The sequence below is a fragment of the Nitrospira sp. genome, assembly GCA_005116745.1.
In the GTDB taxonomy this organism is placed as follows: Bacteria; Nitrospirota; Nitrospiria; order Nitrospirales; family Nitrospiraceae; genus Nitrospira_D.
Window position 1 is genome coordinate 399,428 of the sequence record SWDS01000001.1, and the last position, 42,483, is coordinate 441,910.

At 54.6% G+C, this 42,483-nt stretch carries 44 protein-coding genes and 1 pseudogene (1 of these 45 running past the window's edge); 21 read left to right on the top strand and 24 right to left on the bottom strand.

What is annotated here, in order from left to right:
• Together E8D52_01890 and E8D52_01895 are read right to left on the bottom strand one after the other, a co-directional pair.
• Positions 1 to 645, bottom strand: the start of a protein-coding gene (locus tag E8D52_01890) for a hypothetical protein (protein TKB70868.1). The gene continues 1,518 nt to the left of window position 1, outside the view; only the first 645 of its 2,163 coding nucleotides appear in the window; it begins with the start codon at positions 643 to 645; the stop codon falls past the left edge of the window.
• A 123-nt stretch (positions 646 to 768) separates the two neighbouring features.
• Positions 769 to 2,262, bottom strand: a complete 1,494-nt coding sequence (locus E8D52_01895; protein TKB70869.1) for a hypothetical protein — start codon at positions 2,260 to 2,262, stop codon at positions 769 to 771.
• 756 nt (positions 2,263 to 3,018) lie between these two features.
• Here E8D52_01895 and E8D52_01900 point away from each other — a divergent pair.
• Positions 3,019 to 4,734: a hypothetical protein gene (locus E8D52_01900; protein ID TKB70870.1), complete on the top strand. Its 1,716-nt coding sequence runs from the start codon at positions 3,019 to 3,021 to the stop codon at positions 4,732 to 4,734.
• A 25-nt stretch (positions 4,735 to 4,759) separates the two neighbouring features.
• On the opposite strand, the gene E8D52_01905 is transcribed toward E8D52_01900, so the two are convergent.
• Positions 4,760 to 5,470: a hypothetical protein gene (locus E8D52_01905; protein TKB70871.1), complete on the bottom strand. Its 711-nt coding sequence runs from the start codon at positions 5,468 to 5,470 to the stop codon at positions 4,760 to 4,762.
• A gap of 377 nt (positions 5,471 to 5,847) precedes the next feature.
• Here E8D52_01905 and E8D52_01910 point away from each other — a divergent pair, with 377 nt between their 5' ends.
• Positions 5,848 to 6,489 carry an MBL fold metallo-hydrolase gene (locus E8D52_01910; GenBank protein TKB70872.1) on the top strand — a complete coding sequence of 214 codons (642 nt, stop codon included), beginning with the start codon at positions 5,848 to 5,850 and terminating at the stop codon, positions 6,487 to 6,489.
• A gap of 3 nt (positions 6,490 to 6,492) precedes the next feature.
• On the opposite strand, the gene E8D52_01915 is transcribed toward E8D52_01910, so the two are convergent.
• Together E8D52_01915 and E8D52_01920 are read right to left on the bottom strand one after the other, a co-directional pair.
• Positions 6,493 to 6,813, bottom strand: a complete 321-nt coding sequence (locus E8D52_01915; GenBank protein ID TKB70873.1) for a hypothetical protein — start codon at positions 6,811 to 6,813, stop codon at positions 6,493 to 6,495.
• A 149-nt stretch (positions 6,814 to 6,962) separates the two neighbouring features.
• Positions 6,963 to 7,157 carry a hypothetical protein gene (locus E8D52_01920; protein ID TKB70931.1) on the bottom strand — a complete coding sequence of 65 codons (195 nt, stop codon included), beginning with the start codon at positions 7,155 to 7,157 and terminating at the stop codon, positions 6,963 to 6,965.
• A gap of 32 nt (positions 7,158 to 7,189) precedes the next feature.
• Here E8D52_01920 and E8D52_01925 point away from each other — a divergent pair, with 32 nt between their 5' ends.
• From E8D52_01925 to E8D52_01935, 3 genes are all read left to right on the top strand, one after another.
• The gene (locus E8D52_01925) at positions 7,190 to 7,504 is read left to right on the top strand and encodes a hypothetical protein (protein TKB70874.1); all 315 of its coding nucleotides are present in this window, start codon (positions 7,190 to 7,192) and stop codon (positions 7,502 to 7,504) included.
• Between the two features lie 302 nt (positions 7,505 to 7,806).
• Positions 7,807 to 10,425: a TIR domain-containing protein gene (locus E8D52_01930; GenBank protein ID TKB70875.1), complete on the top strand. Its 2,619-nt coding sequence runs from the start codon at positions 7,807 to 7,809 to the stop codon at positions 10,423 to 10,425.
• Between the two features lie 106 nt (positions 10,426 to 10,531).
• Positions 10,532 to 10,738, top strand: a complete 207-nt coding sequence (locus E8D52_01935; protein ID TKB70876.1) for a hypothetical protein — start codon at positions 10,532 to 10,534, stop codon at positions 10,736 to 10,738.
• On the opposite strand, the gene E8D52_01940 is transcribed toward E8D52_01935, so the two are convergent.
• The gene (locus E8D52_01940; protein TKB70877.1) at positions 10,715 to 11,053 is read right to left on the bottom strand and encodes a type II toxin-antitoxin system PemK/MazF family toxin; all 339 of its coding nucleotides are present in this window, start codon (positions 11,051 to 11,053) and stop codon (positions 10,715 to 10,717) included. The two genes, E8D52_01935 and E8D52_01940, sit on opposite strands and share 24 nt — an antisense overlap.
• Positions 11,047 to 11,295, bottom strand: coding sequence for an AbrB/MazE/SpoVT family DNA-binding domain-containing protein (locus E8D52_01945; protein ID TKB70878.1), 249 nt, complete (start codon positions 11,293 to 11,295; stop codon positions 11,047 to 11,049). The genes E8D52_01940 and E8D52_01945 overlap by 7 nt, the downstream gene beginning before the upstream one ends.
• Positions 11,296 to 11,501: 206 nt before the next feature.
• On the opposite strand from E8D52_01945, the gene E8D52_01950 reads away from it, so the two are divergent.
• Together E8D52_01950 and E8D52_01955 are read left to right on the top strand one after the other, a co-directional pair.
• Positions 11,502 to 11,780, top strand: a complete 279-nt coding sequence (locus E8D52_01950) for a type II toxin-antitoxin system Phd/YefM family antitoxin (protein TKB70879.1) — start codon at positions 11,502 to 11,504, stop codon at positions 11,778 to 11,780.
• Entirely contained in the window at positions 11,777 to 12,070 is a 294-nt protein-coding gene (locus E8D52_01955) for a type II toxin-antitoxin system mRNA interferase toxin, RelE/StbE family (GenBank protein TKB70880.1), read from the top strand. Before E8D52_01950 ends, E8D52_01955 begins: the two co-directional genes overlap by 4 nt.
• Before the next feature lie 34 nt (positions 12,071 to 12,104).
• Here the strand turns inward: E8D52_01955 and E8D52_01960 are convergent, their stop codons facing one another.
• A complete protein-coding gene (locus E8D52_01960; protein TKB70881.1) occupies positions 12,105 to 12,758 on the bottom strand; it encodes a uracil-DNA glycosylase in 654 nt (217 codons plus the stop codon).
• Between the two features lie 90 nt (positions 12,759 to 12,848).
• Between E8D52_01960 and E8D52_01965 the strand changes: the two genes are divergently transcribed.
• A complete protein-coding gene (locus E8D52_01965) occupies positions 12,849 to 13,475 on the top strand; it encodes a hypothetical protein (protein TKB70882.1) in 627 nt (208 codons plus the stop codon).
• On the opposite strand, the gene E8D52_01970 is transcribed toward E8D52_01965, so the two are convergent.
• From E8D52_01970 to E8D52_01995, 6 genes are all read right to left on the bottom strand, one after another.
• On the bottom strand, positions 13,468 to 13,776 hold the full coding sequence (locus E8D52_01970; GenBank protein TKB70883.1) for a hypothetical protein: 309 nt from the start codon (positions 13,774 to 13,776) through the stop codon (positions 13,468 to 13,470). The genes E8D52_01965 and E8D52_01970 overlap by 8 nt on opposite strands.
• Before the next feature lie 31 nt (positions 13,777 to 13,807).
• Positions 13,808 to 15,145, bottom strand: coding sequence for a hypothetical protein (locus tag E8D52_01975; protein TKB70884.1), 1,338 nt, complete (start codon positions 15,143 to 15,145; stop codon positions 13,808 to 13,810).
• Entirely contained in the window at positions 15,121 to 15,981 is an 861-nt protein-coding gene (hpnD, locus tag E8D52_01980) for a presqualene diphosphate synthase HpnD (protein ID TKB70885.1), read from the bottom strand. Before hpnD ends, E8D52_01975 begins: the two co-directional genes overlap by 25 nt.
• Complete coding sequence (locus E8D52_01985; GenBank protein TKB70886.1) at positions 15,978 to 16,955, bottom strand: cobalamin-binding protein; 978 nt, start codon at positions 16,953 to 16,955, stop codon at positions 15,978 to 15,980. The genes hpnD and E8D52_01985 overlap by 4 nt, the downstream gene beginning before the upstream one ends.
• On the bottom strand, positions 16,924 to 17,607 hold the full coding sequence (locus tag E8D52_01990; GenBank protein TKB70887.1) for an HAD family phosphatase: 684 nt from the start codon (positions 17,605 to 17,607) through the stop codon (positions 16,924 to 16,926). The genes E8D52_01985 and E8D52_01990 overlap by 32 nt, the downstream gene beginning before the upstream one ends.
• 125 nt (positions 17,608 to 17,732) lie before the next feature.
• Positions 17,733 to 18,494, bottom strand: a complete 762-nt coding sequence (locus E8D52_01995; protein ID TKB70888.1) for a hypothetical protein — start codon at positions 18,492 to 18,494, stop codon at positions 17,733 to 17,735.
• 433 nt (positions 18,495 to 18,927) lie between these two features.
• On the opposite strand from E8D52_01995, the pseudogene E8D52_02000 reads away from it, so the two are divergent.
• The 3 genes and pseudogenes from E8D52_02000 (at position 18,928) to E8D52_02010 (ending at position 21,231) form a co-directional block, all read left to right on the top strand.
• A pseudogene (locus E8D52_02000) lies at positions 18,928 to 19,342 on the top strand (YjbQ family protein).
• A gap of 137 nt (positions 19,343 to 19,479) precedes the next feature.
• Positions 19,480 to 20,493 (top strand): hypothetical protein, encoded by a 1,014-nt coding sequence (locus E8D52_02005; protein TKB70889.1) that lies wholly within the window; start codon positions 19,480 to 19,482, stop codon positions 20,491 to 20,493.
• 123 nt (positions 20,494 to 20,616) lie between these two features.
• On the top strand, positions 20,617 to 21,231 hold the full coding sequence (locus E8D52_02010; protein TKB70890.1) for a hypothetical protein: 615 nt from the start codon (positions 20,617 to 20,619) through the stop codon (positions 21,229 to 21,231).
• 144 nt (positions 21,232 to 21,375) lie between these two features.
• Here E8D52_02010 and E8D52_02015 read toward each other — a convergent pair whose 3' ends face one another.
• From E8D52_02015 to E8D52_02035, 5 genes are all read right to left on the bottom strand, one after another.
• Positions 21,376 to 22,773: a serine/threonine protein kinase gene (locus tag E8D52_02015; GenBank protein ID TKB70891.1), complete on the bottom strand. Its 1,398-nt coding sequence runs from the start codon at positions 22,771 to 22,773 to the stop codon at positions 21,376 to 21,378.
• 86 nt (positions 22,774 to 22,859) lie between these two features.
• Positions 22,860 to 23,708 (bottom strand): PHP domain-containing protein, encoded by an 849-nt coding sequence (locus E8D52_02020; GenBank protein ID TKB70892.1) that lies wholly within the window; start codon positions 23,706 to 23,708, stop codon positions 22,860 to 22,862.
• Entirely contained in the window at positions 23,705 to 24,655 is a 951-nt protein-coding gene (folB, locus tag E8D52_02025) for a dihydroneopterin aldolase (protein ID TKB70893.1), read from the bottom strand. Before folB ends, E8D52_02020 begins: the two co-directional genes overlap by 4 nt.
• A gap of 74 nt (positions 24,656 to 24,729) precedes the next feature.
• Positions 24,730 to 26,280 carry an HD domain-containing protein gene (locus E8D52_02030; GenBank protein TKB70894.1) on the bottom strand — a complete coding sequence of 517 codons (1,551 nt, stop codon included), beginning with the start codon at positions 26,278 to 26,280 and terminating at the stop codon, positions 24,730 to 24,732.
• Between the two features lie 11 nt (positions 26,281 to 26,291).
• Positions 26,292 to 28,082 carry a hypothetical protein gene (locus tag E8D52_02035; protein ID TKB70895.1) on the bottom strand — a complete coding sequence of 597 codons (1,791 nt, stop codon included), beginning with the start codon at positions 28,080 to 28,082 and terminating at the stop codon, positions 26,292 to 26,294.
• 130 nt (positions 28,083 to 28,212) lie between these two features.
• On the opposite strand from E8D52_02035, the gene E8D52_02040 reads away from it, so the two are divergent.
• The gene (locus tag E8D52_02040; protein ID TKB70896.1) at positions 28,213 to 28,860 is read left to right on the top strand and encodes a hypothetical protein; all 648 of its coding nucleotides are present in this window, start codon (positions 28,213 to 28,215) and stop codon (positions 28,858 to 28,860) included.
• A complete protein-coding gene (locus E8D52_02045) occupies positions 28,857 to 29,189 on the top strand; it encodes a thioredoxin (protein ID TKB70897.1) in 333 nt (110 codons plus the stop codon). The genes E8D52_02040 and E8D52_02045 overlap by 4 nt, the downstream gene beginning before the upstream one ends.
• A 21-nt stretch (positions 29,190 to 29,210) precedes the next feature.
• Here E8D52_02045 and zwf read toward each other — a convergent pair whose 3' ends face one another.
• From zwf to ltaE, 4 genes are all read right to left on the bottom strand, one after another.
• The gene (zwf, locus tag E8D52_02050; protein TKB70898.1) at positions 29,211 to 30,758 is read right to left on the bottom strand and encodes a glucose-6-phosphate dehydrogenase; all 1,548 of its coding nucleotides are present in this window, start codon (positions 30,756 to 30,758) and stop codon (positions 29,211 to 29,213) included.
• A 27-nt stretch (positions 30,759 to 30,785) separates the two neighbouring features.
• Positions 30,786 to 31,679 carry a decarboxylating 6-phosphogluconate dehydrogenase gene (gnd, locus tag E8D52_02055; protein ID TKB70899.1) on the bottom strand — a complete coding sequence of 298 codons (894 nt, stop codon included), beginning with the start codon at positions 31,677 to 31,679 and terminating at the stop codon, positions 30,786 to 30,788.
• A 139-nt stretch (positions 31,680 to 31,818) separates the two neighbouring features.
• Complete coding sequence (locus tag E8D52_02060) at positions 31,819 to 32,622, bottom strand: hypothetical protein (GenBank protein TKB70900.1); 804 nt, start codon at positions 32,620 to 32,622, stop codon at positions 31,819 to 31,821.
• Positions 32,623 to 32,763: 141 nt separating this feature from the next.
• Positions 32,764 to 33,795 (bottom strand): low-specificity L-threonine aldolase, encoded by a 1,032-nt coding sequence (ltaE, locus tag E8D52_02065; GenBank protein ID TKB70901.1) that lies wholly within the window; start codon positions 33,793 to 33,795, stop codon positions 32,764 to 32,766.
• 92 nt (positions 33,796 to 33,887) lie between these two features.
• Here ltaE and E8D52_02070 point away from each other — a divergent pair, with 92 nt between their 5' ends.
• Complete coding sequence (locus E8D52_02070; protein ID TKB70902.1) at positions 33,888 to 35,207, top strand: MFS transporter; 1,320 nt, start codon at positions 33,888 to 33,890, stop codon at positions 35,205 to 35,207.
• Positions 35,208 to 35,238: 31 nt separating this feature from the next.
• Here E8D52_02070 and E8D52_02075 read toward each other — a convergent pair whose 3' ends face one another.
• Positions 35,239 to 36,069, bottom strand: coding sequence for a hypothetical protein (locus E8D52_02075; GenBank protein TKB70903.1), 831 nt, complete (start codon positions 36,067 to 36,069; stop codon positions 35,239 to 35,241).
• A 230-nt stretch (positions 36,070 to 36,299) separates the two neighbouring features.
• On the opposite strand from E8D52_02075, the gene E8D52_02080 reads away from it, so the two are divergent.
• The 7 genes from E8D52_02080 to E8D52_02110 all read left to right on the top strand — a co-directional run.
• Entirely contained in the window at positions 36,300 to 37,667 is a 1,368-nt protein-coding gene (locus tag E8D52_02080) for a glutamate-5-semialdehyde dehydrogenase (protein TKB70904.1), read from the top strand.
• A 130-nt stretch (positions 37,668 to 37,797) separates the two neighbouring features.
• Positions 37,798 to 38,982, top strand: a complete 1,185-nt coding sequence (locus tag E8D52_02085) for a methyltransferase domain-containing protein (GenBank protein ID TKB70905.1) — start codon at positions 37,798 to 37,800, stop codon at positions 38,980 to 38,982.
• A gap of 196 nt (positions 38,983 to 39,178) precedes the next feature.
• Positions 39,179 to 39,808, top strand: coding sequence for a hypothetical protein (locus E8D52_02090; protein TKB70906.1), 630 nt, complete (start codon positions 39,179 to 39,181; stop codon positions 39,806 to 39,808).
• A gap of 31 nt (positions 39,809 to 39,839) precedes the next feature.
• Positions 39,840 to 40,550 carry a hypothetical protein gene (locus E8D52_02095; protein ID TKB70907.1) on the top strand — a complete coding sequence of 237 codons (711 nt, stop codon included), beginning with the start codon at positions 39,840 to 39,842 and terminating at the stop codon, positions 40,548 to 40,550.
• Between the two features lie 9 nt (positions 40,551 to 40,559).
• Complete coding sequence (locus E8D52_02100) at positions 40,560 to 41,078, top strand: hypothetical protein (protein TKB70908.1); 519 nt, start codon at positions 40,560 to 40,562, stop codon at positions 41,076 to 41,078.
• A 19-nt stretch (positions 41,079 to 41,097) separates the two neighbouring features.
• Entirely contained in the window at positions 41,098 to 41,823 is a 726-nt protein-coding gene (locus E8D52_02105; protein ID TKB70909.1) for a hypothetical protein, read from the top strand.
• A 57-nt stretch (positions 41,824 to 41,880) separates the two neighbouring features.
• The coding region (locus E8D52_02110; protein ID TKB70932.1) for a hypothetical protein at positions 41,881 to 42,483 on the top strand (603 nt) is incomplete at its 3' end.

Genomic DNA, 42,483 nt, shown 5'->3' on the forward strand with positions numbered 1-42,483 from the left:
AGCTTTGACAACGATGTAGTTCTCCACCGCCGTTTTGTGCCCGAAAGTTATCCATTCGGTAGTGGCTTGGTTGACGAAATCCAAAAGTTGTTTTTCTCGATATTCTCGCCACTGTTTCTTTCGTTCATTGCCTTCCGGACCAGTTGCGGTCTCAACGCTGAGTTTTTCATCTAGGTATGCCTTATCCGCTTGATCAAAGAGAGTCTTGTACTGGACGTACGCCTTATACGCGGGGGAGGGGACTGTAATAGGACCATCTTCGCCTGATTGCGTAACGCTAAGGAATTGTGTGGCCTCCAGAAGTTGCGTTTCTTCTTGCTCTGTTAGGGTAGATTGAGGAAATGCAGAATTTCTTAGGATGGTTTCATAGGAGTCCCATAAAAAGGCACTGGTATCTGGAAGAAATTGCGGGCTATCTTCAAATGATGCGTTCATCATGCGCGCAAACTCACACTTGGCATTTTGTTGTGCGACCGCGCTAAGTCCGCTTTCTCCAGGAGGAAACATGAACTTTAAGTAGTCGTAAGTGAACGCGACACCCCTGGGGAAACTGAGGAATTTGTCTTTCTTATCTGGCTGTTCAAATAAGGCTTTAAGTTTTACAGCCAGAGCCAAGGAGATTTTGGCCGCGATTGACGTTGTCATGGTGAGCACCTTTGAGGTTAGTGATGAACATGTCTGTGATAGCCTCAGCTAGGAGCAGCTCTTGAGGCTGCTCCTAGCACAGTGTGTGACTGCGTGCTGCTAGCCCTGCCTTACTCGATCACGCTATGCCCCACCCACTAATTGTTCCGGCTTAATGTCTGGATGTAGGTTGGGCGCCTTTGGTATGATGTTATTAATGAACCCAATCAGCTGGATGCCAGGAATATCGACAGTCCCGCCTCCAATACTGCCTGTAACGTCCCTTCGAATACTTCCGTTTTCGTAAGATCCTTTGGCCACAAATGGGCCATACCCCACGGACCCACCGACGCTGAGTTGCTTTTCGGCATATCGGCGATGCTCTTCAGCCTCATCAAATTTGAATTTCACATTCCTTACAAACAGTGCATTGACGGGGTAAGCGATTAGTCTTCCTGCAGGTTGATCCGCCCCATCCGAAACTTTTTTATCATTGAAGTTTAGGTACCAAGCATTATCTAAGTCCCATGCTCGCATCCAGAAAAAGCCCGGATCGAAGCCTGGTCGGCAGATTGGTACCTGGGTAAATTCAAGCTCTGCTGAAAAGTTGCTGGACTTTGCGTCTTCTTTAACATCTTTTTTTGAGCCGCTAGCCTGTGCGCCTATCGAGAATAGCCCAAAATTTACACCGCCCGACGCTCCCCATTTGCTTGTTCGCTCATTGTAGTGGGTTTCATAGTCTCCTGAATAATATGTGAATTTTGTCCATCCTGGACTTGTGGAAAAATTACCGGGAAGCAAGGTCGTATAGTAAAAGTCTGAGTTGCCATCCAATGAACTTGTTAAGCGACTCTGATTAAACTTTCTAAGGAGATCTTGTTTATACAAAACCATGCTCTTTTGTGTGACCTGATCGATATAGGCATTAATGGTTTCATATTCGTTTTTGTATCCTTGGGACACCCATGCCATTTCTGCGGCTTCCATCTTCTTTCGAATGAATTTGGACTTATTGGCGAACGCCGCAACCCTTCTAATCGCTTCAGGGCTATCGCCTTTTGCGCTTTGTGCATCTATAAGCAAGTTCATGTACTCATCGGCCGCATCAATGTAGTCATTCATTTTAGTTGTGTAGGCTAGTGTTAACGGGCCTGGCTCAGAAACCTGTGTTTTTTCACCTGTAATAATGTCCTCTTTTTCCTTGGTGACAGTGAGAAGGTTTCTGAATCTTTGAAGTTTTTCCTTTTCCTTATCACTTAGCTCATTGTTCAGTACCCTGCTGTATTTCAAGACATCGTTATACACGGAACTTAGAGAGTCTTGAGTCGTTGTCCACAGTGTTTGTTGCATATCATGTGAAAGAAATTGTGGGTCGGCGCTGATCTCGGGAACAAAATCCAGGAGTTTCGATAGCACAAAACCTTGATGGTAGAGTTGGTTGGTTTCTTCAGCGGTACTTCCAATGAAGCCTTTGGAGCAGAAAACAAAGTCCGATGGATCCATCGGAATCCCCGGCATGAGCCACGAAACAAATTTATTGCGAGGCATCTTGATTTCACTATCGCCATTTCCAGTGATGGTTGCATACAATTTTTGCATTAATGCTTTCATGAGATCAGCAGACGCATCTTTAGCCATAGTCAATTCTCCTTTTCGTAAATTATGTTATGCGAGCACATGTCTGATGAGTTGTTCTTGCCTTGTTCAGCCTGATCATTATGTATGCGCATGAGTCATCATGCGGGACCTCCTTTCTTTCCTCACGCTCAGGCGTAGCACTGAAGCCCTCTAGCGACGCGGGAAATTGCGCGAACTGGGTACTGCCTAGATATACGCGTGAAACGAATATGAACTAGGCTCCTTTCAGCTTCCCTTCCGTCAGTGGAGGTGTGGAGCATGTAACGTGCCAGCTCAAGAGATGTGTTGTGATGCTGCATTGGTAGTAGATGTTCTCTTCAAAGAATTAGAAATACGTACGTAGTGATGGCGGATGCGAGGAGTTCTGTCAGCAAAAAAATAATGCGGTGTGTATCGAAAGAGATTCATAGGTGTATCTGAAAAGATTCTTTAGGCGTGTGTCTTTAGGCTGCTCATTGAATCGTCGTGGTGATTGGGAAACTCCAACTCGACGATGTCCTGTTCCTGTAATGTTGTCCGATTGAGCGCGTAATCGCGTGGATTGTCACGTCCTTTTGGAACGAGAAGTCTCACGAAACTGCGCGACGCATTCTCTAATTCCTCACACCCTTTCGTTTTGTTCTTCAACCTTGAGGTGCTGTCTGTCAAAGGGGAATGCCTTTTGCTTTAAGTGCGAACGGCGTCACCCCTTCATGGAAGTGAGGGGACGGGTGGAATGTTCATAATAGGTAGACTAGTTAAAAGAAGGAGAGTGTCATGAGGAGATCACTCAGTGTGTGGCGGGCAACACTCTGTGGGGCGTTTATTATTGTGGCAGGGGTTTCTGTAACGCAGAATGGCTGGGCTCAGTTAGCCGGCTCAGGCAAACTTGTTCCCGTGGTGTGGAATAACGGCAAGGTTTATTTCTTTCAGGGGAGTGAGTATGCCCGATATGATGTTGCTCAGGATAAGGCCGACAGTGACGATGGCAGTGGCCATTTGTATCCTCGACCTATCCAGCGCAGCTGGTCCGGACTCTTTCAGGAGAATATTGACGCGGCAGTTTTCTGGCCAGCGCCTCCTCCGGGCGGGGCAGAAAACAAGAAAGTCGCCTACTTTTTCAAAGGGAATCAGTTCATGCGGTACGACGTCGAGGCTGATCAGGCTGATGAGGCTGATGGTGCCGGTCGTGCGTATCCTCAGCCAATCTCGTTGAAGTGGCCTGGAATTTGGGCGGATCGAGTGGACGCGGTTGTCGTATGGCCAGTTCCGAGGGACGGTAGGACCGTGGCGTATTTTTTTCGAGATAATCAGTACATCCGTTTCGACGTGAAAAGGCACCGAGCCGATCTCGGTTATCCAAAACCCATTGCGGACCATTGGCCAAACTTTAAATTCCTAGATGGAATTGATGGTGCAGTTGCCTGGCCAACCAAGATCGAAGGAAAGTCAGTCGTCTACTTCTTCAAGGACAATCAGTATATGCGGTACGACGCGGATGGGTTTCGTGGGGATGATCAAAGCGAGAGCGGTATTGCATATCCTGCGTCTGTTGCTGAGAATTGGCCGAACCTGCTTGCCGCCGACGAGCTGGCAGCCTATGCGAAGGAGTGCGATGCTGCCATCGGTGTAACTGTTTCCGATTTCGACGTCGATAGCCGGTTGGGCACAACGGTTCCCACCACAAACCTCACACCGCCTAATGCCACCTACCCGAACGGCATCTGTGATCGTCCGAATGTTCTCAGCGGAGTATGTGACCCTGGAAGTCGTTTCCGGGTGCTGGTTAACACTGATAGCGCCTATGTGGTGGCGCATGCTCGGAAAAAGGGTCTAGGCCAAGGTGATTATGGGGACATCGCAGTTATTCAGCACAATAAAACCAATGGCGCTACCTGTTTTTATCAGGGGGCACTTGCAGAATTTAATTTGAGCCATAGTGGCAACGTCAAAGCGCCTTCCAAGGGAGTGGGTATCCCGGCATTCTGGATGACACCGAAGCAAATCGTAAATAGCGATGTTCCCTGTGTGAGTTGCCACGACAATGGGCCTATCATCCGGTCACCCTATCTGACACAGATAACCGGTCCTAACGAGTTACCTGGTGCGGGGGCTGACACGTTTAACAGCGACGGCCAGCCGTATTCATTTATCGGCGCAGATTTTGCCCCGTGGAAGGCGTACAAGGTGGAGGTGGGTAACGAATGCACCAGCTGTCATCGTATGGGTGTCAACAATCTGGCTAACACTGGCATAGTCATTGGCAAAGGCACAGCGTTTGATTTCGGTATCAAGGCGACAGCCTTGTCACAGGAGGGTAAGAACCCTCACTCAGCTGACTCGCCAATCTGGATGAAGCGCGAGCAGGTAACTTTTGAGCAAGCGACTTTTGATGCTGCTCAAGCTATTCAGCGATGTGCTGATCAGTTTCGCCCGGGCGTGCCATTACCCAATTCGGCCCCCTGTAAGATTACCCAGTTCACCACACCGTAGAAAAGATTTCGTTCACGACGGCAGGTTATGTCTTGGCTGGACTTTCGAGGGCTTTGTTGATTTCGTTGATGAGGCGGCGTTCGATTTCGCTCGTTTCTTCGTGGCTCACGGTTAAGATGCGCCCCCCCTGTGCGACTCGTTCGAATTCCGCCTTCACGCCGAGCTTTGTCAGGCTGTCAGGAAGGGCTTGAAGCGAAATGAGATATTGATTTCGCGAGCCCGTCACTTCGAGCGAGGCTGGGTTGGAGATTTTTCGCTCTGTCACATAGACCGCCCGTTGATCAGTTTTGACGCTGACCTTCAAGTGGTATCCGTTACGTGCCAGTGCGTCTTCAACGACTTTGGCCACAGCCGGCATAGGCCGAGGGAGCGTATCGGACTGGGCGCCTTTCTCCTCGACTTTGAGGGATTCCGTCATCTGCGTGGCAATCATCCGCCTGGTTTCAGCCAGCTGCAGTTCCAGTTGCTCGGTTTGGTGTTTGGCTTCCGCCTTCGCGGCTTCCGTCGTGCTCTTGGCGTTCCGGATTTCTTGATTGAGCAGATCGATTTGCTGCTGCATGACCTTGCTCCCATCCTGTAAAGAGCTCAGGAGGGACTCTTGTTTGAGGACCTGTCTCTTGAGTACTTCGTTTTCGGCGCGGAAGGGGCTTTCATCTGGAGTGCATCCAACGACAGCCAAGACCAATAGGAACCCGACCTGTAATGACCATCGAACACGTAACGTTTCGTTGCGCACGCGAGCGTCCTCCCAATTTACTAGGTGGATTATCTACACTTCTGATGAACTTGTCCACGTGATATCAGATTATGTGACCCTTCCAAAGACTCACCGGCATGCTGTTTGGATGACAGCCACGGTACTCCTCATTCTGTCGTGGTTGCTTGTTCTTTTCATGCAGGTGTTATCAGGGATGGAACGAGAGCAGACGACGTCGCGTCCTGTAGCAGAGGACTATGGTCCGTATGACTGGATCAGTAAGGGCAAATTTTCCACATCTCAGATCCAATTGGTTCTATTGGAACACCAGGCGGTGTCTCGAATCCAACCTAACCATGGTGGATCCATGGCCTACTCGCTTGCGCTCTCAGCTTGTTGGACTGTAGCATGCACGTATGATGGCTGCCTTGATTCGGAAGACCTTTTCGGTTCCGCCCCTCGGCTGTAACTGCTCGATTATCGGTGATCCGGTCACGAAGCAAGCGGTCATCATTGATCCAGGTGGTGCATCGGAGCGAATTCTCCGGGAAGTGCAGCAACTGGGTCTCACCGTCAGCCATATCCTGCATACGCATGCCCATCTCGATCACTTTCTAGCGTCCAGCGAGATCAAGAAGGCAACCGGTGCGGCGATTTGTCTGCATCAAGACGATCTTCAACTGTGGAACAACCTCGAACTTCAATGTCGGGTTTTTGGAGTCTCGTATGTGCCGGCACTGGCTCCGGACCATTGGCTGACGGATGAAGAAAAGGTGATGCTGGGGCAGGTGCCGATTGTCGCACTCCATACACCAGGCCATACGCCTGGATCGATGAGCTTCCATGTGCCGAATGACCAACTTCTGTTGGCCGGGGACACGCTCTTCCGGGGCAGCATCGGTCGGACCGACTTATGGGGCGGCAACTTTGAGATGATCGAGGCATCGATCCGAGAGCGACTCTACACCCTCGATGAAGCTACGACAGTTGTGACTGGCCATGGGCCGGATACCGAAATCGGTCTCGAAAAAGAATCAAATCAGTTTGTTCGTATATGAGCACTACTCTCTGGTCATACGCTCATTGAGGCGCTCGATTCGCTTGTCGGTGGATTGCTTGATAAAGGTCATATTCTCGGCGAGATGTTGCTGGGCGTTGAGCTTCCCTTCATCGCGCCGTTTTTGCTGATCGAGTCCAAATTGGGCGATGATCGGTCCGTCTTCCTTGTAGAGCTCTTTCCAGATCTCGCTACATCGTGATTGTTTGGCGGTCGGATACTTGTCGCAGGGCGGATCGGCAGCCGCCGAAACTGAAGTGGTGAGGAGTGAACTGATGAGCAGAGCGGAAACACTCAACCAGTACTGACCTATGCGTGTCGTCATCTGAATGACCCTCCAGAAACCTCAGCACCATACCACAAGTTGGGATGTGACGCAGACTCTTCAAACCTATGAGGAGGATGCCGAGATCTTTCTCAAACATTGGGGAGGAGAGAGATACAAGCGGCTGGCACTGCCAGCGCGTTTTCGGTTTATGTTTTTACATGGCCTGAAGACGCGAAGTAGCGCAGGCATTCGTCTGAGGTGAAGCAGTCAAGCAGCCTCCCAATGTCAGTCCAGAGTGCGTCGACGGTGCGCGGGGCGGCCTTGCGGAGCAGGGCGTTGAGTGTGGCGAACAGGTTTTCGATGGGATTCAGATCGGGGGAGTAGGGCGGGAGAGAGCGGATGTGTGCCCCGACCGGTTCAACAGCAGATCTTCATGTACCTTAAGCATGGCTTGAAGGCCTATAAGTCTCGCCGAGCTGATCCGGACTCCTGGATCATCGGTGGCTACGCCACGAAGGAAGTTATCAATCGCGCAAAATTCCAGCCGCAGCTCGTTGGTTCATCAGTTAAAAAAGAGGATGTGGCCTTTCTGGGTACTGATCCAGGAGACGACGTGACCGAGGCTTGGTGGGAGGAGATGTTGGTCCAGTGGTTTGATGTGCCGGAGGAAGAACAGCCTGCCGAAGAAGATGATGGCCAACCGGCCGATTCAGAGACCTCATCGCCTATCAAATCGAAAGCGTCGTAGGTTTTCTCCAGCCTCAGTCGCTGAGCACATCTGGTTCCCTAACCGATCCTACCTATGGTATCTGTACGTATACAGGTCGTATCTGAATGGATACCACGGCATGATTGGTTCCCTGGATTATCCTGTGCATCGCTTCAGGAAACGTTGCTCCAGTCGTGCGTGTAATCACTGCGTTCTGAATGCACAGACGTGCAGGGACAGTTGCCCACTGCAGGCATTCTCATTGCTTAGTTTGGTTGGTTGGCTGGCTGGGAACACATTGAGATCAGCCTAGTGCCCTCACTCTTGTTCCATCGCGGACGATGCCGACGAATCACTTCGATGTCTTTCTGAGCTATCACTGGCGTGACCATGTGCGGGTCGAGGCGCTGGCGCGTCGGTTGCGCGAGCAGCAGCTCACCGTCTTTCTCGACCGGTGGTATCTCACCCCGGGGCAATCCTGGCCGAAGGCATTAGAGGCGACCCTTGCGAACTGTCGCGCGGTGGTCGTCTGCATCGGGCCAGGCGAGATGGGGCCCTGGCAGCAGCGGGAGCAGTATCTCGCGATCCAACGCCAGGTAGCGGCTGAGCGTCAGCGGCAGACCTTTCCCGTCATTCCCGTACTCTTTCCAGGCTCGGAGCCGCCGCTGGGTTTCTTGAGTCAACTCACCTGGATCGATTTCCGGCCTCGCCTCGACGATCCACTTCTGCTGCACACCCTGGTCAGCGCCATTCATGGCCAGCCGCCAGGACCAGATGCCCTGGAAACGGTCCGGCAGACGTTGGCGACGATCTGTCCCTATCGCGGCTTGCTCTATTTCCGCGAAGAAGATGCGCCGTTTTTCTTTGGGCGTGAAGCGGCGATCGCGCAACTCACCAGTGCGGTGCAGCAGCACCATCTTGTCGCAGTGGTAGGCGCGTCGGGCAGTGGGAAGTCGTCGGTCGTGCGAGCGGGTCTCGTGCCGGAGCTGCGGAAGAGTCGGGACCACGTCTGGGAGGTCGCGACGCTCGTGCCGACCGATCGACCCGTTCACGCGCTGGCGGCGGTGCTGATGCCATTTCTGGAACCGGACATGAGCGAAGTCACCCGATTGCGAGAAATGAACCAGTTAGCTGAGGACTTGCTTGGCCGGAAGACGGCTCTTCGCGATGTCGTCGACCGCGTGCTCGCCAAGCAGCCAGGCACCGATCGTCTGCTCCTGATTGCCGATCAGTGGGAGGAATTGTTTACGCTGTGCAAGGATGACAAGGCTCGGCGCTGCTTCATCGACAACATTCTTGAGGCGACGGAGACTTCAAGACTCAGCACGGTGCTCACCCTGCGGGGAGACTTTTTCGGTCGGGCCATTACGGATTACCGGTCACTATCGGATCGCGTGCAAGGGGCCCAGGTGAATCTGAGTCAAATGACGCGAGAGGAATTGCGCTTGGCCATCGAGGAGCCGTCGAAAAACGTCAAGCTCACGTTTCAAGCAGGCCTCGTTGATCTCATGCTGGGACAGGCGGGTGACGAACCGGGCAAGTTGCCGCTGCTGGAATTCGTGCTACGGCGGCTGTGGGAGGACCGGCAGGGCGGCGAACTCCATCACGAGGCCTACAAGGCGATGGGGCAGTTGGAGGGCGCAATTGCGCACAAGGCTGAATCGATCTACGGACGACTGAGTGCGCACGATCAACGAGGTGTGCAACAGATTTTCTTGCGTCTCGTGCGCCCGGGCGAGGGCGAAGGGGATACTAGACGGCGGGCAACGTTTGCGGAAATAGGAGAGGGACTTCGAATCCTCGTGAAGATGCTCGCTGACGAGCGGTTGTTGGTGACCTCCCAGCTCGCCAGCAGTGTGGAGGAAACTATTGAGGTATCGCATGAGGCTTTGATCCGTCATTGGGGACAGCTCAAGAAATGGTTGAATGATGATCGTGAATACCTTGCGTGGCAGCAGCGGGTGAACGCGAAAATAAAGGAATGGGAGCGGTATCAACGCAACTCAGATCTTCTCCTCCGTGGGCTTCCATTGACCGAAGCACTGGGGTGGCTAAAGAAGAGACCTGGCTATATCTCACCTCCCGAACGTCAATTTGTCATGGTCAGCAAGAATCGGAAGGTCAAGCAGCTCATAGTCACTGCCATCTTTTCTGGTCTCGTGCTGGTGCTGATTAGTCATACGATCGGGCTCGAGGTGAAAACCTTAAACATTCATCAAATCATGCTCAAGGCACAATCATTTTTTGTCAGTATCCATATGGAGCCTGAAATGGTGCAGATTCAAGGTGGCGCCTTTCAGCAAGGCGATGTTGAGGGACGTGGTGACTCAGATGAGAGACCTGTTCGCATGGTGACCGTGAAATCATTTGCTTTGGGCAAATATGAAGTAACATTCGAGGAATATGACCGGTTTGCCATCGCTGGGGGTAGGTCTTTGTCCGATGATTCAAATTGGGGGCGTGGCAGCCAGCCGATGATATACGTGTCTTGGCAGGATGCGAAGGACTACGCTCAGTGGCTGTCAGAGAAGACCCAAAAACACTATCGGCTGCCCACTGAGTCTGAGTGGGAATATGCGATGCGAAAAGGAGTACGGCTGGAAGCCTTGGCGGGCACTTTCGGGGAATCTCAACTTGAGGCGTTCGCAGTCTTTAAAAATAATTCAAGTGAGCGAACATCCGTCGTTGGGACAAAGCAGCCTAATGGTTTGGGGCTTTATGATATGAGCGGCAATGTATGGGAATGGGTGGAGGATTGCTGGCACAAGAACTATATGGGCGCACCAAAGGATGGCTCGGCCTGGCAGGAAGTGAAAATAGGAGGCTGCGGCCAACACGTGATCCGGGGCGGTAGCTGGTACAAGGAATCGGAGGATCTTCGTCCATCGAAGCGGGGCGAGAAGATGTTTAGTTATCGAGGCAACGGCGTTGGTTTTCGTCTTGCCCAGGACCTTCCCTAACCCTTTACGCTTTGTTCTTTTACCCTTTGCGTCTTCACGTTTCTGGTGCGTTCATCCTGGGTCGAAGAGAGTGTCATCAGCCAATTGTTGAGCATCGAGGTGTCGCATGTCTTCTGCTACTGTGCCCCAAGCGGTGCAATTGTGCCACGAACTGCTACTCTGGCTCATTCCGCAGCTTGATACGTTTCCTCATGCGCGGCGCTTCACATTAGGTGAGCGGATCGAAGACGGGTTGCTTGAGGTGCTGGAATTGCTAGTCGAGTCGACCGGAAAGAGCGTAGGGCGTTACCTAGGGTGTGAACATTTCCTGTAAGACTGCAAGAACGGCTGCGAGGGTATTTGGCGCGATTCGCCCAACTCGTTTGACGAGGCGCTCGCTATCAACAGTCCGTATCTGGTCTATTGCGACAAACCCACTCCGATCACGGAATCGGCAACGAACACGCCAAAGATAGGCCTTACCCCCGGTGGTCATGGGCGCCACGATGACCGTCCGCAAATGCTGGTTGAGCTCATCAGGAGAGATAACAAGGCAGGGCCGTGTTTTTCTGATCTCACTCCCTCGAGTGGGATCGAGCTCAATCAGATACACATCACCGCGGGTAGGGGTTGTTGGAGCTATCACCATTTCCACTCTTTCTTATCGAACTGAGTGGGTACCGGGGGATCAAGAAGTTGATCGTCATCATGCTCCCGCATGCGCCGGGCTGCGTCTGCCCAGCCGGCTCGTGGCTGTGATGGCTTTGATATCAGAATTCTGCCTGGTTCAGCCTGAAGCTCTACTTCATCTTCAAGCTGGGCTTCTTGGAGTAAGGTTTTTGGAAGACGGATGCCCCTGGAATTGCCGATTCTGATGATATGGGCTTTCATGGTAGGTCTCCAGATGGACCTACATTGTAATCACATGTTCTGCCATACGCAAATGAAGAGTATCTGTCGATGACAGGGAGGGACGAGCACTTAGCCGAATAGGTCTATCTGCGCCGGCTGCGGCTGAAACGCTCGTCGTGATACTGGCTTGCCTGGATTCGAATAAGCCACTATAATGGCTATTCATACAGCTATATGAGGTAGCTATGCCGCAGGTCGATGAGTTTGTCTCCGTCAGTGAGGCCAAAAATAAATTGTTGGCTTTGATCCGACGGATGAAGCACAAGCAAGAAGTCGTTGCTATTACACGTGACGGGGTCCCTTCGGCTGTACTTTTGAGTATGGATCAGTTTGAGGGGCTCATGGAGACAATTGAGATTCTGAGTGATCAAAAATCGATGCGTGCGCTCCGTCGATCTTTGAAGCAGGCTGAGAAAGGGCGGTGGGTCAGCCATGACGCGGTGTTTGGCCGCGAGAATTCGTGAAAGGCTACCGAGCTCGGTATACGCCGGAGGCGGCTGAGCGAGTCCTTAAGTTTCATCCTCAAGTTAAGCGAGAGATCAAGGAAGACATCAGGGAGCTATTGATCTCTCCGCTCGCAGGTCATTCTCTCCAATTTGAGCTCGCTGGACTTCGATCCTATCGTGTCAGGACCTATCGAATTATCTACCGCATTCATGATGATGAGTCGTGCCTTGATATTGTCTTTGTCGGTCCACGGCGAAACGTGTACGAAGAACTCAGAACCTTGCTGCTCGCAAGGGAGGAGAACTGAGTAGCCCGTTCGCCATGGGCTTGAAACAGCAAGGTTATCCAAAAAGGTCCATCTGAGCTGGCTGGGGGTCAATGGTCAAGACTGGTGCGGCTGGGGTAGAAGCTGCGTTCGTTGGCTCAACCGGTGTGGAGTGGCGGTCGAGAAATTCTTTCAGCTTCTTGAAATCCTCTTTCAGTGTGACGAGCAGGTTGCCTTGATGGAGCGCAGCTGCTGGGTGTAGGAGGGGGAACAGCACGAAATCTTTCATGTAGAAGGCTTGTGCTTTCACCTTCGTGATGCCGACTTTTCGTTCTAAGAGGGTCTGCGTGGCCCAGTTTCCCAGGGTACAGACCAGTTTGGGGCGAATCAATTGGATTTGCTGTAGCAGGAACGGCTTGCACGTTTCCACTTCGTCTTGCTCTGGATCTCGGTTGTTCGGCGGCCGGCATTTGATGACGTTGGCAATGTAGATGTGATCGCGTGAGAGCCCTGCCGAGGCCAGGAGGTCATTCAGGATTCTACCGGCTGCCCCCACGAACGGCTCACCCTTCTGATCTTCATTGAGACCTGGCGCTTCTCCGACAAACATGATACTGGCATGAGGGTTCCCCACGCCGAAGACGACTTGGCTGCGCCCGAGCTTGGCGAGTTTGCACCGCTCGCAGTTGACGAGGGATTGAGCGAGGTCTTGAAGAGGAGTGAGCGTCATGAGTTATAAGGGCGACGAAATGAGTATCGGTATCTTAAAAACGGACAGCCGGGATGTCAATCGAGATATTGAGGTTAGGAGGCCAGCGACATGACGATGAAACGCACCTGGATGGGAAGCCTTTTAGTTGCGATGATTCCAACATTGGTATCTGCGGCATCAGTGGAACTGGTAGCCTACAGTGATAAGCCGTTGTGTGAACAAGTGGCGAAGTTGTTCGGAGAAGGGCTGAATGCCGCGTCTGACCTATCAAGGACTGTGGAGTGGACCGCGGTGGAGTTGAAGGGAGAGGGACCAAAGACTAGGCGCTGTTCGAGTTTCGACAAGGCGAACATGGATCTGAACAACGATGGGCGCGACGATTTAGTAGTGAAGACTACATTTTGTATGAAGGGCGCACCGAGTGAGAGCTTCTATGTCTTTCCCGCCAATAGTCCGGTCCTCAACCAACTGGCTTGGCAAGATATGAGCCCCCTGTTGGCAACGCACGACAAGTTTGAGCGCACCGGCGGAACCTATCCGCTGACGTCTCTTCCCATGGACACAGCATCGTCATCTCCTGCGTTGAGCACGGTCTTTACGATTGAACCGTTTCGGCTTGATGGTGTGGCCTATCTCAGTCTGACCGATGCTCGACGGGAGTGGATGGTCATCGCGAAGTATCGAGGAGGTGAACGGTTTGAGGATCTGTGCTATCTGCACGCAGGATCTAATTAAGATGGTAGCCTTTTGCTGCCAGACAGGTATCCCGCATGGCGTTGATCGTCGAGAGGCCATGCAGTGCGCGAGCATGGTCAGCCGGACTCTGAGGCCCGGCACTGAAGGGAAAGGGTGAACTCTGACTGTAGAAGTGCTGCTCGTTGGCTAACCGTGCTTTGTACTCACACTCCATATAGTCCCGCTCCACATCATATCGGCTGAGGCCAGCGGGGTGGATTCCTCGCTCGTAGGGACTTTGCGCGCAACTCCACATGAGTAGCGGAAGCGCAAGCACGAATATTTTGGCCCATGACGTCACGTGATATTCGTACCATCCAGCCCTGACAGGGTCAAGCGGGGTGGGCGGCGACGAGCTCTGCACAGCGATGGGCGCTGACAAGCGCACTCTCCAGATTCGTAGGCCATCCGGTGTCGGTCCATGCCCCGGCGATGAGCAAGTTCTGGATAGGACTCTGTTGAAGCGGCCGCAATTGCGCGGCACCCGGTGCCAGCAACAGGGCCGCGTGGTTCTCGTGAAAGACTGACTGAGCGGTTATATCCTCTCTGGCCGTTCCGGAGAACAACTCGCACATCTCGGTCTGTGCTGCCTCGACCACCTGATTGTTGTTCAACTCGGTGAGCCTGTTCCCGACCGCAGAGAGCCGATATTCAGTTTCGCCTGATTCGAGTGCTGTGCTGGTGAGCTGGTGGAATGGCCGGCCTGGGAGGAGGAGCAGACGGGGCCTTGGCTTCGTTCTGGCGCAGGTCAATTGAATCACGACCTCGCTCAGACTTTGAAGCTCGGTGAGTTGTGCGAAGTAGGCGTAGCGGGTTAGCAGTCGTTCCGGTAAGAGCTGCAGGAGATTCTGGTAGGACAGCGCGATGATGTACCGGTTGGCTCGGAGTCTGGTGTCGTCGTGAAGCCGGACCTCGCTCACACCCGTCTGTCCAAACTGAAGGGTAGGCCAATGGGTCAGAGAGACAATCTGCGCATTGCCTCGCCGGAGCGCCTGTTTCATGGGTGCGATGAAGCGGTGGTCGATGGAGCCGGCCAGGTGTGTGAGCCTCGCATCCGATGCATCGCGCAGAAACACAGTGGAAAGCAGATGGACGAAGGTTGAAGCGGCGAGATGTGTCAGCGCGTTGTCGGTCAACCACTGAGCGAGCGGATCCCAAATCCGTTCTCTGGCTTCGGGACTTTGCCCGGTCGCCGTCAGCCATTCATCGGCTGTCCGATTCTCTAAATCCGCTGGGAGCGTGTGGGCCTGTTCCCAAATTTGCTCCATATGGGAGAAGAGTCTCCACCGATCCTGCCAGGAAAGGCCGTGGAAGCTGAAGAGGCTCATCATCCACTGAAAGGCTCCGGGAAGACGGGCCGACTGATAGGGGGCGATTCGCCCATCGGGGAGCCGAAATTCGAGTGGAACGGTCTGGTCGGATTCCGGAGGCCTTCCTCGGTCGAGCAGGCGAAGGACTCGCTTCGTCTCCTGGTGGCATCCCAGAACAATCGGGGCTGGTTGAAATGCATCGGTCCGAAATCCATCGAGCCAGCCAGGATAATCGAGCAGGGTGATGTGGTAGCCCTGTTGATGAAGATGGTACGCAGTGGCCAGGCCCGCCAGTCCAGAACCGAGCACAAGGACGGTGTGTGAGGACGGCGCAGTCACGAGAATCGGGATCGGAGCCAAACCCGTAGGGCAATAACCACTCGTTGGGTGGTGGTGAGACTCATACGTGGTCCGAAGACCTGATAGTTCGATCGTTCGATCCGGTCCAGGATCCGACTGTAGATGCCACGCATGATTTCCGCCACGGTCAACGCACGGCGTTCATGAGGTGGCAGCTCTTTGAGGGCCGCATCGGCTCGCTTGTAGTAGTGGTGCGCTCGTGATGCCTCGTACTCCATCAATGCTCGGAATTCAGCTGAATAGCTCCGATTCAGCAGGGCTTTCTCGGGGTAGTTCCATTTCTGCAAGTCATCCAACGGCAGATAGATCCGGCGTTCGGCGGCATCCGTTCCGACATCGCGCAGGATATTCGTCAATTGGAAGGCCATGCCGAGCGCCACTGCATAATCCTGTGCCCGTGCCGATGTGACACCGAAGATATGCAAACAGATGAGCCCCACCACGGAGGCGACGCGATAGCAATAGAGCGACAGCTCATCGAACGTAATATATCGATTATTGAACAGATCCATCTCGACGCCTTTGATCAATTCCTCGAAGTACGCTTTTGGAATGCCCAAGGTCTTCACATGGTGGGCGAGGCTCACCATGATGGGAGTAGTCGGGATGCCGGAATACACCGCGTCAAGCTCCTCGCGCCAGCGCGTGAGTTCGTCTTTTGGGTTGCTCCCGGCAGCCGGTTCATCGACGGCACTGTCGACGGCCTTGCAGAAGGCATAGACCGTGTACATGGCATCGCGTTTGGCTTTGGGAAGGAAGAGGAACGAATAGTAAAAATTGCTGCCGCTTTTCTTCGTGTAGGCCGTGCAATAGGCTTGAGCTTCAGAGGCATTCATGATGCGCAGCTCCTGGTCAGCGTGGAGGCCTCAAGTTTAATCGCCTTGTCTGGGTCAAGGGGATGGTCAGGGGTCGGATGCAGAATGGATGCGAGCAGTTCCACGCCGTCGACGAGTCGAGGGCCAGGGCGGCTGAAGTAGGAGGCCGCATCGACGACGTAAAGATTCGGCCACTGTTCGCACGCCTGCCGCCATGCGTCACCGGATTGTCCGAGGCACCGGAGCTCGTTGATCGTGCGCTCGACGGAGTACCCGCAAGGCATGATGAGGACTACGTCTGGTCGAGCGGCTACCACGGCATGCCACGTCGTTTCATGCGATGGAGCATCCTGAGATCCGAGGACATCGCGGCCACCGGCCAGCGCAACCATTTCCGGAACCCAGTGACCTGCGACATAGAGAGGATCCAGCCATTCCAGACACACCACGCGCGGGCGCGTGGACGTCCTACTGGTTGTGGCGCGTACGTGGTCCACTCGACGACGGAGTTCCTGGGTGAGTGCCCGTCCCTTCGCGAGTACGTCTGCCGCTTGGGCGATGCGCTCGATATCATGGATCATGTCGTCCAACGTGGTTGGACTAAGCGTGAGCACGTTGGGTCGATGTTGAAGTGACTCGATCACGCGTGTGAGCTGGTCCGGCGTAACCGAGCACACGTGACACAGGTCTTGCGTGAGAATAAGGTCCGGACTAGCACGGCAAAACGCGTCTTCATTGAGTCGATAGAGTCGTTGCCCAGACGCAACCAATTCTTTGACCTGCCGGTCGATTTCTCCACCGGAGCCTCCGTCCTTTCCAACCAGAGGTTCGATCATGACGGGGACCTGTCGAACCGAGGCAGGAAAGTCGCATTCGTGGCTGATGCCGACCAGCTGATCGGCCAGATCGAGAGCAGCAACTATTTCTGTTGCCCCGGGGATGAGTGAGCAGATTCTCATTGTGTTATGTCGGCCATAAGCGGGCACGCACATCATTGAGGCGCGTTTCGCTCAAACTAGCGCTGATGGCATCAGCCTCGTGTAGGTCCTGGATGGTGTGTGTGTTAGCCACCGCTAAGACCTTCATCCTCGCCGCTTTCGCGGCACGAATGCCGGGGAGGGAGTCTTCGATGACCAGGCATGAATCAGGCGAAATCGCAGCCGTGGACTGGTGACGGTTCAGTCCGGCCAGGGCCTGCAGAAACGGTTCTGGATTGGGTTTGCCGCACGTCACATCCTCTGCGCTGGTAATGTGACCAAATGCTTTTCGGATCCCGATTTGTTCCAGTACCAACTCGATCTCAGGGCGCAAGGCACCAGAGGCGATGGCAATGGGGTAGGTGGCTGCGGCAGCTTCGACAAATTCTCTGACACCCGGGAAAATCACGAGATGATCTTTGATCGAGGTCAAATAGGCGGCGGCCTTTTTCGTCATCAACTCTTTGAGAAGCGAAGGAGAAGTCGGTCGGCGATTGATTCGCAGTGCCTCCAGAATACATCCGCGATCGTCGAAGCCGAGATAGTCGGCGTAATAGTCTTGTTTGGTCAAACTGATCTCGATGTCTGCCAATATTCGGCGCAGACTTTCAAAGTGCAGGGGTTCGGTGTCGGCAATGACACCATCGAAGTCAAAGATTACGGCGTGCATGAATTCCTGAGGTTCGTGATGTTTCACCTGCTATGATGGAGGCGTGAACGGGCGGCATTATAGCACAGAGGGTGGCGATGTGATCGCCGCCCTCTGTGCTGGGGGAGTGGAGTGCAACCAGGCGATCAGGGTTTCAATTTAAGCTGCTCTTCAACCAACCAACCCTTTGTGCCGAAGTCACTGCGGACGGAATAGACCCACCCGTTGGCTTGCAGGTCGCCGTCGAGAATCGTGAGCGCAGTTCCTGGTGGAATAGCTGGTCCCGGTTTTGTCCCTTCGGCATCTTGAGCCAGAACCACTTTCCCCCCAGGATTTGTTGGATCCGCAAGTACGCTGACCCGCTGACCTTCGCTGAACAGTGGAGTCGGTGACGCGGTGATAGGGGTAATGGGTGTTGCTGCTGGTGACGGCGGGGCCTGTATCGGAGCTGAGGCCGTCGGCATCGGCTGAGGGACTGGAGGTGTGGGAACGGGTGTTGTCGTCGGCGCTGCAGCCTGTGGTACTTCAACTGGTGCTGCAGGGGGTAGAATCGGAACAGCGGCTTGAGGCTGAGTGGCCTGGGCAGGCGGCGACGGTCTTCGGGCGACAGGCGGTTGAGGTTGTGGGGCCGGCGATTCGCCGAGAAGCGGCCCGACGTAATCTATGATCATTTCCTGCTCCATCGCGACATAGGCGCCGCCTCCGATCACTATCAACAGAAGCACCCACAGAAGCGGGCGCCCACTCGACTTTTTGGGTGGCTTTGAGGGCGAAGGAGATTGAATCGTGGTGGTCTGTTCCAGCTCTTCTTCCGTGAATTCCAGGTCCGGTTCCGGCTGACGAGCGAAAAACAGGCTCCACGTCAGAGGACTGCCAGCCAACGACGGGCCCCCAGCGATAGCAAACATCGAGCACCTCCCTCTAGCAGACAGTATCGTACAAACTAGAAAAATACTTATCACCAAGCCGATAGGCTGTCAATTTTGTCCGAATATTTAGCAGCGCCCATTCTGGAAAGAATGCAGACACAACACGATTGTACAGGGAAACAGAACAAGACGTGAGTGCAAGGGGCTCAGCCGATGCCGTGTCTTTGGCCACACAGTGGAACTTTTGGCAGGTGATTCAACTACGATGTCCCGCTCGTTTTTGGCCGAGTAGCGTTGGCGCAAGACCGTGAGGACGTTCGGTGACAGTCTGGGTGGTTGAAGTGGGCTGATCATAACGAGACTGAGATCATGATAGCCTTTCCCCTCGATACGAAACATGCATGAGAAGGGAATCGTCCTGGCCTCTTGCATGTCTGTCGAGGCGGCAGGCACAATGCAGCGATCAACGATCATGAAGTCCTACCGCGAAGAACTTTGGTTTGAGACAAAGACCAGGCGGGCCTACATCAATATCACGCCCCACGTCGAGGCAGTGGTACAGAAGAGCGGGGTACGGGAAGGTCTTGTTCTGGTGAATGCGATGCACATTACGGCCAGTGTATACATTAATGATGATGAGTCTGGCCTTCTACAAGATTATGACGATTTCTTGGAACGGCTTGTTCCTCAGAAGGCGGTGTATCGGCAACAACGACACAGGCGAAGACAACGGTGATGCCCATCTGAAGCGACAGGTGATGGGGCGAGAAGTCGTGGTCGCGCTCACCGAGGGCAAACTCGACTTCGGTCCGTGGGAACAAATTTTTTATGGCGAGTTCGACGGACGTCGTCGTAAGCGGGTTCTTGTGAAGATTATCGGTGAATAGAATAGGAATGTGCGGAGAACCTGTGTGTGACGAGTCGTGCGTGATCGTTCTGGGACTTGCATGGGTAGGAAAATTTTGGCAACATGCCTTTTGAGTTGTCGAGCCATGGCCGCTGGCTCGTCCAGCAGGGAGCTTCGATGTTAGGCTGGTCTCGCCCCGATCCACTCACACGGGATCTCATTCATCTCATCAACGCCCGTCGCCACGATCATGGCGATACCGATGATGCGATCGATACCTTGCAGGCGTTTCTGGAGCAGGGACGCGAGCATGATCTCCTGACCGTGCTGGCGGCGCTCGACGAGGAAATGGCCGAATGGCTTTTTGATCTGGTCGCGGAGGCCAGCTGCACGTTGCTGTTGGACGGACCGGACGACGAAAAGCCGGCCTACGGCACGATGGCTGCTTTAGAGCTTCCCTTGCAGGCGAATTTAACCGCCCCGCTCAAACTGAAGATTGATCCGATCGCCACGGCTGATCTTTTGCATAAGTCTCTTCAGCTTCCTGCTGGAACGGTTGTTCGCGTCGAGTCGCGCCTTTTGACCGATGCTACCTTGGAGATGCTGAATCTTCAAATGTTTCATGACCACCTGGTGACGGTTACGGATTCCAGACGTGTCCAATCCGTGGCGGCGCGGTTGCTTCCTCCGGTCGAAAATACTGCTTTTCTTCTATTTGAGCTGATCGGCGCCCCCGACCCAGGTTTGCCCGATGCGTGGGAAGACGGACAGCGCCGTGAGATTCTCGAAGGGCTGGTGAAGCAATGTCCGGAGCTGGCCTGTGCGCCCGATACCATCGAGGCGCCGGTCTATGCCGCCTATGCAATGTTCGACGCGCAGAATGCGGTACGGCTCCATCACCTCGCCGATGAGACGGCGGCAGTATGGCGAGAGCTGGATCCGCTTGTCAGATCTCGCACCATCGTGCATCTCCATACACAATGTGGGAATGGGGTCTACATGCCAGTGTGGACTGATCTGTTCGATCCAGAGCTTCCAGAAGAGCATGGTCCGGTCTGGACCTCTCCGGACGTCTGGGTGTTTACTGCCGATCTGCCGATCGAATGGCCAGGGGAGATGTTGACGAATCGGCTATTGGCCGAAGGCTGTACCAGGTTCGAGAATCACATCGTCGAAACTCCTGACAACTAGTTTCACGCCCTCCGGCATTTTGTTTTTCCTGTGTTCTTCATACCAGTCGGTTCTGTCGATCGTGCGATCCTGCAAAAAACTCCTGTTTCGATGATTTTTTAGCCGCGTTATTTTATCCTCACCGTGATGAAGCCCACCAGCACCCAAGAACGATTTGGGAATGCGATCACGAACTCCATTTCGGTGGCGGGGTTGGTCTTGGTCTGGGCTATTATCTGGGCAAATGTCCCATCGAAGGAAGAACTTTTCTCGGCGCCATCGGCTTTACCGATCGCTGACGCGCCGCGTGTTCTTGATCTCGATCTGACGATTCCAGGTGTGACCAGGCAACCAACTGACAGTCTAGCAGGAGTGAGAGAAGCGGAGTCGGAGGCCACTCTCGGTGGCGTATCCGCTCTGCGCGACAGCCGCGCCAGGCAAATCGCGGAAATGAAGTGTGAGGCTGAGGTTCAGCAATACTGTCCCGATTCGCTTGCAGGAGAAAACAGACGACGTTGTGTGGTGCAGCGCATGAAGCGATTGGACCCTTCCTGTCAGCAGATCGCGCGGCAGCGGCTGGTGGGTTGGACGGACACTGAAGGGCATAGACTTGCCTGCGTCGATGATGTGAAGCGGGTCTGCCTAACCGTGCAGCCAGGTGATGGCCGTATCCTGCGCTGTTTGCAGGCGCATGAGCAGGAGCTTTCAGAGGGCTGCTACCAAAGCTTGCCTAAAGGGCGTCTCCATTTACGAAACTGAAGATTCGCATGCCAGGCATCGTCTCCTCACGGCTGCGTTTGAGTCGTGTTCGACTGCCAACCTGAGACAATTAAGCAATAGTGATGGGGAGGAGTTGTTCAAGCTGAAGGCTCGTGAAGAGTCGAGAGAGGGGGTAGTACGTATTTACGCAGCCAACCCTTCGAGACAGGAGCGGAGTTCCATGGCGAACTCTCCGGCGCGGCGATAGCGGTGGACCGGGTCTTTCTGCAACGCTCGATCCAGGGCTTTCTTTACGATGGGAGAAAGATCTTGCCTGATGGCTTTCACACTGGGATGCGGCGTGTGAGCGATGGCAAACAGCAATGCTGAGATGTTGTCCGCAATAAAGGGAGGACGACCGGTCAGGAGCTCGAACATGACGACGCCGAGTGAGAAAATATCTGAGCGCCCATCCACCTTTTTTCCTGAGATCTGCTCGGGGGACATATACGTGGGAGTTCCCAGCACAATATTCGTCTGAGTTTTCGACGATGTCGCCATCTTGGCGATGCCGAAGTCCATGATCTTGACGACCTCATCGGTGGTCAGCATGATGTTCGCCGGTTTAATGTCGCGATGCACAACGCCCTGCTGATGGGCATAGTCCATCGCGTCGGCGACGGTCGCCAGTATCGGAATCATTTTTGTGAGCGGTAGGAGATTGGGTTTCCGCGACCACTGCTTGAGCGTGGTGCCCTGCAGCATCTCCATGGCGATGTAACCGAGGTCGTCTTCTTCCCCGGCGTCGAAGATCGTGACAATATTGGGGTGAGACAATCGCCCGGTGGATTCGGCTTCCTGAAAAAACCGAGTTTTCACTTCCTGCAGTTTATCGTGGTCGTCGATCTCGTCGAGCCGCATGGTCTTGATCGCCACGAATCGCTGGATCGTCGGATCTTTTCCCAGATACACCACCCCCATTGAGCCGCGCCCTAACTCCTTGAACACCTTATACCGACCGAGAGTACTGGGTGGACCGTTCTGTGTGGTGTGGATGGGCGTTGCGGCCCCGGACTCGCTCTGTTCTTGCTCCGAGTCGATATTGTCAGTGTTTTCGGCAGACGCTCCCGGTTCTTGGTGTCGAGTCGATTGCACAGGTTGTACAAAGAAACGGCGAAGATCCTTGAGATGCAGAAGCCAGGCAGCAGTGATCCAGATCCCACTCAGCGTCAATGCTGCGGTATACGCTAGGGCATAGCGTGTGGGGCCTACAGAGGCGCGAAGCACAAGCTCGGTAACCCGGATGGTCTTATCTGTCACGATCACCATGAACAGGGTGGTGACCGGAGGGACCAGTTGTCGCAGAAACGAGAAACCTCGTCCGTTATCCGGCATCTGGGAAAATGCACGGAGCGAAAGCATGCAGAGTGCGACCAGCCCTATTCCTTCGGCAATGAAGCGAATGGTTTGAGAACTCGTCAAGCCGAACAGCGAGAGGGGAAGCGACTCCGCCGCCGGCAGTTTGCTCAGTACGGGACCGGCCAAAAGTATGGCCAGTGTGACAAGCACATATTGAAGGGTCCAGCTCGACGCGTTGACCATGGGTGACGAGATCAAAAGGTAGTCAGAGTCTAGCGAATACTGAAGGAGAGTCAATGGATTGGGGGAAATATGCGGGGGATATCGCGCTAGAGTCGTCCAGCGGCTTCCTTCATCTTGGGAAGCAGTGAGGCTGGAATGTGTAGTGTGCCCTTCCCGATGCCGACTTCGATGTCGGGTTTTGTGAGGCCATGAAAGTCGCTTCCGCCAGTGACTAAGAGGCCGAGTTGTTGGGCTAGGCTAAGGTATTCTCGAGTCTGTCGCGCGGCATGTGTGCTATAGTAGACCTCTACACCGTCGAGCCCGTCGGCTTTGAGCTGTCTAACCAGATCAACCAGCGGTTGCCCCGCAACTTTGACCCATGTCGGGTGAGCCAGAACGGCAAGCCCTCGAGCTGCCTTGATCCAGCAAATGGCTTCGGCAGGGCTCGGGAGTTCCCGAGGAACGTAGGCCGGTTTACCCTCAGCAAGAAAGCGATCAAAGGCTTCTTTGGCAGACGCAACGACGTGTTTGTCCATTAAGGCACGGGCAATGTGCGGTCTACCAACCGAATCGCTGCCGGCGAGTGCGCGGACTTCATCGTACGTAATGTCGATTCCGAGGGTCTGCAGACGTTCGATGATCTGTGGATTTCGGCGGTGACGCCCGTCCCGCAGAGTCTTCAGGCGAGCAAGCAGGTCAGGATCCTGCTGATCAAGAAAGTACCCCAGGACGTGCAACTCAGAGTTGCCGGTAAACGAGCTGATTTCCACCCCAGGTATGATCTCGATTCCACACTGTTGTCCGGCTGTCATGGCCTCAGGGACACCCGTCATGATGTCGTGATCGGTGATCGCCAAGGCCGTCACCCCTGCTTGGTGCGCCATGTTGACCACCTCAGTGGGCGTACAACTTCCGTCAGAGTGGGTGGTATGCAGATGAAGGTCCAGGCGGCTCATGTCGATGGCTCTGGAGTAAAGGATTTCTGCGCAACAAGTTGGGCGGTGTAGACGGATTCCGACTCGCTCGTTCCTTCGTGGAGCCCTTCGTCATAATGGAGAATGCGGAGGCCGGATGTGAGGCGTAGGAGTTCACTATGTGTAAGGCAAAACTCTCGACGTTTTGGATGCTGGCGCTGGACGTGGTTTTCGAGTGTGAAAGTTTCATACAGCAACATCCCGCCGGGCTTGAGCGCGTCAATGAGAGAGGGGAAGAGGGGGCGGTGTAGGTAAAAGAAGACGACAATGGCATCGTACGCTTCGTGTCCGAGATGCGGCTCTTGCAGCGGTTGTTGCTCCAGATCGAGCACTCGCGAACTGATACCGGTGAGGTGTCGTATTCGTGCGCTAGACGAAAGGCGTGCGAGGGCCTGTTCATCGCGATCGACCGCGTCGACCTGGTAGCCCAGCGAGGCGAGGAATAGTGCGTGACGCCCGCTGCCGGAGGCCACATCGAGGACTCTGCCTTTGGGAAGCCGTTGAAGTTGCTGGACGAGAAACCGGGTTGGTGGTGGATCTGCTCGCAGGATGTGCTGTGTGAACCGTGTACGTTCAATGCTGATCCCGACAGAACGGGTCACGTTGGAGATCGGAGGATGCAGCTTCCTCAGCCACAACTTGATATGATCGATCGGGAATTCATCAAACAGGGCTGCCATTAGTCGTTCCGCCAGAGTTTCCAGCAGCTGTGACTCCTGAGCGGTCCCGATGTCGACGACTCGCTGCGCCACTTTCGCGTAGTCGATCGTGTGAACAAGATCGTCGGATAATCCTGCTGCTTCCAGTCGACAGTCCAATTCCAAATCGAGCGCGAGGGGTTGTGGGCGCGCGCGTTCCTCAGGCGTTACGCCGCAGCGGCTGCGGAACTCCAATCGTTCGATGACGACATGTCCACTCATGTTGTGCATTGTCGAAGATCGGAATTCAGGCTGTCAAGCGAAGAGGAGCACGTTGAGGGCAAGAGGCGCGCAGCCGATGATGGTTAGACGAAGTACCGACTGGTGTCGAATTTGTGCTCCGTGTTGTCGACCAATCGAATGATGCTATGGCGGTACTCGCCGGTGTCGTCCTTCTCGGTCAAATCCAACTCGGGTCCGTTGTCGATGGGAGTGCCTTGCGCATCGGTGATGACCTTGACGATCGGCCGTTCGCTCTCGGTGATATCGGCGGCAGGTTTGAGTACGACGGCGAATGCGTCGGAATCGAGGACGACCAGGCTTCCGATCGGAATGATTCCCACGCAGTTGACGAACAGTTTGAGCAAGGTCGCGTCAAAACTTTTCCCAGATTTCCCAAGCATCATATTGAGTACTTTTGAGGGAGACATCGGTTCTCGGCGGTAGACACGGGACGATGTCATGGCATCGTAACAATCGGCGATCGTCAGAATGCGCCCCGTCAGGGAGAGTTTCCACGGTGTCTTTAATTTGGGATAGCCGGAATAGTCCAAGTTCATGTGGTGTTCGAAGGATGCTGCGGCCATGCGGGTTGGAAGATTGGTGATGCCGCGTAACTGCGTGAGGCTCAAGACTCCTTCCGTGGGGTGGTTGCGCATCATCATCCACTCGTCTTCCGTAAACTCACCTGGTTTATTCAAGACTTCCAGGGGAATGGTTGATTTTCCCATGTCGTGAAACAACGCAGCTAAGCCGAGATCAGCGAGCTCGATTTTCGGATAGCCGGCTCTGTTTGCAAGCGCAATGGAAAGGAGCGAGACGTTGACAGAGTGGTTATGGGTATATTGATCGTGGCAGCGAAGCGTGGTAAGGCCCAGCATGATTGACTCGTCCTGCATCATCAGGTCGACGATATTTTGAATGGCACGTTTTGCCTGCTTAAAGCTCAAAGCTTTGCCATCGCGAGACGACTGCGTCAGACTGCCGACCGCATCGGCGGCTTTGCCATACGCAGTTTTTGAGCGTACTTTGTGTTGAGCTTTCGAATTTCTGTTTTCTGGAAGATCTTCTCGTAGGTTGAGTACTCGAGGGTCTTTCAGTTCGATGCCGGCCACGGCCAGGGTGAGCAATTCCTGTCGGAAGTCCTCGATTGATTTTGTGGCCGGGTCTAGAGTGACGAAGAGGTGGGCGAACTCTCGAAGGTCTTTGGAGGAGGCCGAAGAGGAAAATGTTAGGCCGCCGATCTTCCACTTTTTCAAGGCATCAAGAACGCTTGAGACGACCAGCATTTGTTGGGCCGTCACTTTCAGATGGTTCTCGCCGAGGAAGAGGAAATCGTCCTGTACCCATAAGGTGACCGCTTGGTCGTGGGCGAGGGTTTCAATGAGGGTCAACATCGTTTCAACGGGTTTGTCGAGAGCGGCGTTGGCGCGGCCATGAATTTTTGACGTTTTGATCAGTGTATTTAATTGTGTGATGAGCTGGAATCCCAGTATCACCAACTGTTGGTCGAGGATGTCTCCGGCTTCTGACCCTTGGCCGATCTTCCGCGACAACGACTTTTCATGTGTCAGGAGTGGCTGGCTATGATCTTGGCTGGCCGGGGTTTGCAGAGACTGTGACTGGCCTTCTTTCACGATCGTGTTTCCTAGGGTGTGGAACTGGCTGAGGGGAGGCTGCGTTGTAGACGTTGAGCTTGCAACAATGCTGCGGCACAGGCCTGACGAACTGCGGCACTTCCCTTTTTAGCCCCAAGGGATAGAGCGGCGATGGCGGTAGGGGTGGCGAGCTTTCCAAGCGTTTCTGCTCCCAAGACCGCCAATTCTTCCTTTTTCTTCCGATTCGTCCACGCCCATTCGGTCAGGAGACCTTGCCAATAGGGAACCGCTTCGTCGCCGCACGTGGCGCGAACAGCCTGAAAGACTGCTCGTCTCTCACTGATAGGGCGTTCCACAAATCCTTCTTCCAACAGAAGAGGGGACCATTGGGAGAAGGGAACGGTGTACTGGCCGGACATGAGCAGCTTGAGCGCAGCAAAGCGAACTCCATCATCTTCATCGGTTGAGAGGGAGACGAGTTTCGATCCATTGCCATTGGGTCGGAACAGGCCGAGGGCGCGGATGACTTCTCGACGAACCTGCGCGTCAGGATACCGGGTTAATCGTTCAATCGAATCGGCGAACTTGGGATTGTTCCATTTGATGAGAATTGAAAGCAGATGACGAACATACCCTGGTCTACGATCTGATAGCCCTCGCAACAAGGAATCGGGTTGGTCCTTCGCAAGGGTTACAAGGACTTCGGCCACGATGGCTTGGTGGATCGGTGAGGTGAGGCTCGCGAGAAGCGAACAGAGTGAGGGGACGGCATCCGTCTTCATCAGTAGTAAGATGGCAGAGAGCCCGTTCACATCGGCGTCTGGGCTTCGGTTGAGATAGCCTTCGATTACCTTCACCCGTTCTGTGCGACCGAGTCCATCGAGGAGCGAGGCTAACTGATGTTTGTGTTCTTCGCTCAGGTCTGGCCGAAGGGCGTCCGTTTCGTGAAGGAGATTTAAGACGTTCTCCAATATCGTCCATTTACCTTCGCTCAGAAGAGATTCCACAATGGTGCCCCACAGACTGAAGAGTTTCGTCAGCAACGCGGGAGACTTCTCTGAGACGAGAATTGCAGTCAACATGTCCAGGATATATATGAGACTATCTTGCTTTCGCTCCGCTTCGATCTCTTGTGCGAGGCCGGCCAGTTCTTGTTCCGTGACCTCATAGCCTGCAAGCCCAGACTGGAAGCGATTTTTGGTGTTTCCAGAACCACTGCTCTCAGCGGCGATCCCTTCTTTGCCCTGCTTTTTGCGTTCTCGCTCTCGATCCAGCAACTCTCTGAGCGTTGAATCGGACGAACTCATGCTGCTGGAAAGGCTGTTGTTCCCTACCGACGACTTTGAGAGTTCTTCGGCCGTTGTGAGCGTGATCGTCGAGAGATTTCGAGCCCATAGGCGTGTGACGATATCATCGTCGTCCTCATTCGAATCGACGTTGCTCCACAAGGATGCAAGGAAGAGCGACAGCTCCTCTTGCCTGAGTCCTTCGTGTAGAACAAGTTCTCGGATGCCGTCACCGTACAGTTTGAAGGCGAGACTCTCGCTTCCTCCATCGTGCTCTGCCTGGTACACGACAACGTCCTTGCACAGCAACTCGGATCGTTGAACAAGGAAAGCCAGTCGTGAATACGTCGTGAGGTGGTTGGTCAATTCTTCGAATAGCTGCTGTGTAAATTTCTGAGCAACGGGGTTTGTTGAGCCGTACGTCCGGTTCGATTTGGCCGTCTTGTCCAGTAGTTTTAAGACACGTTTGACGGAGACAATTTCTGGATCTTCAGCCGTGCGTGCGGCGACTGCGGCGGCCATCATGTCCTGAGCTGTTTTGAGGTCCGTCGTCATAGGTTAGACCTACCGGCAGATCGAAGATTCGTCAAGGAAATCGCCGTTCTCTGCAGTCGTACGACTCCGAATACGTACGTGATCCAATGGCTTGTTTGCCACGAGTGGCATCGGTAGAATCGAGCCGCACATGAGTAGAATGAGTAGGACTCCCCTTGTGATCTGTTTTGGCGATAGCCTGACAGCAGGCTTTCAGTCGCCGACACGAGACAACCCAACCGGGCGGGAGACTCCGTACGGACAGTTTCTCCAATCCCTTGTTAGCGATGAGGTGCAAGTCTGTATTTCCGGGATCTGCGGTGAGTTGACCGGCGAAATGGTCATGCGGTTCCCGCGGGATGTGCTCAATCATCAACCGGGTTATGTCTCGATTCTTGGTGGCACGAACGATTTGGGATGGAATGCGTCACCATCCGAAATCATAGCCAATCTCATCAAGATGTACGAACAGACCCTGGCGATGGGTGCGGTTCCGATTCCTGTGACGGTGCCTTCGATTCGAGTGGAAGATGCTTCGGGTAGCCGTGAGGGGCAGGAATGGATTGCTGAGCACCTTAGCCGTCGATATGAATTGAATAAGCTGATTCAAGATTACGCTGGCTCCAAGGGTCTTGCCTGCGCGGATCTTTTCGCAGCCACTGCAGATCCAGTGAGTGACCAACTGGCGGTGATCTATTCGAACGACGGGATTCACCTGACCACCGCCGGGTATGAGCTATTTGCCGAGCAGATCGCACACATCCTGAAGCCGCTGTTGGCGCAAGACCAGCAATCATGAGTTCCATGCTCCAAGCCGTCACTGATCGAGGGTTTGATCGGGTGGTTGAGGCAAGCCGAGTGCCTGTTTTAGTGGAATTCTGGAAACCCGGGTGTGGCCATTGCCGAGCTTTGATGAAGGAATTGGAACAGTTGCAGCAGGAATGGGGCGAACAGGTACTCATCCTGACAATGAATGTCGATGAGGAGTTTCAGCTCCCCGCCGAGCTGGAAGTCTCCTCGCTTCCTGCCCTGGCGTTGTATCAAAATGGCGAGTTCGTGAAATTTATCGGAGGGCTTGGAAAGAAGGATGAGATTGCGAAACAAATCCAAATTGTGTTGGGTCGATGATCGGTCTCCGTGCAGATCAGTCTATAGCACTCGCCAGGTCCGACCGTCATTTTGGATCAATCGATCAGCTTCCACCGGTCCCCATGTACCGGCTTGATACTCGGGGAGCCACCGTTGTCCAGACTTGTCCCAGGCTTCGAGAATCTGGGTGATCCAGGCCCAGGATGCTTCCACAGCATCGCGCCGCATGAAACGAGAGGCATCTCCAGCCATCACATCGAGTAGGAGGCGCTCGTAGGCCTCTGGAGATGGCCGTCCAAATACTTCTCCATACTTGAAGTTCATTTCCACGGGATGGGTCTGCGCACGGGTACCCGGCACGCGTGAGACGATGCGGAGCGAGAGTCCTTCTTCGGGTTGAATCTTCAGTGTGAGGACATTCGGGGCTTGAGGATTCTGAGCATTGGCGTTGAAGAGGATCTGCGGAATATCTTTGAATTGGACGGCGACTTCACTGGCACGGAGAGGCAATGCTTTACCTGTTCTCAGGTAGAAGGGGACTCCGGACCACCGCCAGTTCTCGACGAAGCATTTGATGGCTACGTAGGTTTCAGTGGTGGAATTGGGCTGCACACCCTTTTCGCGGCGATAGCCGGGAACTGGTGTGCCGTGTACCGTTCCCTCTGTGTATTGAGCCCGCACGGTGCACTCGTCCACATCTTTGGTCGTGATGGGCCTCAAGCAGCGGAGCACCTCCATCTTGGCGTTCCGGACCACGTCCGGGTCCAAGGAGTAGGGTGGCTCCATGGCGACTAAACAGAGCAATTGCAGCAGATGGTTCTGGATCATGTCACGGAGTGCGCCGGCTTCTTCATAGTAGGTGGCACGAGTTCCCACGCCTTCCGCTTCACTTACTGTGATTTGGACGTGGTCGACGTACTTGTGATTCCAGATTGGTTCAAAAATGCTGTTGGCGAAGCGCACGACCATGAGATTTTGAACGGTCTCTTTCCCGAGATAATGATCGATTCGGAAGATCTGCGACTCGTCAAAGACACGGCCGGTGACTTCGTTGATGGCCTGTGCGGAGGCCAGATCGCGCCCGACCGGCTTTTCCACGATGATGCGTGTATAGGGCGAGCGAGCTCCAGGAGTTCCTGCCAGTCCAGAACGGGACAATCCCTCACAGACATCCGTGAAGGAACTGGGGGGAATGCTGAGATAGAAAATGCGGTTCCCGGGCAGTTGGAACCTACGCTCGAGTTCTTCGGCCCGTTCTTTCAGGCGCACATAGGTCTGTGCGTCGTCGTTACCTCCCGCCAAGTAAAACAGGTGTTGGGAAAAGGCATTCCACGTATCTTCGATGAGAGCCTGTCGGGAATGTTTGACGACGCCATCGCGGACGCTGGCTCGGAACTCTTCATCGCTCATGGGGGTACGACCCAGGCCGATCACAACATAATTCGACGGCAACAAACCATCGAGAAGCAGGTTGTAGACTGCCGGGATCAAACGCCGACGAGCCAAGTCACCTGAACCTCCGAAAATGACCAGGGTACAAGGCTCGACTGGCGGCAGTGGTTCCTGCGTGGGGTGGATATCGATTCGTTGACCATTCGCGTGAGTCATCAGGATCTCCTCAATGAGGCCAGACCATTACCGTCGGACCGAGTGGCCACCAAAGGCATTTCGCAGGGCTGCCAGCATCTTTTCAGCAAACGATTCGTCCTGCCGCGAGCGAAACCGCGTAAAGAGCGCTGTCGTGAGAGTGGGTACCGGCACGTCCTTCTCGATGGCATCGGCGATCATCCAGCGGCCTTCGCCGGAATCTTGCACGTACCCCTTCAGTTTTTCCAGCTTTTGATCGTCCTTGAGCGCGCCTGCAGCCAGTTCCAACAACCAGGATCGGACGACACTCCCGTGCATCCAGAGATCGGCCACGCGTGCCAAGTCCAGTTTGTATTCGCTCTTCGACATCAACTCAAATCCTTCGGCGTAGCCTTGCATCATGCTGTACTCAATGCCGTTGTGCACCATTTTCACATAGTGCCCGGCACCGGCCGCGCCGACGTGGGCCCAGCCGTTTTCAGGCGCCAGGGTTTTGAACACTGGTTCAAGCCGTTTGACGGCTGTGTTTTCTCCGCCGACCATGAGGCAATAGCCGACTTGCAGTCCCCAGATCCCTCCACTGGTTCCTGCATCAACATAGTGAATGCCTTTTTTCTTGAGCTCGGCAGCCCGTCGTACGTCGTCGTGAAACCTGGTATTTCCACCGTCCACGATGGTGTCACCTGGTTGCAACAATGCAGCTACCGCCTGGATAGTTTCTTCGGTCGGGGCTCCGGAAGGCACCATGACCCAGACAGCACGCGGGGCACTGAGCTTACTGACAAGATCAGCAAGGGATGAGGAACCGATCGCACCCTGGCCCTCGGCCTGTTTGATCAAGTCGCTCGAACGGTCGTAGACTACGACGCGGTGTTGGTCGCGCCGAAGGCGCGTTACCATGTTCATCCCCATCTTGCCGAGTCCGATAAATCCCAGTTCCATAAGAGCGCTCCTTGGTTTGTCGCCGGTCACAGCCAATGCAGCGTCCGTCGATCGATTTGCAGGCAGGTACGGTTCCTCTCACGTTGTGCGCGAAACACGTTCCCAACGCGGAGGCAACCGGTTGAATACACTGCTCTTGTCAGTCGATGCGAGCAGGATTCGGGACATCCTTAAAGAGGAGATCGGCAAATTGTCGGCCAAAGTTGAGCCGGTCGGTGAGGGTGGTGGCTGTGAGGAACTGTCCAGCAAGGTCCGCAAGGGCCGGTTCGCGTGAAAACATAAACCGATGAACATCTACTGGAGCGACCAACCAAAACCCTCTCAAACGAAAGAATGCGGAGATACAATCCTCGTAAAACAGCGTCAATAGGTAGTGGGCTGTTCCTGGTTTCTCTACGAGATCCTGTGCTTTCCCCAACAGATGGTAACATTCGGCCTTCAGCTGAATCTGTTCATTGATCGATGCCGGCGGCGGACCTTGGCGAAAGCGGTAGTGGATCTTTTCAGTCAGCTTCACACAGATGTCGTCGTGATCGAAGAGAATTCTGCCTTTTCGCAGTAGGGAGGGGAGTCGAAGTGAGTAGGCGAGGTCTTCCTCGACGGACTGGTATCCATGGTAGCGAATATCTGCGAGGCGGTCGCCGACACGAAGGATTTCGTGACTATCGGCCTCTCCTTTGACGAGGGCGATCAAGTCGATATCGCTGTGGAGCGTGAGAGCCTTCCGAGCTCCCGACCCGATGAGGATGACGCCGACAAGGTCACCACCCCGTCGGCCTTTGATATGCCGTAACGCGACTTCTACATTCGCTTCAAATCCAGGGGGTGGTGGCAACTCGGGCTGTTCCGGCGGTTCCGGGACTTCGAGTAGCTCGGCGTTCAGTTCTTCACGAGTGGGAGTGCTAGTCGAGTGGTGTGTGTCCATGACGTGTTCTAATTCCATGATAATGAATGGTGTGTGCAAACCCTCTGAATCGACCAGTGTAGGGCCTGTTACTCGTTCTTGCTGGTTTCCAACCGCGTGAAGCCGCAACAGGCGAACGACCTGGCCGTTTCGGTATTCTATGGATGGAGGAATATAGTGTCAACGTTTGAGGACGTTGGCAAAGACGTCCGCGGCTTCGTCGATCTGCTTGTCCGTGATATGCAGATGGGTGACTGCTCGATAGCTTTGTCCTCCGACGGCGTTAATAAGTACGCCGTGTTCTTTGAGCGCGGCTACGAGTTCGGCTGGAGAACGGTGTTCGTCGACGATATCGAAGATGACGATATTCGTTTCGACGTGCTGCGGCGCAATCTGGATTGCGGAAATGTGTTGGAGTTGGCGAGCCAGTTTTTTGGCATGCTCATGGTCGGTCCTGAGCCGAGCGACATGCCGCTCTAGCGCATAGATACCGGCGGCGGCTAGGATGCCCGCTTGGCGCATCGCACCTCCGTACATTCGGCGAAAGCGGCGTGCGCGATCCATGAGTCGCTGGTCATTGGAGATCAGCAGCGATCCAACGGGGGCGCCTAACCCCTTCGAGAGACAGAGGGAGACGGTTTCGAAGTGTTGAGCGTACACCGTGGGCGGTAGGGTGGTGGCGACCACGGCATTGAAGAGCCTGGCCCCGTCGAGGTGCATGGGAATGCCATGTCTCACCGCGAGAGCTCGGATTTTTTCGATTGTGGAGAGCGGATAAATCGTGCCGCCTCCGGCATTGTGCGTGTTTTCAATACAGATTAAGGCCGTTGTGATGCTGTGCGGGTCGTTCGGTCTGATGGCGGCCTCCACCTGCTCGACAGTCATGATTCCCCGCTCACCGGTCACCCAATGAAGTTGTACGCCGGCTAGTGCCCCAGCTGCGCCCTGTTCATAGCGAACAATATGACTCTTGCTCTCGACGATTATTTCCTGTCCCGGTTGAGTGTGTGACCGAATCGCTAGTTGATTGGCCATGGTGCCGGAGGGGACGAAGAGCGCGAACCGCTTGCCGAGCATGGCTGCCGCCATATCTTGGAGCCGATTGATGGTCGGGTCTTCTCCATACACGTCATCGCCGACCTCAGCGCGCGCCATGGCTTTCCGCATCTCGTCCGTCGGCTTGGTCACGGTGTCGCTACGAAGATCGATCATCCTGTTCGGCCTCCCAAGAATTCCGTACGGTTCCGGTATTCTAACAGATCTGGCACTTGCAGGCGAAGGCACACCTGTTACACTGCGGGTCTATGGTCGGATTGGATCAAACACGACTAACTCGATGGGCTTACTCCCTCGGTGTGAAACGGGAAGAATTCGTCCCGTTGGTGTGGGCCTTCGTCTATTTTTTCTGTCTCTTGTGCGGGTATTCGATTCTCCGTCCGGTGCGCGACGAAATGGCCATCGAAGGAGGATTGAAGCATCTTCCTTGGATGATGACGGCGACATTCCTCACCATGCTCGCGGCCACGCCACTGTTCGGGTGGCTCTCGGCGCGATGCTCCCGCTACCGGCTGCTGCTGACCGTTTATGCGTTCTTCATTGTGAATCTGTTGGCCTTCTATGCGTTGATGATGAGTCATCTGTATCCTGAGTGGGTGGCCCGCAGTTTTTTTGTCTGGCTGTCGGTGATGAATCTCTTCATTGTGTCGGTCTTCTGGAGTTTTATGGCCGATCTGTTTACACCGGAACAGGGGGCACGGCTGTTCGGCGTCATTGCGGCTGGAGGGAGCAGTGGCGCGTTGGTGGGGCCGCTGATCACGACAGGCCTGACATTTATCGTTCCCGTTTCGGTGCTCATGCTGGCCTCGATGCTGTTTCTCACGCTGTGCCTTGGATGTGTCTATCGACTCGACCGATGGGGCCGCGAACAGTCTATCCACCATCAGTCACGACCCGGTAATCCTCTTCACGGAAGTATCCTGGCGGGTATTCGCCTGACGATGTCGTCACCCTATTTGCTTGGAATTTGCGGCTATCTGGCCTTTTTGACCATGACCGCGACGTTTCTGTACCTCGAACAGACGCGTCTGGTCTCGGAATATTTGGATCAGCCCGAAGCCAGGACACGCCTCTTCTCCTCGCTCGATTTTACGACTGGTCTGTTGACGTGGCTGACACAGATGTTCGTCACCAAACGCGTCATCAGCCGGTTTGGTCTGGTCGCACCCTTACTGTTTCTTCCAGTGATCAGCTTGATTGGGTTTCTCGGTATCGCGCTGTGGCCGACTCTCGGGGTCTACGTCGTCTTTTCTGTGTTGCGTCGGGTGGGGGAGTATGCGTTATCCAAACCTGCACGCGAGGTTCTCTTTACCGTTGTCAGCCGAGAAGAGAAATACAAAGCGAAGAATTTCATCGACACGGCTATCTCACGAGGTGGCGATGCCTCGACGGGGTGGCTGGTTACTGGAATCAAAGCCTTGGGTGCCACCACGGCCCACATTGCGTTGGCGTGCGTGCCACTCATGATCGCCTGGGCTTGGCTCGCCACCGTGCTGGCCCGCGAGGGAAAGCGCCGGTCGGCATCTACCGTATCTTTGATGACAGAGAGTTCTCGCCGTACCGTATGAGTCGGTATCGGTTGTGTTGGCCTTCGTTCGGCTAGTCTCGAACCACCAATGAGCCGATCAGATAGGAACTGGCTCGTCCCACCCTGGTGCCCCGGATCCGAACTTCCGAGACATCGCGTGTATGCTCACGGATGTTCCAGGTATTGCCGGCCTTCAGATCCGGCCAGAACCACCAGGTTCCATCGCGTTTCCGGAACCAGAGTTGAATTCCAGTATCGGGCAGCACCTGAATTGATTCCATGTCGAAATACGTCGGTGCACGAGTCTCAGGATTGCTCACCCACACTTTGACCCACTGATTCTGATCATGCGAAGACAGGACGCGGGGAGTTTTTGCCCAATCAACCTCTGTGCATCTAAAGTCCACAAGTTTGCCGAATCCACGGCCAAGGCCGTCTCCAGGATCCGGAAGGGTGTAGCATTCGATCCCTGTTTCCATGCTCAAGTGAAAATGCGTGAGGCCGATCGTGTCGACGTTGATGTCATGCTTGGAACAGCGCTGGCGATAGGTCCAGCAGTCGCTGTGTTTCGATGGATCACAAGTCTGCAAGGGGCCGAAACCAATTCGGCTCGTCCTGTATGCCAAGGTTGATCTCGCCTGGGAATAGATATGTTCGAGCGCGCTCTCATCGTCGAAATTGACCAGGCATTGTTGAGGACTGCTACCATTGGGACGGGCTTGTACGACCTTGGGCGGTTGATTCTCCCGTTCTCGTTCGGTCACTTGTTCGGGCGTAGCTTGTGTGGGGGGACCTAGCGGGCTTACCGGTTTTATCTGAGTACAGGCGCTCAGTAATGCCGTCAACAATACACAGAGAGCCATCTTGAAACCATGTCCCATCATGTGAACTAGTGAGCGCATCGCTGTTCCTTTCTCTTGCGCCAACGCGAGTCAGTATGCCAACTTCTCATTCGCCATCCTACGATGTAATTGTAGCAGTGAAAAACGTGAGGTGTTCAGGTCATTTACTCATGAAAAAAACGCGTGGTATAGTCCGAAGCCCTACACGCCAAAGGGTATGCCATTGTCTCAGGGAGATGGAATGATTGCAATGACCCATTGGAAGCTGTATCTCGTGAAGAATGGCCCCTATGTCGACTGAGGTTCCGGTCAAGTTATACCTTGATAAGCTATTGAAAGATTGCCGGAAAGTATCGGTTGACCTGGCTCTGCTTTTTGGTCCTGTGAAGGCGAGGGCGCTGCATGCGATGGCCGATCGAGTCGCTGCAGATCAAGACGCTATTCTCGCGGAAAATGCCAAAGATGTCGAGGCTGTGGGAAAGTCCTTTGAGAATGCGGACATGAAAGATCGGATGAAGGCTGCTGTGGCTCGCGTCCGTCTGACGACCGAACACATGAACGAGATGGTCGATCGGCTGCATTTCATCGCCGATCTGCCGGACCCTGTCGGTGCCGTGACATCGCGATGGGAACGTCCGGATGGGTTACAAGTCTCCAGGGTGAGGGTGCCAATCGGAGTGGTCGGCGTGATCTCCGAACGGAGTCCGCTCGTTACCGTGGAATCGATTGCACTGTGTCTGAAGGCGGGCAATCTCTGTATCTTTCGTGGGGCGCCGGAATGGAAGTTGACGCATCAGGCGATTGATGGGCGATTTCGTGAGGCGGCAACGGAGCACGGCATACCCCATGGGGCCTGGGTGCTCATCGATCGCCAAGAGAAAGAAGTCGCGCTCGATCTGATGCGATCAGGGAAAATCCTCGATGCGCTCATTGTGCGTGGCGGAGCTGGGTTACGCAAGACGGTTGCGGAGCAAGCCAAGGTCCCGGTGCTGTGCGATGATGGGGGCCTCACGCAGTTGTACATCGATGAAACCCCCGATATTTCGGTCGCGCAAAACCTGGTGATCAACTCGAAGGTGCAGCAGGTGGGAGCCTCCAATTCGCTGGATACCCTGTTGGTGCAGCAGATTGTGGCTAGGCAGTTCCTGCCTCCGTTGGTCAACCGCCTGCTGGATGAATTCAAGGTGGAAGTGCATGCTTGCCCAAAGACGGTCGCACTCATGGGGCAAATGGCGATGACGGGACATACCGCGATCATCCCAGCGACAGAGGCGGATTGGCAAACGCAGTTCGCTGGTCCGACCCTGGCTGTAAAAATGGTTGAAGACCTCGATGAAGCGTTGGTCCATATTAAGACGCATGGTCCCTGTCTCACCGCCGGAATCGCCACCACACGCTATGAGTCGGCCATGCGATTCACCAGAGAAGTTGATGCCAGTGCGGTGCTGGTGAATGCATCAACCAGGATTCATGCCGGCGATAGCTTCGGAATGGGGAGCGACGTGGGGCTGAGCGTGGGGAAACTGCACGCGAAGGGTCCAATCGGTTTGGAACAGCTGACCTGCGAGAAGTATGTGGCCTTCGGGTCGGGGCAGCTTCGGCTTCCCCATCCGGTACCGGAAGCGTACTTTGACGCCATCATGCTCAAACGACCGTAGATGCCCGCTCAAAACGCTTCCCAGCTTCCTGTTCAGTCGTTCGAGCCACGTCCAGGACCCGCACTGCGTACGCCTCGTGGTTCTCACTCCTTGCAGCCTTGCTGTGAACCGTTTTGAGCAGGCGTAGCACATGACGAATAACCCACTGGGGCAATCGCTTCGAGAGCATCTTGCGTGGTGGGGGCTCAGACACTTCACATCCGATCGTGAGTACTTCTTGTGGCAGCGACAACAGCTCTCCGTCGAAGAGCTGAACCAGCTCAACATCCATGCCGAACGAAGACGCACAGGCGATTCTGTCGATGAAAGGGCGTTCTATGATCTAGCCGCGCGTCCGAAGATCTTCCCGGTTCTCTATAGCCAGCGGCATGAATATTATGAAGCGATCGGACTGCAAGCGATGTCGCACCTCGGCAAGGATCAGGACATTCTCGATTTCGGTTGTGGCCTCGGCATTCTGACAACCTGGTATGCCCTCCGTTTCCCTGATGCGAATGTGGTTGGCGTCGATCGCTCGCCGGCGTCCATTGCGATCGCACAACAAAAGGCGAAGGACTTGGGCCTGCGTAATCTTCGGTTCATCTGCTTGGATCTCCAAGCAGAACCTTTTTCAGGATCCTTCGATCTGGTGTTGGCGACGCACGCACTGCTCCAGGCCGAACAGGATCCTGGGATACCCAGCGAGAGTTGGCAGACGTTTGATCGTGGACACGATCCATCGCAGCAGATGGTGTTTGAACAGCGGACAGGTTTGGCGCGCCGACTTGACCACCTGTGCCAGGTCCTCCGCCCACACGGTCGCATGATTGTGTGCGAAAAAACACGGCAGTTGGCCAGGCGAGTCCCGTTCCAGCGTGCGCTGGCTAGTAGGGGGTTACAGCTTGTGCAGCCTGCGGATCTGATTCATTACCGATCCATCGAAGAAGTGGTGGAGGATGGACCGTTCTATGTGTTGAGTAACGGGACTCAGACCACGGCGGCTTGGGATGAATTGCCGGAGGTGGATGATGGAAGCCTGTTCAATCTCAACACCATGCTGGCGAACTCCATCGATTCCAATGCACCGCTCTATGAGAATCATGGACCCTCGGCGCAGGTGGCCTGGGAAGAGTTGTCGGAACGAACGGTCACTCAGGAATTGACGCGCGAGGAGCGTGATGGCCGACAAGTGCATGTCGAGTTGGGCTTCGTGGATGACACGCACTATCTATACTGCGCGAATACATTCGACCAACGGCAATTGGTCATGATGGAAGAAGCACGCGCTGCGCTGCTTGAGGCGTACTATCTAGAAATCATACGTGGGCTCCCCTAGGAAAGCTACTGAGTTGTACTAGCCTCTGTATACTTGCACGCCGGACACGTCCATACTCTCAATATACTCTATGTGCAGTGGGTGATCGTAGCTCGCTTTTCCTGCACTGCTCCACCCTCGTAAGAGAGAGCAGTCAGACGGCATCTGGGGTTCGGTGAAGGTTCGCTCCAGGCGTGAGTTGGAAGGAGGAATCACCATGAAAGCAGCGCATGTTGTTGTCGCGCTGAGTCTGGTTTGTCTCGGCTGCACCACTCCGCCGGAAGTCAAACAAGCCTTGCTTGCCAAGGATCAGGGGTATGCCGAGAACCAGCGGTTAATGCAGCAATACCGTGAGTTGGTCAGCCAGGTGACCCAGCGGCATCAGCAGTGGTATCGCTACCTTCAAACCAGACTGAAGCTCAATCTCGCCCTGCAATGGGCCACGACCAATCCCACGGTCACTGGTGTGGGCGAGGCCGATCTGGCAAAAGACGATGCCGATCTGCTGGGCCCCGACGTCATGACTCTGATCAACGAGATTCGCTTGAAGAATCTTCCTGAACGGAAAGGCCCGAACGGGCAGCTGGTCTTTTCGACCGGTGCCGGGGATATGAACACGCTTCTGCAGAAGCTTCCCGACCTGGTTGGCCGGGTGGAGCGTCGGGTGGGGAAGGATTCGCAGGCCCCCTCCGATGTAGACCTGATGGCGTTCGACCATTACCGGACCAACGTGGAAGCGCTCCGCCGAATCAATGCGGTCATCAAACAATACTTGGATATCGATGTGACCTTGTCTCGTGATGAGGTCCGGTCGCTTACGGATGAGCTGCGGACATTGCGCCGATGACGGCAGGCTATGAGCACAGGAGGAGATTCGTATGATCGTACGACGAACCATAGTCTTAAGCCTCGGCCTTCTGGTGATGAGCGCAGTCGGGTGTCACTCGATCCATAGTGATGCCGTTCGTCATCTCATTCAGCTCGAAGGCGGAAAAATTGATGCGGCCCAGACGAATATCGATGTGTTCCAGAAAGAGACGGAAGAACGCATCAAGAATCTGGAGCAGGCGCGCAGTTATCTGCAGGATAGTTTTAAGCAGCTGCAGATGCTGGAAGCCAAGCAGCGGTTTGTGCTCGCGTCGTACCGCAAAATCGCCAGCAAGAGAGGGGAGGCGGCGTATGCGGCGTCGTCTTTGATCGCACAACTCTATTTGGCCGAGTCTCACGGCGTAGAAAAAATGGTCTGGGATCAGTTTGAAGAAGACTTTTGCGGACTTCGTGATACCGCCAATGCGCTGAATGACTCGTGGAAGCAGACCGGTGCGATCCATGCTCAGCTGAAGCAGTTCGCGGACAGGTCTGCCTTGGCCTCTGTGGATCCTGAATTCGTGTCGGCGGTGATTGATCGGGCGCCAGCCCAGTCGGACCGTATTGTGGAGATTCTGAATCACTCGCGAACTGTGAACGATGCACTCGAAGAAGTCACAGGCTCGGGGATCATTCGCATGCGAGCCCTGGATCGGGCCCAGACGTTGACTGCCGATTTGGTTGAGTTGCTCGATAAGTTAAAGAAAGACGACGAGCAATAGGGAGGCACTATGGAACTCAGTATTGAAGGAGTCGTCGGGTTTCTCCGAGATAACGATAATCTGATCAAGCAACTGATGGAAACAGCTGAGGATGCGACTCAAGAGGTGATGGGGCTCTCGGTTCAGGTGGACCATACGCGTGATGAGGCCAAGGCGTTGGTGGATCAGCTGGGAGCTGTTGAGTTTGAGATCGGCAAACAGGACGAGACGAAGGTCCGGCAAAAAGCTCTCTTGGAGGCGGTGGCCACGCTCCGCAAGAAATTCGAAACCTATAAGAACGACCCACTTCGGCGTGGGATCTATGCCGCTGAGATCTCGAACCTGTATCTGCAGTTGGCCAATACCTTCAACAATGAGACGATTGCGCAGATCGTTCCCTTCACCAAAGACGAAATCAAATCGTACAAAGACCTCATGAAAGAAGCGGTGCTCGACGCGGCGTCCAGAAAAAAACGGGCTGCCGTTATCAAGGCAGCCGCACAGATGTCAAAACTGGCGATCGGGGTAGCGGCGAAGCTGGCGGTGTAATCGCGTGAGGGATTGAGCGATGAGACGGACATGGTTGGTCTGGGTTGTGATCGGTTTTGGATATGGCTGCAGCCTTGATGCAGGCTCCCGTGGTCCATTCGGTCCCGAGGACCCTGAAACTGCGGTGCAGAAGACCCCGCTTCCCGACAAGATTCCTGCTCCGAATGTGTTTCAGTTCACCGGCGATGACACGGACGGCCATCACAAACCAAGAATGGTCGGTGCGGTGCCCGATCCCTCCGTGAAGCGGTCGGTCAGCCCGTCTGTGGTTTTGACGGCAGATGACGTGATTCAGTTGCGAAAGGCCGCCGAAGGCGACCGTCGGGTTGCCGCCCTGCTTGGAAAACGCTGGACATTCATTGATGCAGACCGGATGCTGCCGGAAGGCAAGGTCTCATTCGGCTGTTGCCGCGAAGAGTCCAGCATGACGAGATTGGTGTACTACAGTTATAGCCAAAACGTGGCCGTAGACGTTCGACTGAAAGAGACCGCGTCCTCAGTGCGTCACGTCTTGACGGCTACCAACCACCGGAGGGGCAACAGGATGTCCAACGGGGGATCGAGTTGGCGAAGGCTGATCCGCGCCTGGTTGGAAAGGTGGATCAGCTCCACGGACATGGACTGCTCATGCAGCCGGATCGTGGGTTTTTCAGAAATGAGCCTGGCTACGCACACCGCACCATTTGGATTACCTTCTCCAAAGGAGAGGACGGGGATCCAAAATACTGGGCCGTGGTGGATCTGACCGACGATAAGGTGCTGGAGGCCGGCGAGGAACCACCTCGCTCTTGAGAGGAATGCGATGACACGAATCTGGTTGGGCCTGGTCATGATGGTCGGCATGGTTGCCTCGTCGGGACTCTCGCTTGCGGAAACACATTCGGAGCATGTCAATTGGGGGAAATGGAGTTTCGATTGGGAGGTGCGGGATAACACCGGATTGGCCATTCGGAACGTCACCTATCGGGATGAGCTGGTTCTGGCGAAGGCCAGCATGCCGGTGGTTCGCGTGAAGTACGTCAAGGAGCAGGTGTGGTGGAATCCGTTCACGTGGTTCGGCTCTCGCGCTGAAAGCGGTCGCTGTGGTCCGTTTCAGGATCGATTGCGTTGGCAAGACCTCGTGCCGATCGTGAATTGCGGTGATCAAAAAGTCTGTATGGAAACGTCAACTCAGCAGAATGTGAAGTGGCTGGAGGTGGGGATCTATGCCCGTATCGGAGAATATCACCTCTATCAATCTTGGAACTTGTCGGATGATGGCGAACTGCGCCCCGTGCTTCATAGTCGAGGGCTTTCGTGCAACACCGACCACGTCCATCATCCGTACTGGCGATTTGATTTCGATATTAACGGGAACGGCATGGACCAGGTTTTCGTTCACGAAGAGGGGGGGGCGGATCGGGGG

Excerpts from the sequence above, each read along its gene's own strand:
- E8D52_01895 (TKB70869.1), bottom strand. The coding sequence starts at position 2,262 with ATGGCTAAAGATGCGTCTGCTGATCTCATGAAAGCATTAATGCAAAAA.
- E8D52_01900 (TKB70870.1), top strand. The coding sequence starts at position 3,019 with ATGAGGAGATCACTCAGTGTGTGGCGGGCAACACTCTGTGGGGCGTTT.
- E8D52_01910 (TKB70872.1), top strand. The coding sequence starts at position 5,848 with ATGATGGCTGCCTTGATTCGGAAGACCTTTTCGGTTCCGCCCCTCGGC.
- E8D52_01915 (TKB70873.1), bottom strand. The coding sequence starts at position 6,813 with ATGACGACACGCATAGGTCAGTACTGGTTGAGTGTTTCCGCTCTGCTC.
- E8D52_01925 (TKB70874.1), top strand. The coding sequence starts at position 7,190 with ATGTACCTTAAGCATGGCTTGAAGGCCTATAAGTCTCGCCGAGCTGAT.
- E8D52_01930 (TKB70875.1), top strand. The coding sequence starts at position 7,807 with ATGCCGACGAATCACTTCGATGTCTTTCTGAGCTATCACTGGCGTGAC.
- E8D52_01935 (TKB70876.1), top strand. The coding sequence starts at position 10,532 with ATGTCTTCTGCTACTGTGCCCCAAGCGGTGCAATTGTGCCACGAACTG.
- E8D52_01940 (TKB70877.1), bottom strand. The coding sequence starts at position 11,053 with ATGGTGATAGCTCCAACAACCCCTACCCGCGGTGATGTGTATCTGATT.
- E8D52_01945 (TKB70878.1), bottom strand. The coding sequence starts at position 11,295 with ATGAAAGCCCATATCATCAGAATCGGCAATTCCAGGGGCATCCGTCTT.
- E8D52_01950 (TKB70879.1), top strand. The coding sequence starts at position 11,502 with ATGCCGCAGGTCGATGAGTTTGTCTCCGTCAGTGAGGCCAAAAATAAA.
- E8D52_01960 (TKB70881.1), bottom strand. The coding sequence starts at position 12,758 with ATGACGCTCACTCCTCTTCAAGACCTCGCTCAATCCCTCGTCAACTGC.
- E8D52_01965 (TKB70882.1), top strand. The coding sequence starts at position 12,849 with ATGACGATGAAACGCACCTGGATGGGAAGCCTTTTAGTTGCGATGATT.
- hpnD (TKB70885.1), bottom strand. The coding sequence starts at position 15,981 with ATGAATGCCTCTGAAGCTCAAGCCTATTGCACGGCCTACACGAAGAAA.
- E8D52_01985 (TKB70886.1), bottom strand. The coding sequence starts at position 16,955 with ATGATGTGCGTGCCCGCTTATGGCCGACATAACACAATGAGAATCTGC.
- E8D52_01990 (TKB70887.1), bottom strand. The coding sequence starts at position 17,607 with ATGCACGCCGTAATCTTTGACTTCGATGGTGTCATTGCCGACACCGAA.
- E8D52_01995 (TKB70888.1), bottom strand. The coding sequence starts at position 18,494 with ATGTTTGCTATCGCTGGGGGCCCGTCGTTGGCTGGCAGTCCTCTGACG.
- E8D52_02005 (TKB70889.1), top strand. The coding sequence starts at position 19,480 with ATGTTAGGCTGGTCTCGCCCCGATCCACTCACACGGGATCTCATTCAT.
- E8D52_02015 (TKB70891.1), bottom strand. The coding sequence starts at position 22,773 with ATGGTCAACGCGTCGAGCTGGACCCTTCAATATGTGCTTGTCACACTG.
- E8D52_02020 (TKB70892.1), bottom strand. The coding sequence starts at position 23,708 with ATGAGCCGCCTGGACCTTCATCTGCATACCACCCACTCTGACGGAAGT.
- folB (TKB70893.1), bottom strand. The coding sequence starts at position 24,655 with ATGCACAACATGAGTGGACATGTCGTCATCGAACGATTGGAGTTCCGC.
- E8D52_02035 (TKB70895.1), bottom strand. The coding sequence starts at position 28,082 with ATGACGACGGACCTCAAAACAGCTCAGGACATGATGGCCGCCGCAGTC.
- E8D52_02040 (TKB70896.1), top strand. The coding sequence starts at position 28,213 with ATGAGTAGAATGAGTAGGACTCCCCTTGTGATCTGTTTTGGCGATAGC.
- E8D52_02045 (TKB70897.1), top strand. The coding sequence starts at position 28,857 with ATGAGTTCCATGCTCCAAGCCGTCACTGATCGAGGGTTTGATCGGGTG.
- zwf (TKB70898.1), bottom strand. The coding sequence starts at position 30,758 with ATGACTCACGCGAATGGTCAACGAATCGATATCCACCCCACGCAGGAA.
- gnd (TKB70899.1), bottom strand. The coding sequence starts at position 31,679 with ATGGAACTGGGATTTATCGGACTCGGCAAGATGGGGATGAACATGGTA.
- E8D52_02060 (TKB70900.1), bottom strand. The coding sequence starts at position 32,622 with ATGGAATTAGAACACGTCATGGACACACACCACTCGACTAGCACTCCC.
- ltaE (TKB70901.1), bottom strand. The coding sequence starts at position 33,795 with ATGATCGATCTTCGTAGCGACACCGTGACCAAGCCGACGGACGAGATG.
- E8D52_02070 (TKB70902.1), top strand. The coding sequence starts at position 33,888 with ATGGTCGGATTGGATCAAACACGACTAACTCGATGGGCTTACTCCCTC.
- E8D52_02075 (TKB70903.1), bottom strand. The coding sequence starts at position 36,069 with ATGCGCTCACTAGTTCACATGATGGGACATGGTTTCAAGATGGCTCTC.
- E8D52_02080 (TKB70904.1), top strand. The coding sequence starts at position 36,300 with ATGTCGACTGAGGTTCCGGTCAAGTTATACCTTGATAAGCTATTGAAA.
- E8D52_02085 (TKB70905.1), top strand. The coding sequence starts at position 37,798 with ATGACGAATAACCCACTGGGGCAATCGCTTCGAGAGCATCTTGCGTGG.
- E8D52_02090 (TKB70906.1), top strand. The coding sequence starts at position 39,179 with ATGAAAGCAGCGCATGTTGTTGTCGCGCTGAGTCTGGTTTGTCTCGGC.
- E8D52_02095 (TKB70907.1), top strand. The coding sequence starts at position 39,840 with ATGATCGTACGACGAACCATAGTCTTAAGCCTCGGCCTTCTGGTGATG.
- E8D52_02100 (TKB70908.1), top strand. The coding sequence starts at position 40,560 with ATGGAACTCAGTATTGAAGGAGTCGTCGGGTTTCTCCGAGATAACGAT.
- E8D52_02105 (TKB70909.1), top strand. The coding sequence starts at position 41,098 with ATGAGACGGACATGGTTGGTCTGGGTTGTGATCGGTTTTGGATATGGC.